The following is a 56008-nucleotide window of genomic DNA, read 5'->3' as shown; positions in this document are numbered from 1 at the left end:
GTGATCGACAATGGCGTTTCTAGTTTGCTCACGGCGAGGAAGGCGTACTGGAACCACTCGAACCCGCGCTGTTCCGGTTTCTTGCCGAAGAAGATGACATTCTTCAGAGGCGACCGATACGGCCAAAGCCAGCGCGAGTTTCGCGATTCCATATTGGGTGCAAGGGAGGGGGAGTAGGGCCAATAGCGACGTAGCGTCCCGATCTCATAATCTCTAACGGCTTCACCAAACACGAGATCTACGGCGGGGCCATGGAATGAATTGGGTACCTCGAATGGTGCCTCCTCGCCGAGGACTGCAACAAACCCAGCCTCCGATATTACGTTCCCGAGGCGTTCGATTGCCGCTGACTCCACTAGTTCTTTAAGTTCCCCTGCGCCACCTCCAGTCAGCGACCAAGGCCATCTGCGTAGCTTGCTTCGGGGTAGATCGACAACTGAGACGTATGAACCATTGTATCCAGGCTCGTCCATATGATCGACAATGTCGCGCCAAACCAAGCCCAGATTCGGATCACTGGGGCGACTCGATTCTCCGAGCCTCCCAAGCGCCGCGCGAACAAAAGTTGCTTGCGGTTTCCGCGGGCGGCCAAAAAGCATCAGGGTTGCCGTACCCTCGCTGTTATGTCCTGGTATGTAGGCCCTGGAAGTATCGATTACGGCGGTAATATCGACATATTCGGGATGTCCTTCACCGGTCAGGCCTCCAGAGAGAAAATTCTCGATCAAGGTCTTGCCAAATTCTCTTTTAAGGAATGAATTCGAGGTAATTTGGCCGACGTAACCTGCCCCCCGCCCGTCGGGACGCCGGGCCAACCGAAATAGTAACTCCATGAAAGGAACTGATAGCGGGAACTTCCTGTAACAAGTGCTGTAAAGCGCTCGATACTGATCCCTGACTTTTGGATCCGGGGGTTGAATGTATGGCGGATTTGCCACTACAACATGATATTGATTAGTTGTGAGAATATGTGAGAAATCTCGGAGGTCTTCGGCTTTGTATTCGAAGTACTTGCCATCGCCGAGATCGAGAGTGGGCGACTGGCGCACGCTGCCGAGCAGCGAATCACCAATTGCCAGGCGGTAGCGGAAGGAGGGCGCCGCGGTCAGGGTTGAAATGCCGGACGCCTTGATGGCCGCAACGGTGAGGCGGAAGCGAGCGATGGCGACTGCGAAGGGATTCAGGTCCACGCCGTGCACTGAATCAAGAGCGCGCTGGACGCGCTCGCCTTTGTCCAGACCGGGTGCAACGGCGGCCCATTCGGCGTTTAGCTTGTCGAAGGCGCCGAGCAGGAAGTGCCCGGATCCACAAGCAGGATCGATGAGCTTGAGCCCTGTAAGCCCAAATTCCGCGATCGCGGGAGTTAGCGTCTGATCGAGAATGAATTCTTCGATGAAGTCCGGGGTCTGCAGTAGCGCGTAGGTCTTCTTCGCATAGTCCGACAGATCTTGGTAAAGGTCGCCGAGGAAGCGAGTGCCCAAGTCGGTGTCACCGAAGTCGTGCACCAGCTCGCCACTCGGAGTGGTTCGGCGGAAGAAGGCGAGCAGCCCGTCGGACGCGTCCGCCGAGATCGGTGCATGCCAGACGGCCGAATGCCGCGGATCGACGAGAGGCCGGCCGGCGGGCAGATCGGCGAGAGCGCGGAAGGCGTCTTGCATCCAGTCGCGGCTGGTCATGGTCGGCGACGCGGCGTAAAACGCGGCTTCGTTCTCCACCGCCCTGTCGAGACCCTCGCCAGGGGCGGCGAACCACGGCTGCGCAATTGGACGGTCGTTCCGCTGGGCGTCGGCGAGCAGACCGTTGTCTTCGGCGAAGCGGATGAACACACTTGCGAGAATCCAAGAGACGGCGGCTTGGGCGATCTCGCCATCGCGCCAGGCGATCCAGGCAAGGCCTGTGCGCTCACGCCGCGTCGCAGTGTCGTGTTCCTCTCGGAGGCGCGCTCCCCACGGGTTGTCGACGTCGTCGGCGCGCGCGCGGAGGTCTGCCTCAAGCAGCCTGAGCTGGCGCTTCAGGTCGGCGAGGAGGAGGGCTGAGTCGATCACGGGGTGCCGACCTTTCGGTGCGTCGTTGAGGCAGGTAGTTCGAAGCCGGTGGGATCAAGTGCGCCGAGTGACAACTCGAGCCATCCGTCCGCGCCGAAGGGGAAGGGCGACCCGTCGAGGTCCGGGGTACCGCTGGAGAGCGGCCGCGGCAGGACGAACCAGCGTGCTGCGGCGCGCGACGTGCCGAGGTCGGTCACCTCCGCGAGCAGATCGACGAGGTCGAGGCGCGCGAGAATGGCGGCATTCATGAGGATCATCGGCTCCTCTTCGGCCATCAGGTTCTGCCAGGCAGGAGTGATGGCTAGACGAGCGAGAGTGAAAAGGTGGCGCCGATCTTGTGAACCCGATGGCTGGCCATCAGCACGAATCACAACGGGCCACTTGACCTGTTTCGCTACAGCTGTCGCTTTCAGAGCGCCGAGGGCGAGATCGGCCAGATCGACAACGCGGAGGCCGTGCTCGCGGGCCAGGCGAGTCGCCGTGAGAGCGAGCCCCCGTTGACGCGAGGTGACGAGAACGAGGGCGCCCTTGTCTCGCAGGGAGCCGCTCAGCCGGCTCGCGATCACCGGATCATCGGCAGGCCGCCCCCAGACCGTCGAGGTGCCCGTGCGACTCGATGACTGTAGGTCGGAATCGCGCAGCCTGTACCTTCCCTTGTCATCACGCCACTCGAGATACGGCATCGCCGTCATGACGGCCGTGTCGAGAGCGGGCCGGTTCGGAATGGTATGGATCGCAGGGAATCGCGCACGGACGCGCTGCTCGATCGTGACGACTGCGAGGTCCTGTGTCGCAGCACCGCGAAGCGCCAACTCGACAGCCCGTGCGGGGTCGAGATCAGCTCGATACGCCTCCCCGACCGACGAGAGCCGCCCCGTTGCCGACAGCCCGACAGCGAGTTGGGCGACCCGAGAGCTCGAGAGTCGAAGAGCTGGTTCGTCCTCGGCGAGCAGATTTTCACGAAGGCGCGTCGCCGGGACGACGTCGTCGTCGACGAGGAGTCGGTCGACCAGCTGTGCGTGCCGGAGCAGTACCTCGAGGTGAAGCTCCGCGTCGTCGAACGAGAAGCCGCTGCCATCGTCCGGAGCGAACGCGACGGCGGTGCCCGATCGTTGCCGAAGGGTCTGGAAGACGAAGCGAGGCGCACTCGAGCGAGTGTCGAGCTCGAGGATCGTGCGGACGACTTCGTTCGCAGGCTGTCTCCGCTTTCCCTCATCGAGCGTTGACCCGTACTCGCGGAGCAACTTCGTCGAGACCTCGTCGAGGGTCGCTATTCCTCCGAGCTCTTGCACCCAGCGAGCGGTGTCTGCAGTAGGGCCCTTCAGCGTGCTGTTCTTGCGCAGTCGCCTGTACTGGTCTTCCACGGATTCGCCAGATTTCTGCGAGACCGAACCGAAGAGGGACTCGACGGAGCGGCGTCCTGCTTGCGCTGGTGGCTCCACGATCTCGGTCGCGGACGTCAGCCGCTGACGCCACTCGCGAATCCGGGACTGAATCTCGCGCCGCACCTGCTCACCGAGGCCACGAACTCCATTGATCGTCATCGGCGGGATCCCCAGCAGCTGGCCGACCGTCTTCGCTTTGACCCTGCTGAGAGCTGAGAGAGCTCGGGCGCTCAGTCCGGCATCCGATAGCGGAGTATCGAGCGTCGCGGTGGCTGCCTTCGCGTCGTTGGCCTCCGCGTCCTGCTCGTCGGTTCGTGCGCCTGCGAGTGCTGTACTCCAGGCTTTCCGCATCTCGTCGAGCGACGGGTGCCGGTCCGACACCTTCGGTGCCAGCGCCGCCTGGAAGAACGCGCTGAGGCCCCTGGCGACGCTCGGATCGAAAGACGAGGCCTCGACGACAGGTGCTTCCATCGCAGTGGTCGGCGCGTCGCCCGAGGGCCACCAGACCTGGTAACTCGTCGACAGTTCGAACAGTGTCGTTGCGATGGCGAAGCGTTCGGCAGCGCTGTCGTACTGCGACCGTCCGCCCGATCCGAGGTAAGGGTCGAGATAGGGGCGCGAGCCTGCCTTGACGTTCTCGAGGGGCTCCTCCGCCAGGGAGAAGTCGAACAGCATGAGCCGTGGCTTCCGATTCCCTGGATCGGGCTTCACCGCGAGATTCGACGGCTTGATGTCCCGGTGGAAGACGCCGCGCTCTCCCATGTGCTGAGCCGCTTCGAAGAGATCGTCCGCCCATCGTTCCAGTTGCTCGATCGTCGCCTTCCCCTCGAGGCGGATACGGTCGGCAAGCGTCTCGCGCCCCGCGTCCGTCATCAGGAGCCCCTGGCGAGTGCCGACTGCGAGCGGCCCGTCGAGTCGTTTCACGACGCGGGGGCTGTCCAGTCGGTCGAGGACCTCTGCTTCGATGGCGAGCCGCGTGGCGGCGGCATCGTCCTTCGCAAGCTTCAGGATGACGTGATCGTGGTCGCTGTCGTAATCGGTCACCTGGAGCGCCACACCGGTTGAGCCGGAGCCGCGACGCTGCTCGATCTCGAACCGCTCCCCGACGATGTCACCGATCGCGGCATCGAGCGGGTCGCCTGGAGCGGGCACCGGTTGTTCTTCGGATCGCATCGCTCGTCTCGCTTGTTCGAACGAGGTCTGGAACTCCCCGACATCGAGAAGGCGGAGTTCTTCACGGAAGGCGGTCGCTTCGAGGATGACCGCTGCGTGGGCGTCCGAGACCTCCGGCGTCACGGCTCGCGGGTCGAGGCCCACTGCGCTAGACGCGATGAGTGCTTCGAGTGCAGGCAGGTTCGCGGCGGGCGGCTGCTGAGTGAGAAGGAGGAAGGCGAGCGCGCCGAGCCCGTAGACGTCCAACGTCTGTGCCGAATCCGGCGCCGAACCGCGCAGCGTTTCAGGAGCGAGATACAGCATTGCGTCTTGTTCCACGAGCCCGAAGATGTCGGTGATCCCGCGGGACAGCAGCGTGGCGGTCGTCGTTCCGGCTTCCGGTCGCCGCGCGAGATCCCAGTCGCGGATGCGGAGGGTCGTCTCGTCTGCGCTCGATGTGACTCGAACGCTGACCGGCGACAGGGCGCGGTGGGTGAGCCGCTGCCCGTGGGCGAATCGCACCAGCTCGGCGAGCTGCTGCACGAGACGCTCGCGATCCGCGAAGTCGAGGTCGTTGGCATGCTCAGCGAGGTACTCCCCGAGGCTCGCCTCACCCGGATCGTGGGCGAAGACGAGGGCCGGACCCTCCTCGGAGTCGAGCAGCTCTGTCGGTCCGATGATGCCCGGATGGATGACGCCGTAGGTCAGTCGAAACTCTCGCTGAGCACGATGACCAATCTCTGCGCGAGCGTCCTTGCTCGAGCCTTTGGGGTACGGGAAGAGACGGATGCGATGCTTCGTCTTGGCTCGAGGGTGGGTGACCAGGAAGTCCTGCCAGCCGGGACCCTCGCCGAGTGGTTCGCTCGAGTCGAGAGCGAACTGACCGATCATCCGCTGCTTGGCGCGTGGCATCAGGCCGGCGGCGTTCATGAGCGCATCGATGGTCTTCGCTGCGGGGCGATCGATGAGGGAGTGCGTCGGTGGCGCTGCGATCAACTCCGAGAACAATCGGAGGGGCTCTCCGGCGCTCTTCACCTTGTATCCGTCGAGCGCGAACACCGCCTCTGACCCGTATCGATCGAGGTTCACCCGTGAGTCTTGACCGTGCAGGACGACGGCTTCGACGACGAAGGGCACCGTGTTGGCTGAAGCACCGTTGGCACGCGCGAGATCCTTCAGAACGCTGGCGAGTCGCTTCACCTTGAGATTGGCCAGCTTGCGCGGATTCGGCTCTCGCCGGCCCGCGTGCGTCCAGCTGTGCTGGTCGCCTGAAACGTCTCCGTGCCAGCCTTTCAGCTCGACGAGGAGCAGACCCGCCCGGGTGAGGATCAGAACGTCGACCTCGTTGAGCTTGCCGTCGCTGTCGGTGAAGCTGACGTTCGCCCACGCTCGTGCGATGCCGTCGTCCGGGAGGAGCTGGCACACGCGCGCGAGCGCTGCGGCTTCTACAGCCTGCGCGGGGTCGCCCATCACCCGCCACAACGGTGAGTCCGCTCGCATCGTCACCAGCCCTCAAGAATCACAAGATCTTCAATCTATAGCTCAGGTACGACCTTGCCGTAGCCAGGCAGAGACGAGCGGGTACAGAGACCCGCGATCGACATCTCGCCGCTGTGTCTGCGAGTCGCTGCAACCGCTCGTGAACAGCCGGCAGCCCGACGGTCGCGCCGTCACGAGGGTCGACGCAGCCGTCGACGTCGATCACCCTGATCGGTGCGTTCACCAGCGTCTTCAGGAGCGGGCGGAGACACCCGCTCAGCGCTTCACCGCGAGGTCTCTCGGAGCCAAGAGGGTCACCACTCGCTCAGTGGCGAGAAGCGGAGTAAATGTCAGGTTGACATGGATCCCCCTGCCGATGCGGCGTCGGGGAACAGGCTCGGTTTGACTGCAGGCGCATTTGTCTGGAGGTAGGACGTCTCGTCGGTGGGTGTGGCAGAGCCTCTATGGTTGGTGTCCTCGCGGGTTCGGGGGTTTCGCAACTAGTCGCACTTCCGTGCGGCCTGCGAACCATGCAGAGGGTCCTTCCCGCACACACGGGGAGACGCCCTGCGCGTCCATGGTGAGGGATCGATGTGTTGTCGGTCTGCCCAGAGCTTGGATGCCTGTTGCTTCGACTTCGCCACCGCCACCTCCACGCCTCCCAGCTAGCGGGCAAGAAGGGCGCAAGCCGAGGTGCCGTCGCGATCGAGCTGACGGGTCTCCGTCGTTGCTGGGGTCCGGCGCGGCGTGGTTTGCAGGCTCTAGAGCTCAGTATGGTCTTGCCAGTGCAGGCAGGTTCTGTTCGAGTTGGTGACGTAATGAACTGATAGAGGCGCACGTCGGCCACGAAGGTGTTCGTCTACTTAGTGTTGATGCGCCGGTCTTCCGAGCGAGCATGGGGGCAATGGTGGTGGATACGAATCAGCTGATCGAGCGAACGCGCTTCTCGAGCGACGCCGCAAGGGCGACTCCTCGCGACGCTGACCTCGGGGGCCAGTTCGAGTGGTTCTGGGGGGTACCCGATGTGCTGCGCGCAGTGAGCTTCGACAGTTCGTATGGACGGATCCCAGCCGCACCGTTGCGAGGGGACCCGCACCCTCAGTCGCTGGGCTACTGGTCAGCGCTGCAGCAACTGTTGCTGTACCGCCTCGGCTGGACCCGCCCGGATCGCGGGCTGATGTGGTGGTACGACGCGGGCAAGCCGACGGAGGACCCCACGCTCCGGTTGGTCGCGGAGGTGTGGGATGCGGACGGCAACCTCGACGTGATCCTCGCGTGGCTGCTTCGGCGCCGTGCCGTGTTCCCGGTCGGTCGTCCTGGAGAGCCTTGCGCTCCGTCGTCCGAGTCGGGGAAACCTCTGCCTGACCGCTGGCACCGGTGGCTGCAGGAGTACCTGGCGTCGCCAAACGCGCGGAGCTACGAGTGGATTAACTTTCTGGAGGGGGACTCGCTGCACCTCTCGGGTCACCTTGGGCAACAAGGCGAGGTGGATTCGGACGCCTACCTGCTTCCGAGAGGGCCGAGCGGAAGGCAAGCGGTATTCGTCACCTCTGCGGCGGATTCCTGGTACTTAGACCTGAAGAAGCGCGGGGATGTCTTGCCGGTGGTCGACGGCCTCTCTTGGAAGGTCGACGTATTCGTCAAGCCGATCGGATTCGTCGGAACGTACCGTCGGTCGTTCAAGACCGGGCTGTGGTTCTCAGGTCGGCACCGCTACCACGTCGTCGGGACCTAGTTTCCGAGTGGCGGTCGAGGGGCGCCACGATTCCTTATCTCGGAGACTCTGGCAATCCAACGCACGCTCCAGTCCTCCCCTACTGTTGCAGATCATAAATGTTACGCGCGCAACGTTGTACCGCCGGACCAGCGCCTTAAGAGTTCTCGCGCCGGCATTCGCCGCGATAGAGCGGCAGTAGCCGGGGATAACAAAGGCGGGCGCTCTGCGGACAGATTCCTCGCCTTTGAAGTTGCGTACGACAGCCGGCGTTAGTAGCTTGCTGTCGCGCTCTTATAAATGGATGTCGTGCGATCCCGTTGCGAAGCTAATTCTCCGCGCCGATGAGGTTGGACAGCGTCCTCACGCAAGGGTAAGTTCGTACGACGGGGAGGCTAGGAGCCGCTCGGACCACTCGGAGGGGAGGTCTCATTGATCGAACATTGAAGGATTCGCCAAACTGGGTTCGAAGACTGAGATAATTTGCACGACGCTCTTTTCACCAGCCCAGTCTGACGAAGGAGGCATTGGAGGAAAAAGAGCATGGATCGGGTTCAGCTTCCGGCAGGTGCAAAAAGGGCGCTTACCCAAGAAGCCTGGCTGGCCAAGGCGCTCCTGGAAACAGGCATGACCGCCTTGCGCGGCGCGGATTACGGAATGCAAGGGCGTTACTATGAGGGCTTCTTCAATGTCTCTATCGGCCTCGAGCGGCTCGGTAAGCTGATTGTCGCGCTCGATCATCGAGTTGCGCACGAAGCGTTCCCAACCGGATCACATTTTCGGGTAATTAGCCATAATCTTGTTGAGCTCTTTGAGATACTAGAAAATATCGTCGAGCGACGGGGAATTCAACTTGAGGGACTTGGCGATGAACCCCGCGCGGTGCTGAAATTTCTAAGCAATTTTGCGAGCCACGATCGTTACCATAATCTGAATGTCCTGAATTCGGTGCGCGAGGAATGGTCCGACCCCGTCGGTCGCTACCATGTGCTCGTGTCCGGTTTGCTCTCGGAGCGTGAATTGGTCGTTACCCCGCGGGAAACGCGAGCACTACTTTCAGCTTCGTACATGGACGAATTGCCTGCGGCCATCGTCCGCTTTGAGGGTGAGAGCGGTGAGGTGCTAAATTCATCTTTAGCTGAGCAGTCTCAATGGATTCTTACAAAGCGAGTTCAAATCAAAGGAACGATGCTTTGCCACGCGCTTCTACGTTTCCAAGCCAATATCATCAACGAGCTCGATCATGCCGCAAATGCTGCTCGCATCGAGCTGCCACAGTTTGACGAGTTTTTCTGGCAGTGGCGGCGGACTGAAGATGCATCTCTTCGTAGGAAGAAACGTTTTGTAACCTGATGATTCGGCGCAAGTTCAACTCGCGGCTCCTAATTCTAAGTGCGTACGTCGGCTCATCGGGTCGTATGGTGCGTGATTGCTCGAAACCCCCCTCACGTTGGGCGGATAGGTGCGCTCGGCTACGGCTTGAAGCGCTCGTCTCCATAGGGTCGTACCAGTGGCTCGTCTTTGGCGACGTAACCTTCTGAGCGAAATCGCGGTTGAGCGCTCATTGAAGTAACCCCTCGAGTGAGCTGAGCGCGGCGACGGGGACGTCGACCGGCGCGTCGGCCAACATAGCCGATTCATGATCGCTCTAATCGACACCAGCATCCTGCTGGGGCGGCGGGGGTTCGGCCGACGGGAGCGCAGGGCGAGTCGCGAGCGTCAGTATGCCCTCGTGCCTAAAGGACGCGCCCTTCGCGCCGCGCCCCCTTGAGCTCCTACTTCCGCCGGTTCAGCACCTTCGTCCCCACCCCCGCGATCACAGCGCCCACGATCGGCGCCACCAGGAACACCCACACCTGCCCGAGCGCATCCGGCCCCGCGAACACCGCGGCAGCGATCGACCGCGCCGGGTTCACCGACGTGTTGCTCACCGGGATGCTGATCAGGTGGACGAGCGTCAGTGTGAAGCCGATGGCCAGCGGCGCGACGGCCTTGTACTCGCTCTTGGCGGTGACGGAGAGGATGACGGCGACGAAGACGGCGGTCAGGACGATCTCGGTCAGCAGGACCGCGCCGAGGCCGAAGCCGCCGGGGGAGGCGGCGCCGTAGCCGTTGGAGGCGAAGCCGGAGTCGCGGGCGGCGGCGAGGTAGCCTGCGGGGCCGTCGGCGGCGACGAGGAAGACCACTCCGGCTCCGACGAGTCCGCCGATGATCTGGCTGACGATGTAGCCGGGGATGTGCTTCCACTCGGTCCGGCCGGCGATGGCGAGGCCGATGCTCACAGCGGGGTTGAAGTGGCCGCCGGAGATGTGGCCGACGGCGTAGATGCCGGCCATCACGGTGAGGCCGAAGGCGAGGGCGACACCGAGGAAGCCGACTCCCAACGCGTTGCCGGAGTCGGGGAAGGCGGAGGCGAAGACCGCGGTGCCGACGCCGCCGGCGACCAGGAGGAAGGTGCCGAACGCCTCCGACGCGTAGCGCGCTCCGGCCGAGTACTGCTCGGCGTGCTCGGTGCGCTGCTCGCTCGTGGTGCGGCTGGCGGAGTTGGGGCGGGCCATGGTCGTTCTCTCTCTCGGGTCGGGGGCGTGCCGCGGGGTCGCCGGGCACCCGGACACTCCAGCACCGCGCGGCCGAGCCGGAGCCGGGTCGCGGAGTGCTCTCAGACTCCGTGGCCACTCGGTTCCGTGAGCGGCCTACGAGCACTCGCTCCGCGGCCAGGGGTGCAGGTGGCCATACGCAGATGCCAGTCACCGTAGCGGCGGGCGGCGGCCGGCACGTCCTCGCGGCGAGGACAGGCGTGAAGCTCCGCCCACCTGGCACGGCGAGAGGATCGACGCGGAAGGGCTCCGAGCGGAAGCACGCGGCCATTGCGGACGCAGCTGCCGCGGGCGAGAGGCACGTGAGAGGGCCCCCATCGATTCCTAGGAGTGATCCCTGATCCGGTTCCAGACGGACTTCAGGCTCTCGCCGCCCACGCCGGCCTCCGCATCCTTCGCAGCGAAGAGCGCCGGCCGCTCCTCCTCCGAGGCTCGCACGTGCTGCAGAAACCGATTCAGAGCAGTCTGGTTCAGGTGCCCCAGAGGCGCCTCCACCATCAGCTCGAAGGGCGCATTGCCGTGAATGCGCACCATCTCCTGCAGCTCGGGGTGCGTCCGCGCGATGGTCAGGAGGACTGCCGTCGGTGTCGAGTGGTTCGACGACAGGCCGCCGGCGATCCCCGGGTCGCCGAGAGACGCGAGGTGGGCGAAGGCCTCGTCGGACAGGTCCTCATCCACGACGGCGAACCACCACTGGTCCTCGCGAGAGCCGTGGAACGCCAGCCATTCGGCACTGCGTCCTGGGCTGCTCGGGCGGGGTGGTCCACCGAAGAAGCCTGGGACCACTAGCTCCTCCTTCCGCCGACGCGACGCGAGCGGGTGTCCGGCGAGCCCGTGCTCCTCGTGGAGGCGGGCGAAAGGCTGACGCGGACGACGGCCACGGTAGCGACCTGCCGGATACGCGATGTCCCCGCCGAGAGGACAGGCGGGAACCACCGCCCGGATGGCGCGACAGAACAGCCGACGAACCCAGCCCGACGCCCCTACCCCCCCGCCCTCTTCTCCTCCGCCCGTCCCCCTGCTACGGTGCTCTGAACCGGTTTACAAAACCGGTTCAGACGCGGCGACGAGCGAAGGAGCTCCCATGGCGGGCAGACCGACGATCCTCGACGTCGCGCGCGAGGCCGGCGTGAGCAAGGCGCTCGTCTCGTTCGCGCTCAACGACCGCCCCGGTGTCTCGCCCGACTCCCGCGAGCGGATCCTCCGCGTCGCCGCCGAGCTCGGCTACCGGCCCAGCCTCACGGCCCGCTCCCTCTCCACCAGCGTCTCCTTCGCGGTGGGCCTCGTCGTGGCGCGCGACCCGGCGGTCATCGCGGCCGATCCGTTCTTCCCCTCCTTCATCTCGGGGGTCGAGCGGGTGCTCGCCGAGCGCGGCCGCGTGCTGGTGCTCAGCGTCGTCGACCCGGGCGCCTCCGAGGAGGCCGTCTACCGCACGCTCGCGGCCGACCGCCGCGTCGACGGCGTGTTCCTCACCGACCTCCGGCAGGACGACTCGCGCCCGGCCCTGCTCGCCGAGCTCCAGATCCCGGCCGTCACGCTCGGGCGCCTCGAGGGCTCCTCCTCACCCGCCGTCGTGATGGACGACTCCGCCGGCATCGCCGACGCCGTCCGGCACCTGGCGGAGCTCGGCCACCGCCGCATCGCCCACGTCGCGGGGCCGGACCACCTGCTCCACTCCTCCCGCCGCCGCGAGGCCTTCACGCGGGCCTGCACCGACGCGGGGCTCGAGCCCACCGCGCTCGTCGCCACCGACTTCAGCGCGGAGCAGGGCGCGGCGGCCACGGAGCGGCTCCTCGACAGCCCGACCCCGCCCACCGCGATCGTCTTCGGCAACGACCCGATGGCCATCGCCGGCCTCGGCGTCGCGCACGCCCGCGGGCTCCGGCTCCCCGACGACCTCTCGATCACGGGCTTCGACGACTCCGAGATCGCCGCCCACGTCTACCCGTCGCTGACCTCGGCCCGCACGCGCCCCGCGCGCTGGGGCGAGGAGGCCGCCCGCACGCTGCTCGACCTCATCGAGTCCGGCAGCGCCCCCGACGTCGACCTCGAGCCCGCCGGGCTCGTGGTGCGCCACTCGACCGCTCCTCCGCGGCCGTCGACCCACTGAAGACGCGTGCGCACCGTCGCGCACGCCGGACAAGGAGAGCACCATGGCCCCCTCGACGACGAGACGCTGGCTGACCGGGATCGCCACCGCCTCCCTCGCGACCCTCGCCCTCACTGCCTGCAGTGGTGGTGGCGGAGCGTCGACCGACCTCACCGCCACCGGACCGATCACCATCTGGTACTCGAACAACGAGCAGGAGGTCCAGTGGGGCAAGGCGATGGTCGACGCCTGGAACGCGGACCACCCGGACGAGGAGATCACCGGGCAGGAGATCCCCGCGGGCAAGAGCAGCGAGGAGGTCATCGGAGCCGCGATCACGGCCGGCAACGCGCCGTGCCTCGTCTTCAACACCGCCCCGAGCGCGGTCGGCCAGTTCGAGCGCCAGGGCGGACTCGTCGACCTCTCGAGCTTCGACGGCGGCGCCGACTACATCGAGAGCCGCAGCGGCGACCTCGCCGAGCAGTACCAGAACGCCGACGGCGAGTACTTCCAGATGCCGTGGAAGAGCAACCCGGTCGTCATCTTCTACAACAAGGACCTCTTCGCGAAGGCGGGCCTCGACCCCGAGAACCCGTCGCTGTCGACCTACGACGACTTCCTCGCCACCTCGAAGACGCTGGTCGAGTCGGGAGCCGCGCCCGCCGCGATCCAGCCCGCGCCCACGAGCGAGTTCTTCCAGACCCAGTTCGACTTCATGCCGCTCTAAGCTGCGGCCACCGGAGGGACGAGCCTCGTCGAGGACGGCAAGGCCACCTTCGCCGACGACGACGGCTACGAGGTCGCCGACTTCTGGAAGAGCCTCTACGACCAGGGCCTCGCCGGCCGCGAGCAGTACCAGGGCGACGCGTTCGCCGACGGCCAGGCCGCGATGTCGATCGTCGGCCCGTGGGCGGTCTCGGTCTACGACGACCTCAACTGGGGCTCCGTCTCGGTGCCCACCCCCGACGGCACCCCCGCCGAGGACACCTGGACCTTCAGCGACGCGAAGAACGTCGGCCTCTACTCCGCCTGCGCCAACAAGGGCACCGCCTGGGAGGTGCTGAAGTTCGCGACCAGCGAGGAGCAGGACCGCTCGCTGCTCGAGACCACCGGCCAGATGCCGCTGCGCACCGACCTGCAGACCACCTACGCCGACTACTTCGAGGCGAACCCCGCCTACCAGCGCTTCGGCGACCAGGCGAGCCGCACCATCGAGGTGCCGTCGGGGCCGAACACCGTGCAGATGCTGCAGGCGATCCGCGACGCGTGGGGCAAGACGGTCATCTTCGGCGAGGGCGACGTGAAGTCGGCGCTCGACGGAGCGGCCGAGACCGTCACCGGGCTCGCCGGCCAGCAGTGACCCGGCCGTGACCACCCTCATCCGCCGGCCCGCGCCGGCCGGGGCACCGGGGAAGCGGAGCCTCCTGCACCGCGTCCTCGGGCCCCAGCCCCTCGGGCTGCTGTTCGGCAGCCCGTACCTCCTCTTCGTGCTCGCGGTCTTCGCGTTCCCGGTCGTCTACTCGGTCTGGATCGCGTTCCACGACTTCTTCTTCGCGGCTCCCGGCGTGCAGGTGGAGCGGCCGTTCGTCGGCCTCGACAACTTCGTCACGGCGTTCTCGAGCCCGCAGGTCATCCGCTCCTTCGGCAACATCGGGATCTTCCTGGTGATCAACGTGCCGCTGACGGTGGTGCTCTCGCTGCTGCTCGCCGCGGCGCTCGACAAGGTCGTGCACCTGCGGACGTTCCTCCGCGTCAGCTTCTACGTGCCCTACGTCACGGCGAGCGTCGCGGTCGTCGGCGTGTGGCTTTTCCTCTTCAACGGGAACGGGCTGGTCAACAGCCTCCTCGGGCCGCTGGCGCCGAACCCGTCGTGGCTGATCAACGAGCAGCTCGCGATGCCGATCATCGCTCTCTACGTCACCTGGAAGCAGCTCGGGTTCTACATCCTGCTGTACCTGGCGGCGCTGCAGAACGTGCCGAAGGAGCTCTACGAGTCGGCGTCGACCGACGGCGCCGGACGCATCCGCCAGTTCTGGTCGGTGACCGTGCCGAGCGTGCGGCCCGCGACCCTCCTGGTGCTGCTGGTGTCGACTGTCACGGGAGCGAACCTGTTCACCGAGCCCTACCTCCTCACCGGCGGAGGCGGCCCCAACGGCGCGTCCGCCTCGCCCGTGCTGCTGATGTACCAGCTCGGGATCCAGCAGGGGCAGCCCGACGTGGCCTCGGCCATCGGCGTGGTCCTGGTGCTGCTGGTGCTGGTCATCGCCTATCTGCAGAACCGCTTCGCGGGGGAGAGGAACTCGTGAGCACCCTGTCCAGTGCCGGAGGCGCCGCCTCGGCCGTGCCCGCCGCCGTCGCCCCCGAGAAGTCGCCGCGGAGGCGCCCCGTCGGCTCCAGCCGCGGAGCCGTGATCGTGCGCGGAGTCGTGCTCGCGATCGGCGCGATCGTCTTCCTCTTCCCCTTCTACTACATGATCGTCGGCTCCCTGCAGACGGATCCGGACCCCACGTTGGCGGGAGCGATCCCGGAGCCGGGCAACCTCACGCTCGACAACTACGTCAACGTGGACGAGCGGATCAGCCTGCTCACCGGCCTGGTCAACTCCGGGATCTTCACCGGCGGCGTGCTGCTGTGCACGGTGTTCTTCGGCGTCCTCGCCGGATACGCGCTCGCGATGCTGCAGTGGCGGGGGCGCAACGCGGTGTTCGCGCTCGCCCTGCTGGTGCAGGTCATCCCGTTCCAGCTGCTGCAGATCCCGCTCTACGTGCTGATCGCGCGCGACTACGGCCTCGCGGACAGCCACCTCGGAATGATCCTGCCGTTCGCCATCAACTCGACGGCGGTGATCATCTTCCGGCAGTACTTCCTGCAGCTCCCCAAGGAGCTGTTCGAGGCGGCCCGGATCGACGGTGCCGGCGAGCTGAAGCTGCTGTGGACCATCGCGCTCCCGCTGGTGCGGCCCGCGCTGGTGACCGCCGTGCTGCTGACCTTCATCGGCCCCTGGAACGAGTTCCTCTGGCCGTTCCTCATCACCAAGGACGCGTCGCTGCAGCCGCTCGCTGTGTCCCTGGCCAACTACATCTCGAACGTGGCGTCGTCGACCGACAACCCGTTCGGGGCGATCCTCGCGGGAGCCGTCGTGCTCGCCGCGCCCGTCGTGGTGCTGTTCATCGTGTTCCAGCGCTACTTCGTCTCGACCGATCTCGGATCCGGAGTGAAAGGCTGACCATGTCTCCCACCCTCACCACTGTCCCCTACCGTCTCGAGCGCGTCGGCGTCGTGATGGAGCCCGCCCCGGGCGACGAGCTCGAAGCCGAGGGGGTGCTCAACCCCGGCAGCGGCCGCGGGCCCGACGGCGAGCTCTACCTCCTGCCCCGGATGGTCGCCGCCGGCAACGTCTCCCGCGTGGGCCTCGCCCGCGTGATCGTCGAGGGCGGCGTGCCCGTCGGAGTCGAGCGCGAGGGCGTCGTGCTCGCGCCCGACCGCGGCTTCGAGCGCGGCGCGCACAACGCCGGCGTGGAGGATCCGCGGATCACCTTCATCGAGGCGCTCGGCCTGCACGTGATGACCTACGTCGCCTACGGGCCGCTCGGGCCCCGGACGGCGCTCGCCGTGTCGGAGGATCTCCGCGACTGGCGGCGCCTGGGCCCGGTGACCTTCGCCTACGACGACGCGCTCGACATCGACCTGGGCCTGTTCCACAACAAGGACTGCGTGTTCTTCCCCGAGATCGTCGCCGCTCCGGACGGCACCCGCTCGTTCGCGGTGCTGCACCGGCCGATGTGGGACCTCGGCGAGACGCGGCCGGGCGAGGGCGTCCGCCTCCCGGCCGGGATCGAGGACCCGCGGCAGAGCATCTGGATCAGCTACGTGCCGGTCGACGAGGTCGATCGCGACCTGGCGAGCCTCACGCGCTGGACGCGGCACCGGTTCCTCGCGGGCCCGGAGTTCCCGTTCGAGGAGCTGAAGGTCGGCGGCGGACCCGCGCCGCTGCGCGTGCCCGAGGGGTGGCTGCTCATCCACCACGGGGTGACCGGAGTGATCGACAGCGCCTTCGCGCAGCAGCAGCACGTGAACTACTCGGCCGGAGCGATCCTCCTCGACGGCGACGACCCGTCGCGGGTGATCGCGCGCACTGCCGAGCCGCTGCTCGAGGCCGAGACGGAGGAGGAGCGCAGCGGGATCGTCCCGAACGTCGTCTTCCCGACGGCGATCGAGGAGATCGACGGGCAGCACTACGTCTTCTACGGCATGGCCGACTCGAAGATCGGCGCGGCCCGCCTCGTCCGGACCGACGGCTGACGCCGCTGATCGAGTCCGTCGGCGCCTCCCGCTGATCGAGCAGCCCGCATCGCGGGCCTATCGAGATCCGCCCCCGCACCCCACCCAAGGAGAGTTCGATGACGAACACGCTCACACGATCGGCGGCCGTCCTGGCCGCCGCCGCCCTCACCGTCGGGGGCCTCGCCCTCGGCGCGACCCCCGCGCAGGCGGCCGAGCCGCTGACGAACACGGCGCACCTCGACTTCCTCCTCGACACCGCCACTCCGGTGCCCGAGCCCGGCCACACCACCTACCGGCTCGATGAGGAGCCGACCCTGGTGATGCCGTGGACCTACGCCGACGCCCGCGACGGCGGCGCCTTCGAGCGCGTCGGCGGTGGCCGCCTCGATCCGGCGACCGGCGACTACGAGCAGGGCGCGTTCAACACCGACGACATCTCGCGTGCCGCGGTCGTCTACCTCCGCCACTGGCAGCAGACCGGCTCGGCCGAGAGCCGCGAGAAGGCTTTCGAGACGCTCCGCGCCCTCGCCTACTTCCAAACCACCGAGGGCGACGACGCCGGGAACGTGGTCCTCTGGATGCAGACCGACGGGGAGCTCAACGCGAGTGCCGAGCCGGTCGAGCTGCCGGACCCGAGCGACTCCGAGGACAGCTACTGGCTCGCCCGCACCCTCTGGGCGCTCGGCGAGGGCTACGCGGCGTTCCGCGACACGGATCCGGAGTTCGCCGCCTTCCTGCAGGAGCGGCTGCGCCTCGGCGTCGCGGCGGTCGACCGCGAGGTGCTCACGCGCTACGGCGAGTACGCGCAGGCCGACGGCGTGCAGGTGCCGGCCTGGCTGATCGTCGACGGCGCCGACGCCACCTCGGAGGCGCTGCTCGGCCTCTCCGCCTACCTCGAGGCCGCTCCCGACGACTCCGCGGTGCGCACGAGCACGGCCGAGCTCGCCGAGGGTGTCGCCGCCTACGCCCGCACTACGACGACGGAGGCGGACACCACCGCCTGGCCGTACGGCGCGATCCTCCCGTGGACGAAGTCGCGCACGCTCTGGCACTCCTGGTCGTCGCAGATGGCCGGCGGACTCGCCGCGTCGTCCGCGGCACTCGATGACTCCTCCCTCCTCGAGCCCGCGATCGTCGACGGCGCCCGCTTCGCTCCGGAGCTGCTCACCGCCGGCGGCCCCGACAACGGCTGGAACCCCACTCCGACCGACCGCGTGCAGATCGCCTACGGTGCCGACTCCCGCCTGCAGAACTCGCTCGCCCTGGCCGACGCCACCGGCTCCAGCGCCTTCACCGACCTCGCGGCCGTGCAGGGCGCCTGGTTCTTCGGCCTGAACCGCAGCCTCGCCCCGGTCTACGACCCGGCCACCGGAGTCGTCTTCGACGGCGTCCAGGCCGACGGCTCCGTCAACCGCAACAGCGGCGCCGAGAGCACCATCCACGGCCTGCTGGCGATGCTGGCGCTCGACGCACACCCGGACGTCGCCGACCGCGCCCGCTCCGTCGCCACCGAGCGCTCGCGCGACGGCCTGACGCTGGTCGAGGCCGAGAGCGCGCGCGGCGGCACCGTCGTGACGCCCGAGTCGTCCTGGACCGGGGAGGCCGGCTGGAGCGGCTCGTACCTCTCGCTGACCGACCCGCGCCGCGCGGTGTCGATCCCGATCGGCTCGTCCACGCAGGACCGCGTGGTCGAGGCCGTCATCGACCAGCCGCAGCGCGGCACGGAGCGCACACCCCTGAGCGTCTGGACGTCGGGCACGCGCCCGCTCGACCTGCTCCGCTCGACCGTCGGGTCGCAGGGGGTCACCGAGGCGTCGGGCGCGCTGCTCCCGGAGAAGCTCCGCCGCACCGTGCCGGCCGGCTCGTCGAGCGTCGAGGTCCGCCCGCTGAGCGGCCGGACGCGCCTCGACGCGCTGCTGGTGCGCCCGCTGGTGACGCGCCTCGTGGTCGGAGGAGAGGGCGGCCGCACCGAACTGATCCGCAACTCCACCGACGGTGTGCGCACGACGGCGATCGGCGTCTCGGGCGGCTCCGGCACCCTGCGCGTCTACGACCGCGACGGCGCCCTCGTGCGCGAGACGTCGCCGTCGGGAGCCGTCGCCGTGCAGCTCCCCGCCCAGGGCTTCGCCGTGCTCGTCGGCTGACCCTCTCGCAAGCTGGCGGACCCTGCGCCAGTTCTACGTTCACAGGGCTTCAATCGCGGCTGGCTCTCGATCTCCGTTAAGTCTAATTTCCTTCCCTGCACTTTTGACGATCGTACTTGCGCATTGAGGAGTCGCCTGGGACCGTTACTCTCATGCCGTCCGTAACTGTCTTTGACCGGTCCCAGCTGATTCTACCCACCTCACTCCCCGCTCAACGCTTTAACGCAGACTTTACGGTAGTGAATAAGTACTACTGGTCAGCCGCCGCTGGTATGGCTGCTATCGGTGGCGTGTTGCACCACTTGACAGACGTCGATGACTTCCGGACAAAACTTGGTCTAACTAATGGCCGCTTTGATAGATCGCTCAATCACAACACTTCGCAGTTCGCGGCTGAGGTAAAAGTTGGTGACCAATGGCATCGGCGAGCCACGCTTGTGATTCTTCTATCTGCCTTTGAGAAGTACATGAGCTCGGTCTGTGTCCTCGCGGTCCTATCGGATCCTTCTCTCGAACCTGGCTTCCCAAAGCATATCGAGGGACTCTCCTTACTGAAAAGAAACGTCAAATTAGCACAGCGAGATCTTGAGGGAGTAGTCAAGGGAGTTTGGGGCGCACGCATCGCCGCTTACTCCCGCCTTTTCGGTACAAATGATTACCTGACTGCGCACGTTGGCGAGTTGGAAAAACTGCGCAACGCACGCAACAATGTAGCGCACACTTTTGCGTCCGGAACGCAGGGAACCGCTTCGTCAGCTAACATCCATTTGTTTGCAGGTGCCCGCGGGATGCTAGGTGAGCAACTTCAGGCACCGTCTGAGAAGAATCTTCTGAAATGGTTTGACCTCGTGCGCGGAGCCGTTAGTTCGGTCGACGCGCAGCTCACGCGCGACTTTATTGGTGGCTTCGAGGTGGTTGCGCTGTTCCTCGAATGGAGTGCAAATCCGCAATCCGTTGAGAAAAAGTTGGGTTTGTCTATATACAACCCTGGCTATTCTCTTAGCAGAAATTTCAAGAAATTCTTGGCAGCAGCGTTAAACTATCCGATGGCGTCGCGTAGTTATGTCGAATCGGTCATTGCTTACGCGACGATGCTTTGATTCAAATAGGAGATAATTTGAATCTCACCTAGTACCGAGGTCGGCCCAACTCGGTGCGAACTCGCTCGCGAAGTTCATCTCGATCGCCACCGAAGTCGTCTCCATAGACCAAGCGATCGAATTTTGCCCCGGCTTTAGCGAGCACAGTTGACGGCGAGCGGTTATCAACAAATTTTGGCCAAAGATACCGTCCAAGCGCGATCACGTCTTCCGAGTCATAAGTGCACCCAGCAGAAAGGTTTTCAGCCAATTCCGGGTATTGGTCTAGAATTTCGGTGAAGCTCATCTCGGACCAATTACTAGGACGCCTGCCGGGATAGGGTGCCACCGCGGTGGCGCCAGTGAGAAGAGCTTGCGCGCGACTAGGGAGCTCGCTTTCGCGAAAGTCGACGCCGTGCTCTTGTGCAAGGAATCTTGCGTAGAAGATCGGCGAGAATTTCGCATTTCGAAAGCAATGCGGAATCAGGTGATTGCGTAAGTTCTCAATATTGTGATCATCGGCGCCAGCAAGCATATCGAGAAATAGCTCCGTCCGACTATATGCCGAGTAGCCCTTCACGCCCAGCCTTTCGAAAGCACCGACACCGACTACGACTTCAACATCATCGACATCCTCACCTTCTTGCAGTGGTAGAACATGCACGCGTTCACTCGACGCATCTGAATACGCCATCTGCGTGACCCGTTCCGCCAGGTTTCGAAGGAGTTTGACCGGGTAATGTTCGGGCAGGTCGGCGAGAACTTCGAACATTCCACTAAAGTCGTCGACCCCAAACTCCTGGACGCCGAAGGTATGTCCAGGCACCGTGATACTTGAACGCGACAGTCCCTTTGGGCGATTGGGGCCTACTCGGCCCACGAAAATGAGGCGTCTGTTGAAGGTTCGCAATTGGTCGTCCGAAAGGCACGAGACCAACGTCGCGAGAAGATCCAAGATATGTGGGTCGCGCAAGCTGTATCCGATGAATATGACAGGGTGCTCGACAAACAGAGTCATAATCTTAGCGATTAAGTAGGGGTTTTTGCGACGATAGGCGGCGTAGTCCTCCCCGGTGAAAACAAGACTTCGCGAGTTCGAAATGGAACCATGGATCTTATAAATTTCTCCGACATATTGAGGAGCGGCAAAGAGAATATCCTGCTGCCCGACATACACCTTATAGTCCGGAAATGCCTCTTCCAAGACGCAATCGTAATTCGTCGTTATGACCGCATGTACTTTTGCCCGACTTAGCGTCTCGCGTTCGGTAAGAAGAGTAGGCTCTGCTAGTTCTTTCAAGCCACCAATATACTTTGCGATCATCAGTTTTAGTGGATCGCCAGCACCTGGTAGGGGCTCTACGTTGCCCCTCCTGACCTGCTCGTACTTGGAAGTTGTCCACCATTCCGTATGGAACTGCTCTGCTATGAGCGACGAGATCTGCGGTAGTCGGTCGTCTTCTGCTGTCGCCTCGGGAAGACGGCTTGAGTAGTAATCAAGTGGATATTCCGTCAATCCGGCTGCGTATTCGACGAGCCCATTCCAGTCGGGGGCTCCGAGGTATCGACGAGACAGGCCGGAGCCGACGAACAGTACTGGCAGCGACTGGCTCGAGCCGAGGAGTTCGGCAAGGTCATCGAGGCTGTCCATTGTTTGGTCCGACATGTCGGCAACCCTAATTGCCTCGGGCGCAGGTGTCGAGAGAGAACGTTGCGGGAGGTCTTTTGTGAGAGATGGTCATCTCTGGCCCGCTTTAACCGGTTCGGTCCTTGAGGTCGATAAGCCACGAGCTCTCTAGTTGAGGAAAGATCGGGTCTGCTAAGGATTGAGGTGCATCTTCGACCACTCCCTGCGCGTGCATGGCATGCCCTGACTTCAGCCTTGGGGGTGCCGCAAGGGCGAGTTTCTGCAGGGCGCCCTAAATCGTCGCGAAACAGTCCTCTTGTCACCGATGAGAGCGCTCTCTCGAAAACGCTTGACCTCTCCGCGGGGGCGTGCGTAAGCTCGCCGCACACCTCGTGAGAGCGCTCTCACATACGCGGAACAGCACGCGTGAGAGCGCTCGCAGGGGTGCCCCACCACCATCACGAAGGAGTGACCGTGCCCTATTCACGACGCACCAGGATCGCCGCGGCGATCGCCGGCGCCTCGGCCCTCGCCCTGATCGTCACCGGATGCTCGTCGGGATCCGACGCCTCCGAGGGCGGCGAGATCGAGCTGACCGTCACCACGTTCAACGCCATGGGCTTCGACGAGCTCTACGGCGAGTACGAGGACGCCAACCCGGGTATCACCATCGTCCCGAACAACATCGACACCGGCGGCAACGCGCGGACCGACGCGTTCACCAAGCTCGCCGCCGGCTCCGGGCTCGCCGACGTCGTCGCCATCGAGGAGGGCTGGCTCGGCTCCGTCATGGAGGTCTCGGACCAGTTCGTCGACCTGCGCGACCACGGCATCGAGGACCGCAAGGCCGACTGGGTCGACTGGAAGTACGAGCAGGCGACCGACCCCGAGGGACGCGTCATCGGCTACGGCACCGACATCGGACCCGAGGGCCTCTGCTACAACACGGCCGCCTTCGAGGCCGCCGGCATGCCCACCGACCGCGCCGCCGTCGCAGAGATGCTCGGCGGACCGGACGCGACCTGGGACGACTACTTCGCCGCCGGCCAGAAGTACCACGACGCCACCGGCAAGGCGTGGTTCGACCACTCCGGATTCGTGTGGAACGCCATGGTCAACCAGCTGCCCGAGGGGTACTACACCTCCGACGGCGAGCTGAACGTCGAGGGCAACCCGGAGCTCGAGGAGCGCTGGGGTCAGCTGACCGACGCCACCGCCTCCGGCCTCTCGGCCGCGCAGAAGGCGTGGGACTGGAACAAAGGCAAGTCGTTCACCGACCAGACCTTCGCCACCTTCGTCTGCCCGGGCTGGATGTTCGGCACGCTGAAGAGCAACGTCGAGGCCGGCGGCGGGAACGCCGAGGCCACCGGCTGGGACTTCGCCGACGTCTTCCCCGGCGGCCCCGCCAACTGGGGCGGCTCGTTCCTCTCGGTTCCGACCCAGTCGAAGCACCCCGCCGAGGCCGCCGCGCTGGCGTCGTGGCTCAGCGAGCCGGAGCAGCAGCTGAAGGCGTTCGAGGCGGCCGGACCGTTCCCGAGCACCCTCGACGCGCAGAAGGAGCTCGCCTCCGCGGCCGCTCCCGACCCCGGCATGAACGACTCCCCGACCGGCGCGATCCTCGCGCAGCGCGCCGAGGGCGTCGTCGCCCAGTACAAGGGCCCGGACGACTCGCTGATCCAGGAGAACGTCTTCGGACCGGTCCTGCAGAAGGTCGACCGCGGCGAGATCGACGGCAAGGAGGGCTGGAACGAGGCGCTCCAGCTCCTCGGCGAGCTCGTCGACTGATCCGGTCGGGCCGACGCCCGGGGGCTGACCCCTCCGGGACGAGGCCCCACCATCACGGGAGGTCCGGCCGCCACCGGACCTCCCGGTCCCCGTGCGGCCGGGCCGCCCGCATCCCGGGCCACCTCGCCGCACGGGAGAAACGCTGCCGCCCGCCGGCCCGAGGCCTCTCCGGCCCCGCCGCCCGCGACTCCTCCCGGTCGGCCCTACCGCCCGCGACCCTCCCGGCCGGCCCCGCCGCATCCCCTCCGACTCCGACTCGACCTCGAAGAGAGCGCCATGACGAGCACACTCACCCCGCCGACCACGGCGACGCCCCCCGCGGGGAAGCGGCGCCCGGCGCCCCGACTCCCGCTGACCTTCCGCCAGCGCGCGAGCCGCTTCGACGTGAAGGCCTCGCCCTACCTCTACATCTCGCCGTTCTTCCTGCTCTTCGCGCTCACCGGAGCGTTCCCGCTGGTCTACACGCTCGTCGTGTCGCTCTACGACTGGCAGCTGCTCCAGGGCCAGGGCGACTTCGTCGGGTTCGCGAACTTCGCGGCCGTGCTCGGCGACCGCTTCTTCTGGAACTCGATCGTCAACACGCTGAGCATCTTCCTGCTCTCCACGATCCCGCAGCTCGCCGTCGCGCTGCTGCTCGCGGCCGCCCTCGACCAGGCGCTGCGGGCCAGCACCTTCTGGCGGATGAGCATCCTGCTGCCGTACATCGTCTCGCCGGTCGCGGTCGCGCTGATCTTCTCGAGCGTCTTCAGCGACCAGGAGGGCCTGATCAACAATCTGATCGGCCTGGTGGGCATCAGCCCGATCGAGTGGACGAACGACCGCCTCGCCAGCCACGTCGCGATCGCGACGATGGTCAACTGGCGCTGGACCGGCTACAACGCCCTCATCCTCCTCGCCGCCATGCAGGCCGTGCCGCGCGAGCTGCACGAGTCGGCCGCGATCGACGGGGCGAACGCGTTCCGCCGCTTCCGCTCGATCACGATCCCCAGCATCCGGCCGACCCTGATCTTCGTGATCATCACCGCCACCATCGGCGGCCTGCAGATCTTCGCCGAGCCGCGCCTGTTCGACGTGTCGAACGCGGGCGGCATCGGCGGGTCGGACCGGCAGTTCCAGACCACCGTCCTCTACCTCTGGGAGATGGCGTTCTTCCGCCAGAACTTCGGCGAGGCGGCCGCGATCGCGTGGCTGCTGTTCCTCCTGATCGTGCTGATCGGCCTGCTGAACTTCGCGATCTCGCGGCGGATCGCCTCCGTCGAGAACCGGATCTCGCAGCGCTCGAAGCGCCGTTCCGCCCGCCCCGCGACCGCCGACGAGATCGCCGCCGCGGACCCCCTCCTCACCACCACCGGCCTCGGCCAGAACGAGAGCGAGCGATGACCGCCCCCGCCACCTCCGCCGCCTTCCCGGTGCGCCGCGTCCGCGCCTCCCGCGCAGGCCGCGTCGACCGGCCCGGCTTCCTCACCTACGGACTGCTGAGCGCCTTCATCCTCGGCTCGACCTACCCGCTGTGGTGGTCGTTCGTCGTGGCGAGCGGCTCGAACGCGACCCGCAGCGAGACCCTGCCGCTCGTCCCGGGCGGCAACTTCCTCGCCAACGCCTCGCAGGTGCTGACCGCGATCCCGTTCTGGACGGCGCTGCTGAACAGCGTCATCGTCTCGGGGATCATCACGCTCTCGGTCGTGTCGTTCTCGACGCTCGCCGGCTACGCCTTCGCGAAGCTGCGGTTCCGCGGGCGCGACGGCCTGATGATCGGAGTGGTCGCGACCATGGCGATCCCGACGCAGCTGGGCATCATCCCGCTGTTCATCCTGATGCGGCAGCTCGGCTGGACGGGCTCGCTCGGCGCCGTGATCGTGCCGACGCTGGTCACCGCGTTCGGCGTCTTCTTCATGCGGCAGTACCTGGTCGACGTGATCCCGGACGAGCTGATCGAGGCGGCGCGCGTGGACGGAGCGAACCAGTTCCGGACGTTCCTCACCGTCGCCGTCCCGGCGGCGCGACCGGCGATGGCGATCCTCGGGCTCTTCACGTTCATGATGGCGTGGACCGACTTCCTCTGGCCGCTGATCGTCCTCAGCCCCACGAACCCGACCCTGCAGACCGCGCTCGCGCAGCTGCAGTCGGGCTACTACGTCGACTACTCGATCGTGCTGGCCGGCGCCGTGCTCTCGGTGATCCCGCTGCTGGTGCTGTTCCTGCTCGCCGGACGCCAGCTCATCGCGGGCATCATGAGCGGAGCGGTGAAGGGCTGACGCCCGAAGACTCCCGCGGGACCGGGTCGGGGGACATCGGACCGCGGGACGGGGGCCTCGGGCCCGGGGCCGTGGTGCTCCGGGTCCGGGGGTCGGGGGCTGCGGGGAGGGATCGGGCAGTGCACTGGGCGGCCGGTGGTTTCGCGACCCGGCCGGTCGTCGTGCTCGGAGCATCCCGACCACTGCCGCGCAGGATCCCGCCGATCACGCCCCGTTCGGGTCTCCTGGCCCGACCTGCCGCCGCCTAGGCTGGCGCGGAGGAGGCGACATGGAGCCGAAGGACCCGCGCGACGAGGACCCCTCGAGCGGGCCGGCGCAGCCGCGTCCGGGGGACGGGCCGACGCCGTCCGAGCAGGCGCTGCGCGCCATCCGCGATGTCGCGAACGGGGCGGACCCGACGAGCGAGGCGTTCCGGCTGTCGAATGACTTCACCGACCGGCAGGCCGAACGGCTCCGGAGCCTTCTCGCGCGCTTCCGCCGCGGGCGCTGACCGTCACGGGGGCGGCCCGCTGCCAGCGGCGGGCGATCGATCGCTGCGCGCCGGTCGTGTCGGCCATCGCCGAGGCGGCGCCCCCGACCGCCCGGCGTCACCCCGGACGGTCGCTATCCGAGCCCTCGCACGCCGCGGACTCGCTCCGCCGGCCCGGTCCGCCGCCCCGCATCACCCCCGAATGGCCGCGATCCGCGCCCCTTCGCGCCGAGGACGCCCTCCACGGTCCCGCTCCTCCGGCGCTCGGCTAGCCTCGGAGGCACCCGCGAGGAAGGCCTGCATGACCCACGACACCGCCTCGGCCGCCCCGACCCTCGAAGCCGTCGCCGCGCTGGCCGGAGTCTCCCGCGCCACGGTCAGCCGGGTCGTCAACGACTCCCCGCGCGTGAAGGACGGCGCCCGGACAGCCGTGCTCGCCGCGATCGAGCAGCTCGGCTACGTGCCCAACCGCGCCGCGCGCTCCCTCGCCAGCCGCCGCACGCAGACCGTCGCGCTCGTGGTGCCGGAGTCGGCGGCGAAGGTGTTCGCGGATCCGTTCCTCGCCTCGGTCGTGCAGGGGGCCGCGATGGCCTTCGCCGGCACCGAGTACACGCTCACCATCGTGATCGCGTCGGAGGCGGCGCCCGAGAAGACGCGGCGCTACCTGCTCGGCGGCAACGTCGACGGCGCGCTCGTCGTCTCGCACCACAGCGGCGACCACTCCTACGCGCAGCTCGGCGCCTCCCTCCCCGTGGTCTTCGGCGGGCGGCCGCTGACCGAGGAGGGCGGCAGCTACTTCGTCGACGTCGACAACACCGGAGCGGCGCGCACGGTCACCGAGCACCTCCTGGGCCTCGGCCGCACGGCCCCTGCGATGATCGCGAGCCGGCAGGACATGCCCGCCGCGATCGACCGCCTGTCCGGCTGGCGCTCGGCCGTCACCGCCGCGGGCCTCGACGACTCGCTCGTCGAGTACGGCGACTACTCGCCCGAGGACGGCGCGACCGCGATGCGCCGCCTGCTCGACTCCGGCCGGCCGATCGACGCGGTCTTCGCCTCCAACGACCAGATGGCGGCGGGCGCCCTGACGGCGCTGCGCGAGCGCGGCCTCACGGTGCCGGGCGACATCGCGCTCGCGGGCTTCGACGGCGACTACTTCGCCGAGGCGAGCGAGCCGCGCCTCACCACGGTGCGCCAGCCCTCCACAGGCCTCGGCGAGGCGATGGCGGACGTGCTGGTGCGCCTCCTGGCCGGCGAGGAGGTGCAGCGCGTGACGCTGCTGCCGACCGAGCTGCTGGTGCGCGGCTCCACGGTCGCGGGCGCGTGACCCCGCGCTGAGTGCGCTGACCCGTTCGCTGAGTCGCCCGGATCGGCTCCCCGCTGCGGTGTGTCGCGAGCCGATCCGGGCGACTCAGCGCTGGACGGGCTCGTCGGGGACGTCGAGCAGGTGGAAGGGGCCCCGGGGGAGCGGGCCTGTGCTCCACAGCGCGACGACGGCCCAGCCGAGGTCGGCGTGCGCGACGGCGCCCTCGGGCAGGGTCCGGGTGAACAGCGCGTAGTCGATCCCGTCGAGGGGGAGGGCGCTCACGTCCCACGCGGGCCGGTCGGCGGCCAGCTCCTGAGCCCGCGCCTCCGCCGCCACCATCGCGGCTCGCGTCCGGTCCCCGGGCAGGCCGGCGGGGATCACCGAGAGGAGGAGCGAGCCGATCGCCAGCGCGGCCGTCGCGACCGGGTCGGTGAACACTCCGTGCACCGAGCCGCGCGGCCCGAGGCGGACACCGGCCAGCCGCAGCGTCCGGACCGAGTACGAGCCGCCGTCCCGCTCGGCGCGGACCGAGAGGTCGTCGACGGGCCCGTCGTCCGTCCGCCCGCTCCCGTCGACGGACCACGGATCGGAGACGGGGACCAGCGCGCGCACGCCCTCATCCGACTCCCTGCGGCGCCGCCGGTCAAGAGGCGCAGGGCGAGGACCGGCGCAGAGGCCCGCAGGCGCGGCTCAGAACTCCTCGTAGTTGTAGGGCTCCGGGTCCTCGTCGATCACGGGGCGCGCGATCGTGGCGCGGTTGCTCTTGATGCGGGAGCGGATGTCCTCGACGGCGGCCTCGACGGCGCCGGTGGTCGACTCCTCGTCCTTGATGGAGACCTCGACGGGGACGGCGACGAGCTCGCTGCTCGCGTCGAGGGTCATCTTCGCCTCGATGAGCTCGCCGTCCTCGGTGAACGCCGGGACCGTGACCGCTTCGGAGTGCTCCTGGCGGTCGATCGCGGTCACCAGGTCGAGGAGGGCCTCGGTCACGGCGTCGGTCGTCACGAAGCTCTTGGAGGCGTAGGTCAGCTGCTGCATGCCTCCACTCTCCCGAACGGGAGCGCCCCTCGCGCGGGGTTGCGCCTCGTCGGCCCAGCCCGTAGCGGGGGCAGCACGACCGGCGCGGGCGCGAGGAGTCAACCCTCTAGGCCGCGATCCGGGCGTCCGCTTCCCTGGTGGCGGGGCCTCGGGAGGAGGCGCGGGGGTCTCGGGATCCCGGGGCCCCGGCACTCGATCGGGAGGGGACCGGATGCGGCGGAGCGGCCGGGGACTCCGCGGCGACAGGGCGTTCCAGGGCGCCTTCCTGATCGGAGTCGGCCTCATGGCGGCCGTCGACGAGATCGTCTTCCACCAGATCCTCGCCTGGCACCACTTCTACGACCGCTCCACTCCGGCGATCGGCCTGCTCTCGGACGGGCTGCTGCACGCGGCCGAGATCCTCGCGCTCGTCGGCGGCGGCTTCCTGCTCGCCGACGCCCGGCGCCGATCCGCTCTGCGTCCGCGCACGGCGTGGGCCGCGGGGCTCACGGGGGCGGGACTGTTCCAGCTGTGGGACGGAGTCGTCGACCACAAGCTGCTCCGCGTGCACCAGGTCCGCTACGACGTCGACCTGCTCCTCTACGACTCCGCCTGGATCGCCTCCGGAGCGGTGCTGCTCGCGGCGGGGCTGCTCCTCCTGCCGCGGCGACGGCGCGCGACGGCGTGACCCCGCACGCCGACCACTCCCTGCTCGACCCGGGCCTGCTGCTCCTGGTCCCGCTGGCCGCAGCGGCGGCGCTCGGAGGGGGTGCGGCGGCACTCGAGCGGCGGCGCGGACGGCCGTGGCCGCTGCACCGCACCGCCCTGCTCCTCGGCGGGCTCGCGACCGCGGCGCTCTGCTTCGCGGGTCCGCTCGCGGAGTGGTCGCACGCGGACCCGCGCGGGGCGATGCTGACGCACCTGGTCCTCGGGATGCTCGCGCCGCTCCTCCTGGTGCTCTCGGCCCCCGTCACCCTGGCCCTGCGGGCGCTCGACGTCACCGCGGCCCGACGGCTCTCGCGGCTGCTCCGGAGCCGCCCGGCCCGTCTCCTCGCCCACCCGGTGACGGCGCTCCTGCTCTCGACGGGCTCCCTCTGGCTCGTGCACGCGACCGGGCTGCTCGCCGCCGCACACGCGGATCCGCTGCTGCACCTCGCACTCGGCGTGCACTTCCTGCTCAGCGGCTGCCTGCTGACTGCGGCGCTCGCCGGAGTCGATCCGAACCCGCACCGCGCCCCGTTCGGCCTGCGACTGGGCGTGCTCGGAGCGGGCATCGCCGCGCACGCGCTGCTCGCGACGGTGCTCTACGCGGAGGCGCCGGACGAGACGGGACGCCAGGCGGCGCTCCTGCTGTTCTACGGAGGCGACCTGCTCGAGACGGCGCTCGCCGTGGTCGTCTGCGCCCGGCGCTACGCGGCGACGGCGCCCCGGCAACCCCCTCCGCCGAGCGCGCCCTGCTCCCTACGCTCGGACGCATGCTCCTCATCTTCGGGACCCGAGCCGTCGAGGACCTCCTCCGGACGCTCGTCTTCGTCTGCCGCGTCTGCGGGCAGCGCGACGAGCAGCGGATCCTCCGCCGCCGGACGCGCCTCTCGCTCTTCTTCGTCCCCGTCCTGACCGTCTCGACCCGCTACCTGCTCGAGTGCTCGCACTGCCGCACAGTGTCCCCGATCAGCAAGGAGGAGGCGCAGGGCTCCGTCCGCTGGGCCGGCAACTCCGACCAGTGACCGCCCCGAGCGGGAGGCTCCCGCGGTGCGCTCAGCGCACCGGAGCCGGCACCGCCGCGGGACGCGCGGCGACCGCGGCCGCGCGCCGCGTCGCCCAGTTGTTGAGCAGCAGCGCCGTCACGACGATGGCCGCGCCGAGCAGGGCGACGGGCCCCGGTCGGTAGCCGCCCGCCATGCTGATCGCGAAGGTCGTGACCGGGACGAGGTTCTGGAAGAGCGTGCCGTTGAGGGCGCCGAGCAGCTTGATGCCGGCGTTCCACAGCAGCACGGCGACGACGCCGGCCAGGAGGATCAGGTAGGCCAGCTGCGGCCATGCCGCGAGCACCTCGGCCCCGGTCGGCGGGTGCGCGGAGCCGGTGGCCGTCGCCACGGCGACCGCGACGGCGATCGAGGGGCAGCCGAGCGCGGTGGTGAGCGTCGAGTACCGCAGCGCCGACCAGCCGGGGAAGGCCGCGGCTCCGCGCGTGTAGACGACCCAGCAGATCGCTCCGAGCAGGGCGAGCAGCTCGCCGAACCCCAGCTCGCCGTCGAGGAGGAGGGCGACGTCGCCGCGGGTGACGACGAGCGCGACTCCGGCGAGCGCGAGCAGGATGCAGCCGACGGTGGCGGCCGGCGGCAGGCGACGAGCGCCGATGCTCGCGAGCACTGCGCCGATCGCGGGCATCATCCCCATCATCAGGCTGACGTTCGGGGCCGAGGTGAACCGCAGAGCCGTGAAGGCGAGCAGGCCGAAGCCGGCGAATCCGGAGGCGCCGAGCAGCGCCAGCCGCCACCCGCGGCCGTCGAGCCGGAAGGCGCGGAGCCCCTCCGCCCGGGCGAGCAGCGCGGCCAGGACGACCGCGGCGGCGGTGTAGCGGATGAGGGTCATGAAGAAGGAGTCGACCGTCGCCGCGATGCTGTCCGCGACCGGGAGCATGCCGCCCCAGAGGATCGGCGGGATCAGGCAGAAGAGCAGACCTCGCGACCGCATGGCGCCCCTGACCCGTCGGGTGCGGCCGCCCCGGGCGGGGGCCGTCGCTCGATGGTGGACCCCGGCGGCTCGGCGCACAAGAGCGCCGCCGACCCCCGAACGGCCCGCGGCGGGGCTCGCCCGGCCCGCCTCTGATCCCCCGCGCGAGATGCCGCTCCGGTACGCGACCCGCCGCGCGAGGCGTCTCCGAGCGGCATCTCGCAAAGGGGGTCCGGGACATGGGCCGGAGGACGGCCGGGTCCAGGGTGCTGGCAGAGGCGCGGCCGCCGTCGCCTCCGATCGCCCGTTCGAAGGAGAACACCATGCACCGTCGTCTCACGGCCACGCTCGCCGCGATCGCCCTCGCCCTCGGAGGGGCCGTCGCCGTCGCGACCCCCGCCTCCGCCGGGCAGCTCGTCTACCGGAACGGCGGCCCGGGCAACTGCTACGAGGTCCGCTCGCAGCGCGACTCCCTGGGTCGCGCGCAGGTCACGGTGTGGTGGCACTGCGACCAGGCGAGCAACGTCAAGGTCATCTGGAAGAACGGCCCGGACAGCGGCTGCAACACGATGAGCGTCATCAACCGCAAGTTCAGCGACAGCTCGGGAGTCGCGTCCCGCTTCGACCGCCTCGTCTCCTGCTGACCCGGACGGGCTGCCCCTGATCCCTTCCGCGAGACGCCACCTCGGTACGCGGCACGCCGCGCGAGGTACTCGGGTGGCCTCTCGCGGGAGGGGGGCGGCGGCGGCCCCGCTCAGTGCTCGGCGCGCCCCGAATCCTCGATGAGGCGCACCTTCACGTTCACGGCGAGCGGCCCCGAGACCGACGGGTCGGCGGCGAGCAGCGCGTGCATCCGCTCGCCCACCAGCCGGAGCGTCTCGGGGGCCGGCAGTGCGGCGGACGCGGCGATGTGCGCGCTCACCGTGGTGAACCCCTCCGACCGGTCGATGTCGACCAGCACGTCGGGCTGCCGCAGGTCCAGTTTCACGGCGAGCGCGTCGGCCGCGGCCTCGACGATCGGCTGGGCGGGATAGACCCCCGCGACGCCCTCGATGTCGCGGATCTCGGCGGTCAGCCGCTGCGAGAGCTCGGTGTCGTCGGTCATTCCCGCTCCTCCCGGTGGGGGTACACGTCGTCGACCGTCACGTCGATCGCGCCGACGGTCAGCTCGGTGTGGCGCTCGAGGGCGTAGCGGATGCGCTCGCGCAGGCGGTCGGCGGCCACGGCGACCGGCAGGCCGAACTCGAGGGCGCAGGTCACGTCGATCCGCACCACGGCGCCGGGAGCCGAGACGTCGCCGTCGAGGGTGCAGCGGCCCATGATGACGCCGCCCATCGTGTCGCCGGCGCGGCGGATCATCCCGCGCACGGCCGCCTCCGTGAGCGCCAGGCGGAGGGTCGGGTCGGGGTGGCGGACGGGGATGTCGCGGCCGGAGCGCACCTCGGAGCGGATCGCGTCGAGCAGGCCGGCGATCCAGACCTCGTCGCGGTCGGGCTCGCGGTCGGCCTCCTGCCGCAGCGCCCGCGCCGAGAGCTCGGTGAGGCGGGTGAGGTTCGCGAGAGCGAGCCGGCACGCGGCGGAGTTCTCGATCGAGGGGTCGCGCGGCTCGCGACCGCGGTCGAGGTACTCGCCCAGCTCCTCGAGCGTGTGGCCGTCGAGGTCGTCCTCGGGCACGGCGGCGTCGTCGGTCATCGCCATGCCTCCAATTCGTGGAGCAGGAATCGACGGGCCCGGGCGAGGAGGCCGCGGACCGTCGAGACGGGGAGTTCGAGAGCGTCGGCGATCTCCTGGTAGCTGTAGCCGGCGGTCTCGCGGAGTAGCCAACAGCGTCGCTGATCAGCAGGCAATCGGTCCAGCGCTTCCCAGACCGCGTCCAGCTGGAGTCGTGCCTCGACGATGCGCTCGGGGGAGTGCTCGGGCGGCGCGGGCGGATCCCAGTCGTCGATGTCGTCGTGGCGGCGGCGGACGCGGATCCGATCGATCGCCTTGTGGGTGACGATGCGCATCAGCCAGTTGCGGATGTGCGCCGGGCTGTCGAGATCGGCCAGACGCCGCCAGCCGGTGAGGAACGCCTCTTGCACCACGTCCTCGGACTCCGCCTCGGAGCCGAGGAGCTTCGCGGCGTAGACGCGCATGAGGGCGCCGTGGCGGCGGGCGAGCTGCTCGAACGCCTGCACGTCGCCGTCGACGGCGCGCGCGGCGAGGGTCGCGTCGGACGCGTTCAGGAGGGGGTCGTCGTCGATGAGCGCCTCCTCCGCGGTCCCGCGCGCGGTGTCCCCGCGCGCCGGTGCCCTCAGTGTGGGGCGCCGTCCGGCATGACTACCAGCCTTGACAACGGGCCGCCGAATCCGCTGGCCGGATTGCGAGTGCCGCCGATGGGGGACGTCTCGAGACGGGATTCGTGACATTCCGGCTCCTCGACACGTCTTGATTCCGTACCCCTCGTGCGTCCCCCGGAGCGCACGGACCCCGAACCCGGAAGAAGTCCCCCATGCACTGCTCCCTCCGCCGCCGCCCCGGGCGGACGTCATGAGCGAGTCGACCTTCACCCTCGGCAGCCCCTTCGCGGGCGACGAGCGGGCCGACCGGCGCTACGAAGCCTCCGGCGACGATCCGACCGCCGCGTCCGCCGTCTACTCCGAGGCGTACGGCGGAGGCGAGTTCCGCGTCGCTCCGTCGCAGCGCGGCTTCTCCTACCGCTACGCCGTCCGCGGCAGCGACCGGGTGACCCTGCGCACCTCCGACTGCTCCGGCGCCCTCACCGGCCAGGTCCCCCACCTGAAGGAGTACGTCGTCGGCTGGTTCCGCGCCGGCGGCGGACGCCTGAACCTGCCGCCGTTCACCCGGACCGGCGCGCTGTCGGCCCCGTTCCTGTTCCCCGCGGAGCGCCAGTTCGGGCTCGAGTTCGAGCCGCACCGGCAGAACCTCATCCACTTCGCCCCCGGGTTCCTCGAGGACGTCGCGACCGAGACGCACGCCGGCCCCCGCCAGCCCGTCTCCTTCGACCACGCGGCGGACGCCGACCCCGGCGTCCTCGCCCGCTGGCGCGCCGCGGTGACGGAGGCGAGCGCCGCGCTCGCGACGGCCGCGATCACTCCGCTCGTGCGCTTCACCGCCGAGCTCGACCTCGCCCGCGTGCTGCTCCTGCTGTTCCCGTGGCGCGCGTGGGACGTGCCGGCCGTGCTGCGGCGCCCGTCCGCCTCCCGCACCCGGGTGGCGCTCGACTTCCTCCAGCACCACGCCCACGAGCCGATCACTCCGGCCGACGCCGCCCGCGCGGCCGGTCTGCACACCCGCACGCTGCAGCAGGCGACGAAGCGGCACCTCGGGGTGTCGCCGTCGGTCTACCTGCGCGACGTGCGCCTGGACCGCGCCCACTCCGACCTGGTCGCCGGCGACCCCTGCTCGACCACCGTCGCCGCGGTCGCCCGCGAGTGGGGCTTCGGCAACCTCGGCCGCTTCGCGAGCGCGTACCAGGTGCGCTTCGACGAGAAGCCGAGCCACACGCTGCGCCGCTGACGCGCAGCCCCAGCGTGCCCGATGGCCCGGACCGTCTCACGGCGGTGCCGGCCCTCGTCGTCTCCGGGTGCGTCCCGAGGGACCGTCTCGGAGGATGCTCCATCGTGTCCTCCGACCGGTCTTCCGGACGCGGACCTCGTGACACTCGGCGCCGGCTCAGCCCGGCTGATGCACGTGGATGTCGCTGCTCGACGTCACGCCGTTGAACTCGAGATACAGCTGCCCCTCGACGACCGACACGGTCAGCGTGTTGCGGCGCTCCAGTACCGCGACCGCGGCATCCAGGAACCCCTGGTCGAAGCTCTGCACGGTGATCTGCTCGAGCTCGTGGACGCGCTTGCCGGACCACGCCGCGATCACCTTCTCCGGGTTGCGATGCGTGTAGACCGTCGTGCGGTCGGCCAGTCTGCTCCCGAAGTGCAGTCGCTCGGCGTCCGGCGCGCCCACCTCGATCCACGTGGTCAGCCTGCCGGTGAGATCGCGGACCAGCACCGCCGGCTCGGTCGCCGTCGACGAGATCCCCTCGCTGAAGGTGATGCCCTCCACGTATTCGAGGCAGTACGCGAGCACGCGCGTCATCATGTACGCGTCGGTCTCGGAGGGGTGCCGAGCGGCTCGCAGCGTGATGTCCTCGTAGACGCCGCGGTCCACATCAGCCAGCTGTATCGCGAAGTTGTACATCACTGCGCCGGCGGCCACGTGTGCGAGCTTAGGTCCTCTCGCTCATCGAGAAGCGCGAGGCTTCTCCGGCGCCGGTGGGGGCATCAGGTTCGCGCGCCTACTGGGGGCGCCTCCGCGACCAGGAGCTCGAGGCCTGGCTCGGGGTCAGCCGGACGCCGATCCGGGAGGCGCTGCTCCGGCTGGCCCGCGTCGGCCTCGTCTCGGCCAAGCCCGGCCGGGCGACGATCGTGACCCCCGCCACGGCCGAGAGCATCAGCGACGCCCAGCAGATCGCCGCCGCCATGCACGAGCTCGCCACGCGCCTCGCCGGCCCGGCCGTCACTCCGGAGGCGCTCGCCGCGATGGAGTCGGCGAACGACGACTTCGCGCGGGCGCTGGCGGAGGGCGACGTCGAGCTGGCGCTGCGCTCCGACGACGCGTTCCACGCGGTACTCACCGGGCTCAGCGGCAACGGGATGATCGAGGACGTGCTCGAGCAGGCCACTCCGCTCATCCGCCGTGCCGAGCGCCAGCGCTTCGCCTCCCTCGCTGCCCGCGGATCCGTGGAGCAGCACCGCGCGATCGTGGAGTCCCTCCGTGCGGGCGACACGGACGGCGCCGCCCGCCTCAGCCGGGAGAACTGGATGACGCTCGACCGCCACCTGCACGAGGCCTGACGCGCTGCTCCTCCGCGGGGAGGAGCCCGCGCTCGGTCATGCGCGAGGCCGACGCGATCGCATCCGCGACGAACCGCTCGGCATACCCTCGCCCGCGCGCTCCGCATCCATCCCGGGAGCGTAGCGCCGCCCTCTCCGCGCCTCCGCCGACGGGATGCGGGTCGAGGCGGGTGCCGGGCGCGGAACGACGGAAGGACGACGCGCGGGCGGCCGGAGCGCTCTGGAACACTCGAGCGAGGGGCGGGGGCTCCGGAGCGGGGGAGCCGTGGCGTCACGCTTCGTCGAGCTCGACGGTCTGCGCGGCCTCGCCGCCCTCGGCGTGGTCGTCTACCACTTCACCACCGCGTTCTCGCTCGATCATCCCGATGCACCGCCGGGATCCTTCGCGCTCCCGTTCGGCGAGTTCGGCGTCCAGCTCTTCTTCGTCATCAGCGGCTTCGTGATCCTGATGTCCGCGGACCGCGCGCGGCGGCCGTCGGACTTCGCGATCTCCCGCGTCAGCCGCCTCTACCCGGCCTACTGGATCGCGGTGGTCGTCTCGATCGTCGTCGGCGCTCTCGCCCGCGTCCCCGGCACCGACCTCACGCCGCTGGAGCTGCTGCTCAACTTCACCATGGTGCAGCGGCTGCTGCTGGTACCCAATGTGAACGGCGCGTTCTGGACGCTGGCCGTCGAGATGCAGTTCTACCTGCTGGTGCTGCTCGTGCTCGTCCTCACGAAGTGCCGGTTCACGGATCGGCTGGTCCGCGTGCTGGTGGTCGTCTGGCTCGGCGTCGCCGTGACCGCCTCCGTCGCCGCTCACCTCGCCTCGGGAGGCGTCGACGTCGTCTCGGCGCCGGTCGCCGTCCGGGTCCTGGCGAACCTGACGCTGGCCGAGTACGGACCGCTCTTCTGCGTCGGGATGCTGCTGTTCCTCTCGCGACGCCAGGGGCGCTTCGAGCTCCTCGCCGTGCCGGCGGCTCTGATCGCGGCCCTGAACGCCCAGCTCCTCCAGGGCGGGCCGGACGGAGCGGTCGTCCTCGGCGTCTGCGCGGCCGTCGCGGTCGTCGCGATGCGGCGCCGGACCGCCGTGCTGCGATGGGCGCCGCTGCTCTGGCTCGGGCGGATCAGCTACTCGCTCTACATCCTCCATCTGGTCGTGGGCAGCGCGATCGTCAGCGCGCTCTGGCCGCTGATCGGCCGCGACGGAGCCGGACTCGTCGCCTTCGGCGTCGTCCTCCTGCTGTCCTGGGGCCTCAACGCGGTCGTCGAGGAGCGGTGGAGCCCCGCCTGGCGCCGCGCCCTCACCCGTCGGCGCGACCGCCGGCTCCCGGCGGGGACGGCGACCGCGGCCTGACGCGGCTGTGCACTCCGCTGGCCGCTCAGCGAGTACGCCGCCGAGGCCTGTGGACGCCGGTGGCCGCGAAACGCATCTCCGCTCGACGTTCCCTGCACCTTGGCTGAGCCACCGGGACGTCCGGGCCCCGGGCCACGTCTTCATCATGTGCCACGGATCGTGAGCACCGCGGCCCCGGCCACGACCTCTGACCATCTGGAGAAGATCATGACCAACGTCACCCCCACCAGCCTCGCCAACGCCTCCTCGGCCAAGCACGGCACCGCCACCTCGGCCGGCAAGAACACGATCGCCGACGGCGTCGTCGAGAAGGTCGCCGGCATCGCGGCCCGCGAGGTCCCCGGCGTGCACGACCTGGGCAACGGCGCCGCCCGCGCCATCGGCGCCATCCGCAACGCGATCAACGCGCAGGACCGCGGCCAGGGCATCTCCGTCGAGGTCGGCGAGAAGCAGGTCGCCGCCGACATCACCGTCGTCGCCGAGTACCCCGTCGCGCTGCAGAAGCTCGCCGACAGCATCCGCTCCGCCGTCTCCGAGGCCATCTCCTCGGTCGTCGGCATGGAGGTCGCCGAGGTGAACGTCACCATCTCCGACGTCTTCATCCCCTCGGACGACAAGGACGACGAGACCGAGAGCCGCGTCAAGTGACTCCGTCCCACATCGGCCTGGTCCTCGGCGCGGTCCTCGCGCTGACCGCCCTCGTCTTCGGCTTCTGGGCGCTCCTCTGGGTCGCCCTCGCCATGGCGATCGGCTACGGCGTCGGGCGGGTCGTCGAGGGCAAGCTCGACCTTCGCTCCCTCGGCGACACCCTCCGCGGGCGGCGGTCCTCGTGACCGCGGCGGTGATGGCCGACGAGGCCAGCCACGGCCGCACGACGATCAGCTCGCGCGCCGTGCGCCGAGTCGTGTCGGCCGTCACCGCGGAGGCGCTGGACGTGAACTCGTCCGACGTGTCCGTCGAGCTCGACGACGAGGGAGGACGCCTCCACGTCGTCGCGCACGCCCCCATCCACGTCACGCCCCTGGGCGAGACGGGCCGCCGCTCCTCCGGGACGCTGCTGGACCGACTCAGCCGGGCGCAGACGACCATCCGCTCGCGCTGCCTCGAACTGACGGGCTCCACGATCGGCCGGGTCGACCTCCGGATCACCGGTGCCGACCTCCGAGAACGAAGGAGGGTGTCGTGACGACTCCCACCACTGCCGGCCGGGCGCTCTACCCGCGCCTGGTGCGGCGCGAGACGCACTCGTCCCGCTCCGGATCGGCGATCGTCCTCGCCGTCCTGCTCATCCTCCTGTTCGCGTGGCTGGGCACGGAGGCGGTCCTCGCCGTCCTCGGCCAGCCCGCGCTGCTCGTGGCCCCGCAGGACGGAGCGTCCTCGCTGCTCAACGCGGCCGCGGCGCCCATCGCGCTGACCGCCGCCGCCGGCGCCGTGCTCGCGCTGATCGGGCTCGTCCTGATCGTCGTGTCGCTCAAGCCCGGCCGTCGCGGCCGTCGCGCCGTCAGCACCGACCGCACCGCGGCGATCGTCGACGACCGCGTCATCGCGCAGGCCGTCGCCCGCACCGCCGGCTACGCCGGTGACGTCGACCCGGACAACGTGTCGGTGTCGGTCGGATCCCGCGTCGTCGACGTGACGGTCTCCCGCACCTCCGGCCGCAGCGTCGACGTCACGCCGATCCGCGAGGCCGTCGACGCCGAGCTCGCCACGTTCGACTGCACCCCGCGCCTGCGCTCCAAGGTGCGCCTGTCCGAGAAGGGAACGGTCCGCTGATGACCACCACGAACCGATTCCTCAACCGGCTGCTCCTGTTCGTCGTGGGCCTCGTCCTCCTCCTCGCCGGCGGCGCCGTCGCGGTGGGGTCGCTGCTCCCGCAGGTGCAGGAGAACGTGTCCACCGCCGCGCAGGACGCGGCCGACCCCACGAGCCAGGCCCTCTCGGGCGGCACCCCGTGGATCCTCTGGGTCATCGCGGTCGTCGCGCTCGTCCTCATCCTGCTGCTGGTGCGCTTCATCGTGCGCCAGGGCCGCGGCCGCACCTCCACGCTGCTGCGCGTCGGCTCCGGAGAGGGAGCGGGGACGCCCACCGGCGGCTCCGTCACCATCGACGCGAAGGTCGCCGAGCAGGTCCTCGAGGAGGCCCTGTCGCAGGAGCCGTCCATCGTCGCGGTCGACGTGACCGCGTTCGAGATCAAGCACCAGAAGGTGCTGCGCGTCACCGCGCACACCCGCCGCGGCGCCTCGCCCGCCCGCACCCGGCAGACGGTCGACCAGGCCGTCCGCCAGTGGGACGCCCTCCTCGGCGAGGAGACGCCCGTCGTCATCCAGATCGTCAGCGGTCTGCGGACGAAGATGAGCGGCACCGCCCGCGTGCAGTAGCCGCCGGCACCACCGTCCGGCCCTCCCGATCGGGAGGGCCGGAGAGCCCCGCTCAGGCGGGATGGAAGTCTTTCTGAAGGAGCACCCCATGTCCGATCCGATGGAGCCCGGCACCGTCGAGCGCATCCGCACCGATGAGCAGCCGACCCCGAACGAGCAGAGCCGGCGCGAGTCCGCCCGCCGCGACGGGAAGCCGTCCGAGCCCGAGTCGACCGAGAGCCGGGTCGCGACCGCCGCCGGCGAGAGCGCCCAGCGCGTGTCCGGCGTCCACCACCTCGGCGGAGCCGTCGCCCGCGGCCTCGACCGCGCCTCCCGCCGCGTGCTGGGCACCAGCACCGTCCCCGGAGTCACGGTTTCGAAGGCCGACGGCGTCACCACCGTCGACATCGACCTCGTCGTCGAGTACCCCCACCCCGTCCGCGAGGTCCTGGACGCCGTGCGCGATCAGGTGCAGCGCGTGGCGGAGCCGGTCGCCGGCGGCCACGTCGTCGTCAACGTCGAGGCGACCGACGTCCACGGCCCGTTCGACCCGATCGAGAATCCGGAGGAGGACGAGGAGCCGCTCGTCGACACCGCCAAGCGCGCCGCGTCCGACGCCCGCGACTCCGCCAAGGAGGCCGCCGGGAACGCTCGCGACGCCGTCTCCGGTGCCGTCGACTCCGCCCGCGGACGCCTGGCGGATGCCGCCGACGACGCCGCGGACGCGATGGACCGCGCGGCCGACGAGCGCGACGAGCGCGCAGCCGCCCAGAAGACGGCCGACGACGAGCGCGCCGCCGAGCGCGACGAGGACGACCCCCGCGTCGAGACGCACGCGGCCCCGGCCGTCGTCGAGACCGCGGAGTTCGTGGTCCGCGTCCAGGTCGAGCCGGTCGACGACGACGGCGACCCCCGCACCGCGACCGTCGAGGTCGCTCCGGCGGAGGAGTCCGAGCACGTCGAGCGCGACGAGGCCGCGGCCGATCGCGACGACGCGTCCGACGACGCCGACGCCCACCGCTCCGAGGACGACCGCGCGTCGTCCGCCGCCGGTCGGGAGTAGTCCCGTGCGCACCCGCTCGTACGGCGCGCGACGCAAGCCGCGTGCGGCCTGGATCGCGCTCGGCACGGGCGTCGTGCTCTCGTTCGTGGTCGTCGTCGCCGTGCTGCTGCCCGTCCTCGGGCTGATCGGCGCGGCCGACGGCACCACGGCCGGGGCGCTCGACGTCCCGGTCGGCGCGATCGTCCTGTCGATCGTCCTCAGCTACGCGGTCGGCCTGGCCTGCCTCGCCGTCGCGTTGCTCTCCCGCAACGCGGCCCTCGCCTGGGTCGCCGCGGTGGCCGCCGTGATCGCGACGCTCATCGGCTCGATCTGGCCGCTCGTCGCGACCGGATTCGCCAGCGTCGACCAGGCGAAGGACGTCATCCCCTTCATCCAGGACCTGATCGCCCGGGTCCGGGGGTAGCGTCGGGGCGATGAGCTCCGACTACCTCCGCGCCTACGACGACCAGCTCCGCTCCGACGCCGAGACCCCGAGCGCCGTCTCCGTGACGCGGGAGGGGCCTCTGCGTCTGGTGACCTTCGCCGGCGGACGCGGCTTCGTCACCTACCGCGACCTCGCCGGCGCCTCCTCCGCGGAGATCGCCCGCCTGGTCGCCGCGGCCTGCGCGCACTTCGACGCCGATCCCGGCATCACCCGCGTCGAGTGGAAGACCCGCAGCCACGACGAGGCCCCGGGCCTGCACGACGCGCTCGTCGCGAACGGCTTCGCGCCGGACGAGGCCGAGTCGATCATGATCGGCCCGGTCGAGGCGCTGCTTTCGGACCGGCCGGTCCCGGAGGGGGTCGTGCTGCGGCGGGTCGTCGACGAGCCGGACGTCCGCGCGTTCAGCGCCATGATCGACGCCGCCTTCGAGGAGGAGGTCGACGTGTCGATCGCCGATTCGCTCGTCGCCCGCCTGGCGCGCGGCGACGGCATGGAGCTGTGGGTCGCCGAGGTCGACGGGCGCATGGCGTCCGGCGGCCGGCTCGAGCCCGTCCCGGGCACCGCCTTCGCCGGCATCTGGGGCGGAGCGACGCTGCCGGAGTACCGCGGACGCGGGCTCTACGGCCTGGTCACGGCCGCCCGCGCCGCCTCCGCCCAGGCACTCGGGAAGACCCTCGTGCACAGCGACTCGACCGAGTACTCGCGGCCCATCCTGGAGCGCGCGGGCCTGGTCCGGGTGTCGACGACGACTCCGTACCGACGGCGGCATCCGTAGTCCGCTCTCCGTGCGTGCGCGGGGATCTCGATACGCGCGCTGAGCGCGCTACTCGATCAGCATGTCGGGGACTTCTGCTGGTCGAGTAGCCCGAAGCGGCGTATCGAGACCTGCCCGTTCGTGCGTGGAGATCTCGATACGCGCGCTGCTCCGATCAGCTCGGGGACGTGATCTCGAGCGCGATGTTGTCGGGGTCGCGGAACTCGAGGAGGCTCATGCCGCCGGCGTCCTTGATCGGCTCGTGGGCGATGCCGAGGTCGTCGAGCACGGCCGCGGCCGCCTTCAGCGCGTCGAGGTCGGGGACGGTGAAGCTGACGTGGTCGAGCCCGACCCGGTCCTCGTCGAAGCGGTCGTCGCCGGGCGCGACGGGGCGCAGGCCGAGCAGTCCGCCCGGGAACTGGTAGATCACCCCGCCGAACACGAACGCCAGCTGCTCCTTCTCCTCCGGCGACGCGTCGGCCGGCGGCGCCTCGAAGGCGACGTCGAAGCCGAAGACGGAGTCGTAGAAGGGGCGCGAGACGGCGATGTCGCGGACGGTGAGTCGGACGTGGTTGTAGTCGACAGCGGGGATCGGCACAGGGGTTCCTCTCGGCGGGGCGGGCGGAGTGCCCGTCTCCAGTGGTTCGGAGGCGGCGGGCCGCCGGTTCGGGGCTGGCGCCGCCTCCGAGGATCGGGTAGCGCGTCAGTCCAGCTCGGTCGGGCGCGCGGGCTCGGCCAGCAGGGCGCGCGCCGCCATCCCGATCACCGCGCTGTAGGTGGGGTAGGCGAAGCGGACGTTCGCGAGGGTCGCGAGGTCGACTCCGGCCGCCATCGCCGTGGTCACCGACTGCACGACCTCGATCGCGTTCTCGCCGACCGCGTGCGCGCCGAGCAGCAGCTCGCGGCGCCGGTCGGCGATCAGCGTGAGGAACCCGTTCTCGCGGTCGTCGATGACGGCGCGGTCCACATTGGAGAACGGCACCGAGGCGACGACGCACTGCGGGTCGCGCTCGCGAGCCTGCTCCTGCGTGAAGCCGACGCCCGCGTAGTCAGGGTCCGTGAATCCGCCCGCGGGCAGGAGGAACTGAGGCGTGCGCCGGTTCGCGCCGAGCACCGCGTTCTCGGCGGCGGCCTCCGCCTCGAACTGCGCCGCCTGCACGAGCATGTCGCGCCCGTTCGCGTCGCCGACCGCGAAGATGTGCGGCACCACCGTGCGGAAGTACTGATCGGCGGGGATCGCCGAGCGGACGACCTCGATGCCCGCGTTCTCGAGTCCGAGGTCCTCGACGTCGGCGGGCCAGCCGGTGGCCATGATCACCACGTCGACCTCGGCCGTGCGGTCCTCGCCGCCCTCGCGCCACGCGATCGCGAGCGAGCCGTCGTCCTGCCGCTCGATGCCCGACACCGTCTCGATCCCGGTGCGGACGCGGACGCCCTGGCGCTCGAAGGCGGCGCCGACGTGCTCGGAGATGCTGGAGTCGGAGGTCATCAGGATCCGCGGGGCGACGTCGAGGAGCGTCACCTCGGAGCCGAAGGCGTTGAAGACGGTGACGAGCTGGGCGCCCGTGTTGCCGCCGCCGATCACGGCGACGCGGCGCGGCAGCTCGGTCAGCCCGAGCACGTCCTCCGGCACGGTCGCGAGCTCGGCGCCCGGGATCGGCAGCCGCCGCGAGTGCCCGCCGACGCAGACCATGATCGAGCGCGCGCGGATCCGCCGCCCGCTGTCGAGCACGAGGGTGCTCTCGTCGACGAAACGGGCGCGGCCCTCGTGGATCAGGTCGACCCCCGCCTCCTCGAACCGCTGCGCCTCGCGCTTGATCGAGCGCACCAGGTCGACGCGCTCGTGCACGTGGCGCACGGTCGCGGCCCAGTCGAGGACGGGAGTGCCGATCTCGATCCCGTAGTCGCCGGCGGAGCGGGTCTCGCGCATCATCCGCGCCGTCTTCGCGAGGACGCGGGTGGGCACGCATCCGGTGTTGACGCAGGTGCCGCCGACGCGCGCGGCCTCGAGCACGACCACGCGCGCTCCCAGCTCCGCGGCGCGGAGGGCGGCGGCCGTCCCCGCGGGTCCTGCGCCGATGACGGCGACGTCGTACTCGGCCTGCTCGGGAGTGCTGTCGGGCACGGGGACCTCCGGTTCTGGGTGTGCTCCGATCCTGCCGCTCCGCGCCCCGCTGCACCCGGCCTTGACAGCCCGCCCGCGAGCCGGCGTCGCGGGCGTCCCGACGCTGAACATCGGCCGAGGACGGTTGCCCGGCGGGCGCCCGGCACGGTGGGATGACCGGGTGGGCTGCGGCGGGGGACTCGAGCGGAAGGCGCTCCGATGAGCGCCCGCACCTTCGGGGTGGAGGAGGAGTACCTCCTCGTCGACGCCGGCACGTTCCTCCCGACGCCCGCGGCGCCGCTGCTGCTCGGCTCCGTCCGCGGCTCCGCGGCGGTCGCCCTGGCCGCCGAGCTCAAGGCGGAGCAGATCGAGGCGGTCGGCGCTCCCGCCCGCACGCACGACGCGCTGCTGGCCGGACTGCGCGAGGGCCGCCGCCTGGCCGACGACTCCGCCCGCGAGGTCGGCGCCCGCGCCGTCGCGGTCGCGACCAGCCCCGCCGCGTTCGAGCCGCACCTCTCGGCCGACGAGCGCTACGACCGGATGGCCGAGCGCTTCGGCCTCGTCGCCCGCGAGCAGTTCACCTGCGGCCTGCACGTCCATGTCGGGATCGGGTCGCCGGAGGAGGGGATCGCGGTCCTCGACCGGCTGCGCGGCTGGCTGCCCGCCCTCCTCGCCCTGAGCACCAACTCCCCGCTGAGCGCCGGCGTCGACACCGGCTTCGCCAGCTGGCGCTACCAGTCGTGGGGGCGCTGGCCCACCGCCGGCCCGGTCGGGATCTGGGGCGACCTCGAGCAGTACCGGAGCGTCGTCGCCTCCCTCACCTCCTGCGGCGTGCTGCTGGACGAGGGGATGCTCTACTTCGACGCCCGTCTCTCCCGTGCGCACCCGACCGTCGAGGTGCGCATCGCCGATGTCCCGCTGCACGCCGAGGACTCGGCGCTGATCGCCGTCCTGATCCGGGCGCTCGCCGAGACGGCCGTGCGCGACGCGGGCGCCGGGGTCCCGCCCGTGCCGCTGCCGACTCCGGTGATCGCCGTCTCCTCCTGGCTGGCGAGCCGCCACGGCACGACCGGCGACCTCATCGATCCGGTCGACGGCTGCCCGGTCCCCGCCGCCGCAGTACTGGCGCGCCTGCTCGACCACGCGGGTCGGGCGCTGGCGGAGTCGGGCGACGAGGAGGTCGCGGCGTGCGGCGTCGAGCGGGTCCTGGCGCGGGGCACGGGCGCCGAGCGGCAGCGCGCGGTGTGGGAGCGGACGGCGTCCGCGGCCGAGGTGATCGCGGACGCGGCGGAGGCGACGCGCGCCTAGCGGCTCGCTGGTCGCGGGCTCACCGCTTGCTGGTCGCGGGCCCGGCGGCTCAGGGCTCGCTGGTCGCGGGGTCCGGTGACCCGGACTCCACCGAGCCGGACTCCACCGTTCCGGGGTCCTCCGCCTCGGGCTGCGGCGACTCCGGCACCAGCTGGTAGCCGCCCTCGATCGTCCCGTCCGGGCGGAGCAGGATCTGCGTGTACACCGGGGCGCCGCTGCGGAGCGTCGTGCCGCTGACCCGGAGGGGCTCCCCGGCGAAGAACGCCTCCGAGCCGGTGCAGCCGGCGAAGAAGGACGCGTCCGGGCGCTGCACGGCGAGGCACACCGTGGTGCCGTTCGGCTCGGTGATCAGCAGGCGGTCGTTCTCGGCGGTGTCGAACCCGGAGCCGTAGACGACGGCCTCCCCGGCGAGCAGGGCGAGGCCCGGCGGGACGTCGGTGGTCGGCTCCCAGCCCTCGACGAGCGCGGCGAAGCGGTCGGCGGGATCCGCGGAGGCGGTCGGCGGGGCGACGGGGTCCGCGGGCGGAGGGAGGAGGAGCGCGGTGGGGACGATCGCGCCGACCGCGGCTCCGCCGACGATCGCGGCGGCGAGTACGAGGCGGCGGCGGCGGGGGTGCGGCGTCCGCGGGGCCGGCCGGTCGGGGTGCTCGGCGGGCGACTCCGGAGTCCCGGAGCCGGCGGTCGCCGACAGCGGGAGTGCGGTCGCGGGCAGGGGGAGAAGCGAGTCGGTCGCCGTCCAGGGATGCGCCGCGCCCGGCTGTGCCACGGACGGCGTGGCGCCGGTCTGCGCGCCGGACCGCGTCACTCCGGGAGGCGCGTCCTCCGCCTCCAGCTCGCCGAGCCGTCGCAGCGCCTCGCGCCGCTCGTCCCGGTCGGCGCCGTCGTCGCGGGGTCGGGCCGACAGGATCCGCTCGAGATCCCTGCGCTCGTCGTCCTCGGCCTGCACTCCGTCAGTATGGCGGGCGCCGGACACGGGAACGGCCCGCGACCCCCGGGACTCCGCCTTTTCAGCGGTGTCCCGGTGGCCGCGGGCCGTTCCGGTGCGGGCGTCAGCCCGACGGGTTCTCGACCGGGTCGCCCTCGGGGTCGGTGGCCGTCTCGGGGTCGACGTGCTCGGGGTCGGTGGTCTGCGGGTCCTCGGGAGTGTTCTTCTCGGTCATCGGATCCTCCTTGTCGCTGGATGCGGAACGTGCGGACAGATTCCACGCTACGGCGGGAGCTCCGTGGAGCGCGCCCGGTTGACTCCGCCGCCCGGTGTCCGGAACCGAGGTCAGGAGCGGCGGATCCGCCCGAGCGGCCCGTCACGCTGCTTCCGGCCTCGGCTCCGGACGCCGCTCGCCTCAGCCGGCCCCTTCACCCGTGGCAGCCGCGGGCCTCCACCGCAAGGCCTGGCAGCGCTCTGTCGCGATTCGTACGCTGAACCCATCGAGCCGAGGAGCAGCAGCGCCACATGATCCGCACCACCGTCACCATCGAGGGCAAGACCTACGGGCTGTCCCAGGGGACCGACGTCGCCGAGCTGAAGCGGTCGGCGACCGAGGCGACGCAGGCCGGAGGAGGCCTCGTCGACTTCGTGATCGTGGGCAACCGCCAGGTCAGCGTCCTGATCTCGACGGGTGTTCCGGTGATCTTCGAGGAGCTCGAGGTGCCGGACGACGACCGCGACACCGGTGACGTCCACCAGCCGTGGGACGACATCGACTACCTCGACTGACCCCGTCCTCCCGGCCGCGCCGTGTCGCTGCCGGGTCCCAGACGCCTGAGGGGCGCCGCCGGCTGGACCCGGCGTCTCTCGGGCACCTCGTGTCGCGCTACTCCGCGGACTCGCTCTCGGCCAGCTCGCCCTCGACCAGCGTGCGGGCGGCCGAGGCGAGGGCCGAGCGGATGCGCTCCGCCGGCTCCTGCAGCATCGCCGCGATCGCGTCGACGTCGTGGCCGCCGGTGTGCCGGAGCAGCCAGGCCTGGCGCTCGAGCGTCGGCAGGGCGTGCAGGCGGCGGTGGAAGCCCGAGCGCAGCAGGTCGTCCTCGCGGATCGCCGGCGGGGCCGGCTCGGCGCGCTCCATCGCGGAGCCGCCGCGCTGCACGCTCGCGCGCCCGACCTCGGAGCGCATCAGGTCGAGGGCGCCCGTGTCGTCGAGTCCCTGCGGCCGTCCGCTGCGGACGGTGACCGCGGCGTGGCGGAGGGCGGCGCTCGCCGCGGAGTCCGACAGCGTGAGTCGGTAGGCGTACGCGTAGAGGCCGAAGGCGCGGTACTCGAGGGCGCGGCCGGCGAGCAGCTCGCCCTGCTGCTGCGACTGCGTCATGCCGACGGCGGCGACGGGTCTGTCGTAGGTGGTCACGGTGACTCCTCGGCTCCGCGCGCTCCAGGCGGAAAACGCGTCGGAGGCGATGCTAGGGAGTCGAGAACGATCGTTCTACCCTTGACTTCTCAGAATCTTTTTCGATGCGTGCGCATGGAAGCGCTTTCCCGACAACCGTCCCGGAAAGTGGAAGCGCTCTCACTCCCGCGCCGAGAGGATGCAGAACTCGTTGCCCTCCGGGTCGGCGAGCACGACCCAGGACTGCTCGCCCTGCCCGACATCGGACCGCGTCGCCCCCAGGCCGACCAGCCGCGCGACCTCCGCCTCCTGGTCGTCCGGCACGAAATCCAGGTGCAGGCGGTTCTTCACGGTCTTGCGCTCGGGCACGTCGAGGAAGAGGAGGCTCGGCCCGCGGCCCGACGGGGCGAGCAGCTCGATGCCGTCCTCGTCCTCGTCCACGACGTCCCAGCCGAGCGCCTCCTGCCACCAGTGCCCGAGGGTCCGGAAGTCGGTGCAGTCGACGATGATCTCTTCGAGTCGGAGGGCCATGCACCGACGCTAATCGGCGCGGGGCGTGTCGGGGAAGTGCGTCCGGCGGGTCCGCGCGGCGCCGCGGCTCCGTCCGGCCGTGTCGTCCGCGGGACGGGTGCCCGTGCCGGTTCGGCACGACGGCTGGCGGCCGGAGCGGCGGCGCGGCATCCTCGACGCGGGTGCCCCTGCGCCCGGGGACGAGGAGCAGCATGAGCACCGCACGCGAGCAGTGGGAGGCGCGCTACGCCGACTCCGATCGGATCTGGTCGGGCCGGCCGAACGCGACGCTGGTCGGGCTGGTCGGCTCGCTGCCGCCGGGCCGCGCCCTCGACCTCGGCGCCGGCGAGGGGGCGGATGCGCTGTGGCTGGCGTCGCTCGGCTGGCGCATCACCGGGCTCGACCTCTCCGAGACGGCGCTGGGCCGGGCGCGCGCGGCCGCGGCCGAGCGGGGCGCCGATGTGGACTTCGTGCAGGCAGACCTCGCCGAGGACTGGCCGGTCGTGGGGGAGTTCGATCTGGTGACGGCGAGCTTCCTGCACTCGATGGCCGAGTTCCCGCGGATCGACGTGCTGCGGCGGGCGGCCTCCGTCGTCGCTCCCGGCGGCCGCCTCGCCGTCGTCTCGCACGCCGCGCCCCCGCCGTGGGCGAGCGGCGACGACCACCGCCACGGAGCGATGCACCTCGTCGGCCCCGAGGAGGAGCTCGCCGAGCTGGCCCTCGACCCGGCCGAGTGGACCGCGGAGCTCGTCGAGACGCGGGAGCGCGCCGTGACCGCTCCCGACGGCACGGCCGCCGTGCTCCTGGACGGCGTGCTGCTCCTGCAGAGACGCGGCTGAGCAGGCGCTGCTCGAGGACCCGCGGCCGGGCTAGCGTGGTCCGCGACCCCGACCCCGCAGGAGGCGCCGATGCCGCTCGATCCGTACCTCGCCGCCCGGCTGCCCCTCCTGGCCGGCCTCGCGTATCCGCTCGACGCCGAGCAGACCGCCCGCATGGCCGCGTTCGAGGAGGATCCGGGGCCCTGGTCGCTGCCCGAGGGGATCGACGTCGTCACGGAGACGGCGTCCGGCCTGCACGGACCGGTCCCGCTGCGCGTGTACTCACCCGCCGCGCCCGAGCGCGCTCTGCTCTGGGTGCACGGAGGAGGGTTCGCCGCCGGGAGCATCGACATGCGCGAGTCGCACGTCGTCGCGGCGGAGCTTGCCCACCGGGCGCGGGCCCGGGTCGTCTCCGTCGACTACCGGCTCGCCGGCCCCGACGTCCGCTACCCCGTCCCGCTCGACGACGTGCACGCCGCCTGGCGGCACCTCCGCAGCACGGAGTCCGGATCCACACCCGTCGCGATCGGCGGCGCGAGCGCGGGAGCGGCCCTGGCCCTCGGTGCGGTCCTCCGCGAGCGCGACGCCGGTGCGCGGCTGCCGGAGCACGTGCTCCTGGCCTACCCCTTCGCCCACTTCCCCAACCCCGCCGTCGACGACGCGATCGCGGCCGAGCTGCGCGAGCTGCCGCCGGTCCTCCGCTTCCCTCCGTCGAGCATCGAGGGCATGGTGCGCACCTACCTCGGGCGGATCTCCGACCTCCCCGTCGAGGCGCTGCCCGGCTCCGCGCCGCTGGCGGGTCTGCCTCCGGTCACGGTTGTCGTGAACGAGTACGACGAGCTGCGCGGGTCAGCGGAGCTGCTCCTGCGCCAGCTCGCGGAGGCGGGCGTCGCCGTGACCGGGCACCTGGCCGCCGGCATGCCCCACGGGCACCTCAACCGGACGCCGGCGCTGCCCGAGGTCGACCGCTCGCTGCACCTCTTCGCCGCCCAGCTGCGCGCGATGGGCTGAGGCGCTCTGCCCCGTCCCGTCCCGCTCTGCCCCGCTCAGCTCAGGCAAGGGTCCGCACCGTCCCGCTCAGGCGCGGTCGTGCAGGGTGACGTGGTAGCCGTCCGGGTCGGCGAAGGTGAAGGTGCGCCCGAACGGGCCGTCGATGGGAGCCGCGACGACGGGGTGCCCGTCGGCGACGAGCGCGTCGTGGATCTCCTGCACGCCGGTCGCGTGCAGCCAGATCGCGGCGCCCACCCCGGGGCGGGAGGCGGAGTCGAGGTCGGTGCCGGGCGCGAGATCGCGCAGGGCGAAGGCGATCGGAGTCGTCGTGAAGACGACGGCGTGCGGCGGGCCGGCGGGCGAGCGGACCAGGCCGAGGTACTGCTCGTAGAACGCCTGGGACGCCGCGAGGTCGCGGACCTGGAGCGAGACGAAGTCGGGGCCGGTGACGGGCATTGGGTTCCTCCTCGGTTGTGTCAGCTTTCTGACACATTGGAGCGTATGTCAGAATACTGACATGAGTCAAGACGGCATCGACCTCGAGACCTCGCTCGGCTACCTCCTCAAGGAGGCGTCGAGCGCCCTGCGCGCGGCGATGGAGGCCGTGCTCCGCCCGCTCGGGATGACGGTCACCCACTACTCCTGCCTCGAGCTCCTCGCCCAGCGGCCGGGCCTCTCGAACTCGGAGCTCGCGCGGGGCGCCTTCGTCACCCGGCAGTCGATGAACGTCCTGCTGCAGACTCTGGAGCGCGACGGCGTCGTCACCCGCCCCGACGCCGCTCCGGTCGGAAAGGTGCTCCCCGCCCGGCTCACTGAGCGCGGACGCCGCAGCCTCGCCGAGGCGTCCGCCGCCGTCCGCGGGGTGGAGCTGCGGATGCTGGAGGGGCTCGCGGAGGAGGAGCGGCAGGCGGCGGCGCGCCTGCTCCGCGGGATGATCCGGTCGCTGCGGGCGGACGACCGCGCCTGAGGGGCGCTGTTCCGCCGTCTGTAGGAACGAGGGCCGCCCGCTCGCCGGTACGGTCGCGCTCGTGGCAGCAGGAGGAGCGGTGCGCCCGCTCGACGTCGGGATCGTCGGCGGCTCGATCGGCGGACTGTTCGCCGCGGCCCTGCTCGTCCGCGACGGGCACCGCGTGACGGTCCTCGAGCGGTCGGCGACGGGCCTGTCGCGGCGGGGCGCCGGGCTGGTGGCCCAGCAGGACCTGATCGACCTCCTGCACGCGATCGGCCGCGACGACGAGGCGCGGGTCGGCGTCGTCGCGCACGAGCGGATCACCCTCGACCGCTCCGGGCGCGTGATCGGCCGCGACCCCTCCCCGCAGACGCAGGTGTCGTGGGACCACCTCTACGACACGCTCCGCTCGCGGATCCCCGCCGACCGCTACCTCCTCGGCCACGCCGTCGCCGGGGTGCGCCCCTCGACCGGGACGGACCCGGTCGTCGTCGAGCTGCGCGACGGGAGCGGCCTGGAGTTCGACGTCGTCATCGGAGCCGACGGCCTCGGATCCGTCGTGCGCGCGGCGGTCGCGCCCGAGGCGCCGGGCAACCGCTACGCCGGCTACTCGACCTGGCGCGGGCTGATCCCGGAGTCGGCGCTCCCCGCCGGGGCCGCGGCGACTCTGCTCGGACGCTTCGCCTTCTACACCGCGCCCGGCGAGCACATGCTCGGCTACCTCGTCCCCGGACCAGCCGGCGAGGTGGAGCCCGGCCGACGGCGCTACAACTGGGTCTGGTACCGGCCCCTCTCCGAGGACGCCCTCCGCGGAGTGATGACGGCGTCCGGCCGTCCGTCGGAGAGCGTGTCCCTCGCGCCCGGCGATCTCGCTCCCGATCTCCGCCGCCGGCTCGAGGAGGACGCGGTCGACCGCCTGCCGCCGCCCTTCGCGGCTGCCGTCCTGGCCGAGTCGCAGCCCTTCCTGCAGGCGATCGTCGACTACGTCCCGCCGCGGACGGTCCGCGGCCGGGTCGCCCTCCTCGGTGACGCCGCCGTGACGGTGCGGCCGCACACGGCCATGGGCGCGGCCAAGGCGGCGGGCGACGCGCTGGCCCTCGCCGCCTCCCTCGCGCGGCACCCGGTCGACGAGGCACTCGAGCGCTACGAGGCCGAGCGGCTCCCCGTCGGCCGCGCCATCGCCGAGTACGGCAGGCGCGTGGGCCGCTCGATCCCGCTGCTGTCCGAGTGACCGCAGCAGCATGCGCCCGGCCGAACCCGGATCGACGGCGCGAGCCGATCCTCGGTCGGAGCGGACATGGCTCGCGCTCGCCCTTCAGCGTGCAGGGTCCGATGCGCTGCCCGGCGGCGACTCGAAGGGAAGCTGGAACGGGGGTTCGCAGCATCGCATGGTCGCCACCACGTGGCGCCGGCGCGGACGATTGCAGTCGATAGCGACGAATTAGGTTTCGGCTAGAGGTGACTATCATCGGCTAGATGTTGCCTGAGCAGAACCCCTACAGCCCTGGATCCGGTCGGCGGCCGCCCGAGCTCGTTGGTCGGACTGGCGAGCTCGAAGCGTTCGACACGATCCGCGCTCGTGTCACGCATGGAATGAGCGATCGCGGCATCGTCCTCACGGGCCTCCGCGGCGTCGGCAAGACGGTGCTGTTGAACGAGATGCACCGCATGGCGGAGTCGTTCGAGTGGCTCACGGTGCGCCTCGAGGCGCGTCGGGATGAAGGCGGCGCGCGGGCCGTAAGGCGTGCCCTGGCTCGAGAGCTCGTCGTGTCCGCTCGCAAGCTCACCCGCTCGAAGCCGACGGCGCTGATGCGAGAAGCACTCGGCACGATCTCCTCGTTCAATGCGAAGGTCGGTGCAACGGGGATCGAACTCGGAGTCGCACTCAACGACGGACGTGCCGACTCCGGCGACGCTGAAGTCGACCTCCTCGAGCTCGTCGAAGACGTTTCCACCGCTCTGGGGGAGCGTCGTCGTGCCTTCGGTGTGTTCGTCGATGAGATGCAGGACCTCGATGCGGAGACGATGGGTGCGCTCATCGCCGCTCAGCATGCGGCGAACCAGCGGGAGTGGCCGTTCTACATCATCGCCGCCGGCCTCCCGAATCTCCCCCGTGTCCTCACCGAGACGCGTTCGTACGCCGAGCGCCTCTTCAACTACCGACAGATAGGCACCTTCTCTCGCGACGATGCGGCGCACGCTCTCCGAGAGCCCGCGGAGCGGCTCGGCGCTGAGTTCGCTCCCGATGCGCTCGAGATTCTCCTCGAAGCCGCAGGCGGCTACCCGTACTTCATTCAGGAGTACGGGCAGGCCGCATGGAACCTCTCCAGTCGTCTTGTCACTCTGGCCGACGCCACGGCAGCAGTACAGTACGGGACCGAACAGCTCGATGCCGGATTCTTCCGCTCACGATGGCAGCGAGCCACGCGCTCAGAGCGACGAATGCTCCGCGCCATGGCAGCCGACGGTGAGGGACCCTCCTCCACCGCTCTCGTCACGCAGCGAATGGGTATCCCGACAACCAGCCTCGGGCCCTACCGTGCCGCGCTCATCAGCAAAGGACTGGTCTACTCACCCGAGCACGGCCAGATCGCCTTCACGGTCCCCGGCATGGCTGGATACGTCGACCGCCACCACGAGGACCTCGACGACGGGAGCCCGAGCGTCTGAAGTCGACCAGACGTCTCCTCTCTCAAGGGCTCGGAGTCCGGTCGCGTACGGGACGTCGCAGAACAGTAGGCCTGGGGAGGCATCAAGACGGAGAACCAGGGACGGCCCTGATCTTCCGGCTGGTCTCCTCAGGTGAGCCGAGGTCCGTGCTCGTCACGAGTTCATCCGCCGCCCCCGCCTGGCCGCTCCCCGCCGTCCGCCGCGCGTCCCTTGCTCCCCGACCGCGGAGACGGCACCCTCGGGTGACGGACCACGGCGAAGGAGACGCATGGACGACGACGGACTCCTGGCTGCGCTGCTGCGGGGACGGCCGGCGACGCTGGCCGACGCGGCGGAGCTGACCCACATCGACGAGGCCGAGGTCGCCGCGGCGATCGAGCGGCTCCGCGGCCGGGGGCTCATGGGCGGCGAGGGCGATCAGCTCGACTTCCCGGCGCCGATGGAGTGGGCGGCCGCGGCCATCGCCCGGCACACGGAGTCGGCGCGGCGGGCGGGCAGGGAGTCCCTGGACGGGATCGAGCGCGTCGTCGCGGGCCTGCCGATGCTGCTCGGCGCCTGGCGGGTCGGCGAGGACACGACGGATCCGGTGCCGACCCTCCTCCGTCACGGGCCGCACGCGTCCGAGGACCTCTGGTTCGACCTCGTCCGCCGCGACTCCGGCTCGCTCGTGGCGGTGCTCCCGAACGTGGAGCGTTTCCTCGACCCGCCGACGGAGCGGGCGATCCGCTTCGGGCACGCGCTCGCGGCGAAGGACCGGGTGCGCGTCATCATGCCGGCCGCCGGCGCGCGCGACCCCCGGGTGCTCGCCCGGGTGGAGGCGTACCAGGCGGCGGGCGTCGAGTACCGGCTCCTCGAGAGCCCGCCGAGCTGGTTCTGGGTCGACGGCGACCACCTCGCCGTCCCGTTCGAGCGGGGCGAGACGAAGCCGACCAGCGTGCTCGGCGTGCGCCATGCGGCGCTGGCCGGGCTGGTCGAGTCGTACTTCGAGGTCCTGTGGCGGCAGGCCGCTCCGATCGGCGCCGTCGACCAGAGCTGGCTGCCGCTGCTCCGGCTGATGCGCCAGGGCGTCACGCTCGAGACCGCGTCGCACCGGCTCGGCATGAATCCGCGGACCGGCCGCCGCCGCGTGGCCGCCGCGATGGAGCACTACGGAGTGGCGACGCTCTTCGCGCTCGGCACGGCGTGGGCGGCGGACTCGCGCACCCGCGACGGCGACGCCGGTGCCGGAGAGCCGGTGCTCGTCGATCCGGAGGCGCTCGAGCCGGGAGCGCTGGACGACGGCGAGATCGACCTCGCCGAGACGGTGCCGCGCGATTGAGCTCCCGCGGGACCGAGCCGTGCGGCCGACCCCTCGACGCCTTCGGGTGGCAGTGAGGAGTCGGCCGATGCGCCCGCCCGGGCACCTCTCCAGTGTCCGGACGTGACCACTGCGGGGACAAGAGCCTGTAGCGGACACGTCCGCAAGAGGACACCGCACCCGGGAGCGGATCGCCGGCGCTCCCGCTCGGAGGCGGGCGCGTGCCAGGCTTGCCGCATGGATCTCGAGGTGCGGCCGGGGCTCGTCGTCCCCGCATCGGAGCTGCAGTGGCGGTTCTCGCGCTCCTCCGGGCCCGGCGGGCAGCACGTGAACACCTCCGACAGCCGCGTTCAGCTCACCTGGAACGTCGAAGAGTCGACGGCCCTCTCGGACGAGCAGCGCTCGCGTCTGCTCGAGCGCCTCGGGCGGCGGCTCGTCTCCGGAGCGGTCACCGTCACGGTGGCGCAGCAGCGCTCGCAGCTGCGCAACCGCGAGACGGCCCTCGAGCTGCTCCGCGGGATCATCACCGCGGCCCTCGCGCCGCCCTCCGCCCCGCGGCGCCCGACCCGGCCCACGCGCGGCTCCACCCGCCGCCGGCTCGCCGCGAAGCAGCAGCGCTCCGAGACGAAGCAGCAGCGCCGGCGGCCGCCCGGCGACTGAGCGGAGCCGGGGGTCCGTCCGGCGGGTGCGCCAGGCCGCGGTGCCCCGATCGCGCCGGACCCGGCTCAGGGAGTGAAGAACGCCTCGATCGCCGCGGTCAGGGCGACCAGGTCGTCCACGTGGGCTAGCTCGCGCGCCGAGTGCATCGAGAGCAGCGGCACTCCCACGTCGACCGTGGAGATGCCGAGCCGGGTCGCGGTCAGCGGGCCGATCGTCGATCCGCACGGCACCGAGTTGTTCGAGACGAACTCCTGGTACCCGACCCCGGCGCGCTCGCAGACGCCCGCCCACAGCGCCGCGCCGCGCGCATCCGTCGCGTAGCGCTGCGTCGCGTTGATCTTGAGCAGCGGCCCCTTCCCGGCCACCGGCTGGTTCGCGGGATCGTGCTTCTCGGAGTAGTTGGGGTGCACGGAGTGGCCCGCGTCGGCCGAGAGGCACCAGGAGGCGGCGATCGCCCGGGCGCGCTCGTCGACGCCGGCGCCGAGGGCCGT

General features: G+C 70.2%; 56 protein-coding genes and 1 pseudogene (2 of these 57 running past the window's edge). 38 read left to right on the top strand and 19 right to left on the bottom strand.

From position 1 onward, the window contains the following. Positions 1–2045, bottom strand: the 5' portion of a protein-coding gene (gene pglX / locus C5C44_RS04255) for a BREX-2 system adenine-specific DNA-methyltransferase PglX (RefSeq protein ID WP_104335380.1). It extends 1501 nt beyond the left edge of the window; the window shows 2045 of its 3546 coding nt (coding positions 1–2045); the start codon lies at positions 2043–2045; its stop codon lies beyond the left edge, outside the window. Then, on the bottom strand, positions 2042–6052 hold the full coding sequence (locus tag C5C44_RS04250; RefSeq protein ID WP_258066669.1) for an NERD domain-containing protein: 4011 nt from the start codon (positions 6050–6052) through the stop codon (positions 2042–2044). Before C5C44_RS04250 ends, pglX begins: the two co-directional genes overlap by 4 nt. A gap of 913 nt (positions 6053–6965) precedes the next feature. Between C5C44_RS04250 and C5C44_RS04245 the strand changes: the two genes are divergently transcribed. After that, entirely contained in the window at positions 6966–7796 is an 831-nt protein-coding gene (locus C5C44_RS04245) for a hypothetical protein (RefSeq protein ID WP_146084298.1), read from the top strand. 522 nt (positions 7797–8318) lie between these two features. After that, positions 8319–9128 carry a hypothetical protein gene (locus C5C44_RS16660; RefSeq protein WP_146084297.1) on the top strand — a complete coding sequence of 270 codons (810 nt, stop codon included), beginning with the start codon at positions 8319–8321 and terminating at the stop codon, positions 9126–9128. 422 nt (positions 9129–9550) lie between these two features. Here the strand turns inward: C5C44_RS16660 and aqpZ are convergent, their stop codons facing one another. Together aqpZ and C5C44_RS04235 are read right to left on the bottom strand one after the other, a co-directional pair. Beyond that, positions 9551–10333 carry an aquaporin Z gene (gene aqpZ / locus C5C44_RS04240; RefSeq protein WP_104335377.1) on the bottom strand — a complete coding sequence of 261 codons (783 nt, stop codon included), beginning with the start codon at positions 10331–10333 and terminating at the stop codon, positions 9551–9553. Between the two features lie 363 nt (positions 10334–10696). Beyond that, positions 10697–11050: a hypothetical protein gene (locus C5C44_RS04235; RefSeq protein WP_104335376.1), complete on the bottom strand. Its 354-nt coding sequence runs from the start codon at positions 11048–11050 to the stop codon at positions 10697–10699. Positions 11051–11456: 406 nt separating this feature from the next. Between C5C44_RS04235 and C5C44_RS04230 the strand changes: the two genes are divergently transcribed. The 7 genes and pseudogenes from C5C44_RS04230 to C5C44_RS16655 all read left to right on the top strand — a co-directional run bounded on the left by C5C44_RS04230 (position 11457) and on the right by C5C44_RS16655 (position 19989). Then, positions 11457–12482, top strand: coding sequence for a LacI family DNA-binding transcriptional regulator (locus C5C44_RS04230; RefSeq protein ID WP_104268782.1), 1026 nt, complete (start codon positions 11457–11459; stop codon positions 12480–12482). Between the two features lie 43 nt (positions 12483–12525). After that, a pseudogene (locus C5C44_RS04225) lies at positions 12526–13821 on the top strand (extracellular solute-binding protein). A gap of 7 nt (positions 13822–13828) precedes the next feature. Then, positions 13829–14767 (top strand): carbohydrate ABC transporter permease, encoded by a 939-nt coding sequence (locus C5C44_RS04220; protein WP_104335375.1) that lies wholly within the window; start codon positions 13829–13831, stop codon positions 14765–14767. Next, positions 14764–15687, top strand: coding sequence for a carbohydrate ABC transporter permease (locus C5C44_RS04215; RefSeq protein WP_374953967.1), 924 nt, complete (start codon positions 14764–14766; stop codon positions 15685–15687). Before C5C44_RS04220 ends, C5C44_RS04215 begins: the two co-directional genes overlap by 4 nt. A 2-nt stretch (positions 15688–15689) precedes the next feature. After that, positions 15690–16763 (top strand): glycosidase, encoded by a 1074-nt coding sequence (locus C5C44_RS04210; protein WP_104260547.1) that lies wholly within the window; start codon positions 15690–15692, stop codon positions 16761–16763. Positions 16764–16861: 98 nt separating this feature from the next. Next, positions 16862–18889 carry a hypothetical protein gene (locus tag C5C44_RS04205; protein ID WP_104335374.1) on the top strand — a complete coding sequence of 676 codons (2028 nt, stop codon included), beginning with the start codon at positions 16862–16864 and terminating at the stop codon, positions 18887–18889. Positions 18890–19128: 239 nt separating this feature from the next. Then, positions 19129–19989: a hypothetical protein gene (locus tag C5C44_RS16655; RefSeq protein ID WP_146084296.1), complete on the top strand. Its 861-nt coding sequence runs from the start codon at positions 19129–19131 to the stop codon at positions 19987–19989. A gap of 28 nt (positions 19990–20017) precedes the next feature. Here C5C44_RS16655 and C5C44_RS04200 read toward each other — a convergent pair whose 3' ends face one another. Next, positions 20018–21619: an SIR2 family protein gene (locus C5C44_RS04200; RefSeq protein ID WP_181132709.1), complete on the bottom strand. Its 1602-nt coding sequence runs from the start codon at positions 21617–21619 to the stop codon at positions 20018–20020. Positions 21620–22069: 450 nt separating this feature from the next. On the opposite strand from C5C44_RS04200, the gene C5C44_RS04195 reads away from it, so the two are divergent. The 5 genes from C5C44_RS04195 to C5C44_RS04175 all read left to right on the top strand — a co-directional run bounded on the left by C5C44_RS04195 (position 22070) and on the right by C5C44_RS04175 (position 27431). After that, complete coding sequence (locus tag C5C44_RS04195) at positions 22070–23380, top strand: ABC transporter substrate-binding protein (protein ID WP_104224001.1); 1311 nt, start codon at positions 22070–22072, stop codon at positions 23378–23380. Between the two features lie 276 nt (positions 23381–23656). Beyond that, positions 23657–24760, top strand: a complete 1104-nt coding sequence (locus C5C44_RS04190; protein ID WP_104335372.1) for a carbohydrate ABC transporter permease — start codon at positions 23657–23659, stop codon at positions 24758–24760. After that, entirely contained in the window at positions 24757–25635 is an 879-nt protein-coding gene (locus C5C44_RS04185) for a carbohydrate ABC transporter permease (protein WP_104223961.1), read from the top strand. Before C5C44_RS04190 ends, C5C44_RS04185 begins: the two co-directional genes overlap by 4 nt. A gap of 268 nt (positions 25636–25903) precedes the next feature. Continuing rightward, on the top strand, positions 25904–26125 hold the full coding sequence (locus C5C44_RS04180) for a hypothetical protein (protein WP_104225836.1): 222 nt from the start codon (positions 25904–25906) through the stop codon (positions 26123–26125). A 280-nt stretch (positions 26126–26405) separates the two neighbouring features. After that, positions 26406–27431: a LacI family DNA-binding transcriptional regulator gene (locus tag C5C44_RS04175; protein ID WP_104223963.1), complete on the top strand. Its 1026-nt coding sequence runs from the start codon at positions 26406–26408 to the stop codon at positions 27429–27431. An 84-nt stretch (positions 27432–27515) separates the two neighbouring features. Here the strand turns inward: C5C44_RS04175 and C5C44_RS04170 are convergent, their stop codons facing one another. Both C5C44_RS04170 and C5C44_RS04165 read right to left on the bottom strand, forming a co-directional pair. Further along, on the bottom strand, positions 27516–28022 hold the full coding sequence (locus tag C5C44_RS04170; RefSeq protein ID WP_104335371.1) for a hypothetical protein: 507 nt from the start codon (positions 28020–28022) through the stop codon (positions 27516–27518). 78 nt (positions 28023–28100) lie between these two features. Then, positions 28101–28448 carry a hypothetical protein gene (locus C5C44_RS04165; protein WP_104223965.1) on the bottom strand — a complete coding sequence of 116 codons (348 nt, stop codon included), beginning with the start codon at positions 28446–28448 and terminating at the stop codon, positions 28101–28103. 211 nt (positions 28449–28659) lie between these two features. Between C5C44_RS04165 and C5C44_RS04160 the strand changes: the two genes are divergently transcribed. The 3 genes from C5C44_RS04160 to C5C44_RS17520 are packed head-to-tail and all read left to right on the top strand — an operon-like array spanning position 28660 to position 30154. Beyond that, positions 28660–29115, top strand: coding sequence for a DUF2243 domain-containing protein (locus tag C5C44_RS04160; RefSeq protein WP_104257495.1), 456 nt, complete (start codon positions 28660–28662; stop codon positions 29113–29115). After that, the gene (locus tag C5C44_RS04155) at positions 29112–30044 is read left to right on the top strand and encodes a cytochrome c oxidase assembly protein (protein ID WP_104335370.1); all 933 of its coding nucleotides are present in this window, start codon (positions 29112–29114) and stop codon (positions 30042–30044) included. Before C5C44_RS04160 ends, C5C44_RS04155 begins: the two co-directional genes overlap by 4 nt. Continuing rightward, a complete protein-coding gene (locus C5C44_RS17520) occupies positions 29996–30154 on the top strand; it encodes a hypothetical protein (protein ID WP_374953052.1) in 159 nt (52 codons plus the stop codon). The genes C5C44_RS04155 and C5C44_RS17520 overlap by 49 nt, the downstream gene beginning before the upstream one ends. Positions 30155–30185: 31 nt before the next feature. Here the strand turns inward: C5C44_RS17520 and C5C44_RS04145 are convergent, their stop codons facing one another. Continuing rightward, a complete protein-coding gene (locus tag C5C44_RS04145) occupies positions 30186–31124 on the bottom strand; it encodes a DMT family transporter (protein ID WP_104232937.1) in 939 nt (312 codons plus the stop codon). 302 nt (positions 31125–31426) lie between these two features. Between C5C44_RS04145 and C5C44_RS04140 the strand changes: the two genes are divergently transcribed. Continuing rightward, positions 31427–31747 (top strand): hypothetical protein, encoded by a 321-nt coding sequence (locus tag C5C44_RS04140; protein ID WP_104335369.1) that lies wholly within the window; start codon positions 31427–31429, stop codon positions 31745–31747. Between the two features lie 110 nt (positions 31748–31857). On the opposite strand, the gene C5C44_RS04135 is transcribed toward C5C44_RS04140, so the two are convergent. From C5C44_RS04135 to C5C44_RS04125, 3 genes are read right to left on the bottom strand one after another with little or no spacing between them, the layout of a single operon-like run. After that, complete coding sequence (locus tag C5C44_RS04135; protein ID WP_104223972.1) at positions 31858–32208, bottom strand: hypothetical protein; 351 nt, start codon at positions 32206–32208, stop codon at positions 31858–31860. Next, positions 32205–32795 carry an Asp23/Gls24 family envelope stress response protein gene (locus tag C5C44_RS04130; RefSeq protein ID WP_146076902.1) on the bottom strand — a complete coding sequence of 197 codons (591 nt, stop codon included), beginning with the start codon at positions 32793–32795 and terminating at the stop codon, positions 32205–32207. Before C5C44_RS04130 ends, C5C44_RS04135 begins: the two co-directional genes overlap by 4 nt. Continuing rightward, entirely contained in the window at positions 32792–33280 is a 489-nt protein-coding gene (locus C5C44_RS04125) for an RNA polymerase sigma factor (RefSeq protein ID WP_244248147.1), read from the bottom strand. Before C5C44_RS04125 ends, C5C44_RS04130 begins: the two co-directional genes overlap by 4 nt. 352 nt (positions 33281–33632) lie before the next feature. Between C5C44_RS04125 and C5C44_RS04120 the strand changes: the two genes are divergently transcribed. After that, positions 33633–34622, top strand: a complete 990-nt coding sequence (locus C5C44_RS04120) for a helix-turn-helix transcriptional regulator (protein ID WP_104323969.1) — start codon at positions 33633–33635, stop codon at positions 34620–34622. A gap of 156 nt (positions 34623–34778) precedes the next feature. Here C5C44_RS04120 and C5C44_RS04115 read toward each other — a convergent pair whose 3' ends face one another. After that, positions 34779–35321: a YaeQ family protein gene (locus C5C44_RS04115; RefSeq protein WP_104335368.1), complete on the bottom strand. Its 543-nt coding sequence runs from the start codon at positions 35319–35321 to the stop codon at positions 34779–34781. Positions 35322–35377: 56 nt separating this feature from the next. Here C5C44_RS04115 and C5C44_RS04110 point away from each other — a divergent pair, with 56 nt between their 5' ends. The 10 genes from C5C44_RS04110 to C5C44_RS04065 all read left to right on the top strand — a co-directional run bounded on the left by C5C44_RS04110 (position 35378) and on the right by C5C44_RS04065 (position 41914). Beyond that, positions 35378–35959: a GntR family transcriptional regulator gene (locus C5C44_RS04110; RefSeq protein ID WP_104255210.1), complete on the top strand. Its 582-nt coding sequence runs from the start codon at positions 35378–35380 to the stop codon at positions 35957–35959. A gap of 265 nt (positions 35960–36224) precedes the next feature. Next, the gene (locus tag C5C44_RS04105) at positions 36225–37295 is read left to right on the top strand and encodes an acyltransferase (protein ID WP_181132708.1); all 1071 of its coding nucleotides are present in this window, start codon (positions 36225–36227) and stop codon (positions 37293–37295) included. Positions 37296–37502: 207 nt separating this feature from the next. Next, positions 37503–37943, top strand: coding sequence for an Asp23/Gls24 family envelope stress response protein (locus C5C44_RS04100; RefSeq protein ID WP_104223989.1), 441 nt, complete (start codon positions 37503–37505; stop codon positions 37941–37943). Further along, the gene (locus tag C5C44_RS04095; protein ID WP_104223990.1) at positions 37940–38128 is read left to right on the top strand and encodes a DUF2273 domain-containing protein; all 189 of its coding nucleotides are present in this window, start codon (positions 37940–37942) and stop codon (positions 38126–38128) included. Before C5C44_RS04100 ends, C5C44_RS04095 begins: the two co-directional genes overlap by 4 nt. Continuing rightward, the gene (locus tag C5C44_RS04090) at positions 38125–38481 is read left to right on the top strand and encodes a hypothetical protein (protein WP_244230558.1); all 357 of its coding nucleotides are present in this window, start codon (positions 38125–38127) and stop codon (positions 38479–38481) included. Before C5C44_RS04095 ends, C5C44_RS04090 begins: the two co-directional genes overlap by 4 nt. Next, complete coding sequence (locus C5C44_RS04085) at positions 38478–39068, top strand: DUF6286 domain-containing protein (RefSeq protein ID WP_104269574.1); 591 nt, start codon at positions 38478–38480, stop codon at positions 39066–39068. Before C5C44_RS04090 ends, C5C44_RS04085 begins: the two co-directional genes overlap by 4 nt. Continuing rightward, on the top strand, positions 39068–39673 hold the full coding sequence (locus C5C44_RS04080) for a hypothetical protein (protein ID WP_104238125.1): 606 nt from the start codon (positions 39068–39070) through the stop codon (positions 39671–39673). Before C5C44_RS04085 ends, C5C44_RS04080 begins: the two co-directional genes overlap by 1 nt. An 88-nt stretch (positions 39674–39761) precedes the next feature. Beyond that, positions 39762–40715 carry an Asp23/Gls24 family envelope stress response protein gene (locus C5C44_RS04075; RefSeq protein WP_181132706.1) on the top strand — a complete coding sequence of 318 codons (954 nt, stop codon included), beginning with the start codon at positions 39762–39764 and terminating at the stop codon, positions 40713–40715. Positions 40716–40719: 4 nt separating this feature from the next. Continuing rightward, positions 40720–41118 carry a hypothetical protein gene (locus tag C5C44_RS04070; RefSeq protein ID WP_104317722.1) on the top strand — a complete coding sequence of 133 codons (399 nt, stop codon included), beginning with the start codon at positions 40720–40722 and terminating at the stop codon, positions 41116–41118. 10 nt (positions 41119–41128) lie between these two features. Continuing rightward, positions 41129–41914, top strand: coding sequence for a GNAT family N-acetyltransferase (locus C5C44_RS04065; RefSeq protein ID WP_104335365.1), 786 nt, complete (start codon positions 41129–41131; stop codon positions 41912–41914). A 154-nt stretch (positions 41915–42068) separates the two neighbouring features. Here C5C44_RS04065 and C5C44_RS04060 read toward each other — a convergent pair whose 3' ends face one another. Together C5C44_RS04060 and C5C44_RS04055 are read right to left on the bottom strand one after the other, a co-directional pair. After that, positions 42069–42491 carry a VOC family protein gene (locus C5C44_RS04060; RefSeq protein WP_104223996.1) on the bottom strand — a complete coding sequence of 141 codons (423 nt, stop codon included), beginning with the start codon at positions 42489–42491 and terminating at the stop codon, positions 42069–42071. Between the two features lie 105 nt (positions 42492–42596). Then, entirely contained in the window at positions 42597–44018 is a 1422-nt protein-coding gene (locus tag C5C44_RS04055) for an NAD(P)/FAD-dependent oxidoreductase (RefSeq protein WP_258066654.1), read from the bottom strand. 198 nt (positions 44019–44216) lie between these two features. Between C5C44_RS04055 and C5C44_RS04050 the strand changes: the two genes are divergently transcribed. Beyond that, a complete protein-coding gene (locus C5C44_RS04050; RefSeq protein WP_104335363.1) occupies positions 44217–45305 on the top strand; it encodes a glutamate--cysteine ligase in 1089 nt (362 codons plus the stop codon). Between the two features lie 49 nt (positions 45306–45354). On the opposite strand, the gene C5C44_RS04045 is transcribed toward C5C44_RS04050, so the two are convergent. After that, positions 45355–46251, bottom strand: coding sequence for a hypothetical protein (locus C5C44_RS04045; protein ID WP_104335362.1), 897 nt, complete (start codon positions 46249–46251; stop codon positions 45355–45357). A gap of 504 nt (positions 46252–46755) precedes the next feature. On the opposite strand from C5C44_RS04045, the gene C5C44_RS04040 reads away from it, so the two are divergent. Continuing rightward, complete coding sequence (locus C5C44_RS04040; RefSeq protein WP_104224053.1) at positions 46756–47019, top strand: hypothetical protein; 264 nt, start codon at positions 46756–46758, stop codon at positions 47017–47019. Positions 47020–47116: 97 nt separating this feature from the next. Here the strand turns inward: C5C44_RS04040 and C5C44_RS04035 are convergent, their stop codons facing one another. Both C5C44_RS04035 and C5C44_RS04030 read right to left on the bottom strand, forming a co-directional pair. After that, the gene (locus C5C44_RS04035) at positions 47117–47644 is read right to left on the bottom strand and encodes a sigma-70 family RNA polymerase sigma factor (protein ID WP_104335361.1); all 528 of its coding nucleotides are present in this window, start codon (positions 47642–47644) and stop codon (positions 47117–47119) included. Positions 47645–47803: 159 nt separating this feature from the next. After that, positions 47804–48154 carry a VOC family protein gene (locus C5C44_RS04030; protein ID WP_104224051.1) on the bottom strand — a complete coding sequence of 117 codons (351 nt, stop codon included), beginning with the start codon at positions 48152–48154 and terminating at the stop codon, positions 47804–47806. A 191-nt stretch (positions 48155–48345) separates the two neighbouring features. Here C5C44_RS04030 and C5C44_RS04025 point away from each other — a divergent pair, with 191 nt between their 5' ends. Further along, entirely contained in the window at positions 48346–48972 is a 627-nt protein-coding gene (locus tag C5C44_RS04025) for a class I SAM-dependent methyltransferase (RefSeq protein WP_104335360.1), read from the top strand. A gap of 69 nt (positions 48973–49041) precedes the next feature. Beyond that, positions 49042–49962, top strand: a complete 921-nt coding sequence (locus C5C44_RS04020; protein ID WP_104335359.1) for an alpha/beta fold hydrolase — start codon at positions 49042–49044, stop codon at positions 49960–49962. A gap of 66 nt (positions 49963–50028) precedes the next feature. Here the strand turns inward: C5C44_RS04020 and C5C44_RS04015 are convergent, their stop codons facing one another. Next, a complete protein-coding gene (locus tag C5C44_RS04015; protein WP_104225857.1) occupies positions 50029–50397 on the bottom strand; it encodes a VOC family protein in 369 nt (122 codons plus the stop codon). A gap of 61 nt (positions 50398–50458) precedes the next feature. On the opposite strand from C5C44_RS04015, the gene C5C44_RS04010 reads away from it, so the two are divergent. The 5 genes from C5C44_RS04010 (at position 50459) to arfB (ending at position 55517) form a co-directional block, all read left to right on the top strand. Beyond that, a complete protein-coding gene (locus C5C44_RS04010) occupies positions 50459–50908 on the top strand; it encodes a MarR family winged helix-turn-helix transcriptional regulator (protein ID WP_104232916.1) in 450 nt (149 codons plus the stop codon). 61 nt (positions 50909–50969) lie between these two features. Then, positions 50970–52121: an FAD-dependent monooxygenase gene (locus C5C44_RS04005; protein WP_219812165.1), complete on the top strand. Its 1152-nt coding sequence runs from the start codon at positions 50970–50972 to the stop codon at positions 52119–52121. Positions 52122–52366: 245 nt separating this feature from the next. Next, positions 52367–53560, top strand: a complete 1194-nt coding sequence (locus tag C5C44_RS04000) for an ATP-binding protein (protein ID WP_104225860.1) — start codon at positions 52367–52369, stop codon at positions 53558–53560. Between the two features lie 268 nt (positions 53561–53828). After that, positions 53829–54878 carry a hypothetical protein gene (locus C5C44_RS03995; RefSeq protein ID WP_104266507.1) on the top strand — a complete coding sequence of 350 codons (1050 nt, stop codon included), beginning with the start codon at positions 53829–53831 and terminating at the stop codon, positions 54876–54878. 216 nt (positions 54879–55094) lie between these two features. Continuing rightward, complete coding sequence (gene arfB, locus C5C44_RS03990; RefSeq protein ID WP_104335358.1) at positions 55095–55517, top strand: alternative ribosome rescue aminoacyl-tRNA hydrolase ArfB; 423 nt, start codon at positions 55095–55097, stop codon at positions 55515–55517. Positions 55518–55582: 65 nt separating this feature from the next. Here the strand turns inward: arfB and C5C44_RS03985 are convergent, their stop codons facing one another. Continuing rightward, positions 55583–56008 carry the 3' end of a M18 family aminopeptidase gene (locus C5C44_RS03985; RefSeq protein ID WP_104260523.1) on the bottom strand. 858 nt of this gene lie beyond the right edge of the window, so 426 of the gene's 1284 nt are visible here — the last part of the coding sequence; its start codon lies beyond the right edge, outside the window; it ends in the stop codon at positions 55583–55585.

It is taken from the genome of Rathayibacter sp. AY1F6 (genome assembly GCF_002932035.1).
Classification (GTDB): domain Bacteria; phylum Actinomycetota; class Actinomycetes; order Actinomycetales; family Microbacteriaceae; genus Rathayibacter.
The sequence above is the reverse complement of the archived record's forward strand: the minus strand, read 5'-3'. Positions and strand labels throughout refer to the sequence as shown.

What these genes read in the sequence shown, in the direction of transcription:
- C5C44_RS04145 (WP_104232937.1), bottom strand. Translation starts at nt 31,124, where the DNA reads ATGCGGTCGCGAGGTCTGCTCTTCTGCCTGATCCCGCCGATCCTCTGG.
- C5C44_RS04175 (WP_104223963.1), top strand. Translation starts at nt 26,406, where the DNA reads ATGACCCACGACACCGCCTCGGCCGCCCCGACCCTCGAAGCCGTCGCC.
- C5C44_RS04100 (WP_104223989.1), top strand. Translation starts at nt 37,503, where the DNA reads ATGACCAACGTCACCCCCACCAGCCTCGCCAACGCCTCCTCGGCCAAG.
- C5C44_RS04245 (WP_146084298.1), top strand. Translation starts at nt 6,966, where the DNA reads ATGGTGGTGGATACGAATCAGCTGATCGAGCGAACGCGCTTCTCGAGC.
- C5C44_RS04120 (WP_104323969.1), top strand. Translation starts at nt 33,633, where the DNA reads ATGAGCGAGTCGACCTTCACCCTCGGCAGCCCCTTCGCGGGCGACGAG.
- C5C44_RS04000 (WP_104225860.1), top strand. Translation starts at nt 52,367, where the DNA reads ATGTTGCCTGAGCAGAACCCCTACAGCCCTGGATCCGGTCGGCGGCCG.
- C5C44_RS04080 (WP_104238125.1), top strand. Translation starts at nt 39,068, where the DNA reads ATGACCACCACGAACCGATTCCTCAACCGGCTGCTCCTGTTCGTCGTG.
- C5C44_RS04160 (WP_104257495.1), top strand. Translation starts at nt 28,660, where the DNA reads ATGCGGCGGAGCGGCCGGGGACTCCGCGGCGACAGGGCGTTCCAGGGC.
- C5C44_RS04135 (WP_104223972.1), bottom strand. Translation starts at nt 32,208, where the DNA reads ATGACCGACGACACCGAGCTCTCGCAGCGGCTGACCGCCGAGATCCGC.
- C5C44_RS04030 (WP_104224051.1), bottom strand. Translation starts at nt 48,154, where the DNA reads ATGGCCCTCCGACTCGAAGAGATCATCGTCGACTGCACCGACTTCCGG.
- C5C44_RS04230 (WP_104268782.1), top strand. Translation starts at nt 11,457, where the DNA reads ATGGCGGGCAGACCGACGATCCTCGACGTCGCGCGCGAGGCCGGCGTG.
- C5C44_RS04180 (WP_104225836.1), top strand. Translation starts at nt 25,904, where the DNA reads ATGGAGCCGAAGGACCCGCGCGACGAGGACCCCTCGAGCGGGCCGGCG.
- C5C44_RS04010 (WP_104232916.1), top strand. Translation starts at nt 50,459, where the DNA reads ATGAGTCAAGACGGCATCGACCTCGAGACCTCGCTCGGCTACCTCCTC.
- C5C44_RS04205 (WP_104335374.1), top strand. Translation starts at nt 16,862, where the DNA reads ATGACGAACACGCTCACACGATCGGCGGCCGTCCTGGCCGCCGCCGCC.
- C5C44_RS04130 (WP_146076902.1), bottom strand. Translation starts at nt 32,795, where the DNA reads ATGACCGACGACGCCGCCGTGCCCGAGGACGACCTCGACGGCCACACG.
- C5C44_RS04250 (WP_258066669.1), bottom strand. Translation starts at nt 6,052, where the DNA reads ATGGGCGACCCCGCGCAGGCTGTAGAAGCCGCAGCGCTCGCGCGCGTG.
- C5C44_RS04140 (WP_104335369.1), top strand. Translation starts at nt 31,427, where the DNA reads ATGCACCGTCGTCTCACGGCCACGCTCGCCGCGATCGCCCTCGCCCTC.
- C5C44_RS04025 (WP_104335360.1), top strand. Translation starts at nt 48,346, where the DNA reads ATGAGCACCGCACGCGAGCAGTGGGAGGCGCGCTACGCCGACTCCGAT.
- C5C44_RS04165 (WP_104223965.1), bottom strand. Translation starts at nt 28,448, where the DNA reads ATGCAGCAGCTGACCTACGCCTCCAAGAGCTTCGTGACGACCGACGCC.
- C5C44_RS04190 (WP_104335372.1), top strand. Translation starts at nt 23,657, where the DNA reads ATGACGAGCACACTCACCCCGCCGACCACGGCGACGCCCCCCGCGGGG.
- C5C44_RS04020 (WP_104335359.1), top strand. Translation starts at nt 49,042, where the DNA reads ATGCCGCTCGATCCGTACCTCGCCGCCCGGCTGCCCCTCCTGGCCGGC.
- C5C44_RS04210 (WP_104260547.1), top strand. Translation starts at nt 15,690, where the DNA reads ATGTCTCCCACCCTCACCACTGTCCCCTACCGTCTCGAGCGCGTCGGC.
- C5C44_RS04050 (WP_104335363.1), top strand. Translation starts at nt 44,217, where the DNA reads ATGAGCGCCCGCACCTTCGGGGTGGAGGAGGAGTACCTCCTCGTCGAC.
- arfB (WP_104335358.1), top strand. Translation starts at nt 55,095, where the DNA reads ATGGATCTCGAGGTGCGGCCGGGGCTCGTCGTCCCCGCATCGGAGCTG.
- C5C44_RS03995 (WP_104266507.1), top strand. Translation starts at nt 53,829, where the DNA reads ATGGACGACGACGGACTCCTGGCTGCGCTGCTGCGGGGACGGCCGGCG.
- aqpZ (WP_104335377.1), bottom strand. Translation starts at nt 10,333, where the DNA reads ATGGCCCGCCCCAACTCCGCCAGCCGCACCACGAGCGAGCAGCGCACC.
- C5C44_RS16660 (WP_146084297.1), top strand. Translation starts at nt 8,319, where the DNA reads ATGGATCGGGTTCAGCTTCCGGCAGGTGCAAAAAGGGCGCTTACCCAA.
- C5C44_RS04065 (WP_104335365.1), top strand. Translation starts at nt 41,129, where the DNA reads ATGAGCTCCGACTACCTCCGCGCCTACGACGACCAGCTCCGCTCCGAC.
- C5C44_RS04040 (WP_104224053.1), top strand. Translation starts at nt 46,756, where the DNA reads ATGATCCGCACCACCGTCACCATCGAGGGCAAGACCTACGGGCTGTCC.
- C5C44_RS04200 (WP_181132709.1), bottom strand. Translation starts at nt 21,619, where the DNA reads ATGGACAGCCTCGATGACCTTGCCGAACTCCTCGGCTCGAGCCAGTCG.
- C5C44_RS04185 (WP_104223961.1), top strand. Translation starts at nt 24,757, where the DNA reads ATGACCGCCCCCGCCACCTCCGCCGCCTTCCCGGTGCGCCGCGTCCGC.
- C5C44_RS04075 (WP_181132706.1), top strand. Translation starts at nt 39,762, where the DNA reads ATGTCCGATCCGATGGAGCCCGGCACCGTCGAGCGCATCCGCACCGAT.
- C5C44_RS04015 (WP_104225857.1), bottom strand. Translation starts at nt 50,397, where the DNA reads ATGCCCGTCACCGGCCCCGACTTCGTCTCGCTCCAGGTCCGCGACCTC.